Annotated in this window: 50 protein-coding genes and 1 pseudogene (1 of these 51 only partly in view); 36 read left to right on the top strand and 15 right to left on the bottom strand. The window is 70.7% G+C overall.

The genetic code is table 11. The annotated features are described in order from the left end of the window. From dprA to AC07FA_RS28770, 3 genes are all read left to right on the top strand, one after another. Window positions 1-303, top strand: the 3' portion of a protein-coding gene (gene dprA, locus AC07FA_RS28780; protein ID WP_479079364.1) for a DNA-processing protein DprA. The gene continues 810 nt to the left of window position 1, outside the view; the window shows 303 of its 1,113 coding nt (coding positions 811-1,113); the start codon falls outside the window, past its left edge; it ends in the stop codon at window positions 301-303. 253 nt (window positions 304-556) lie between these two features. Then, the gene (whiG, locus tag AC07FA_RS28775) at window positions 557-1,393 is read left to right on the top strand and encodes an RNA polymerase sigma factor WhiG (protein ID WP_453527489.1); all 837 of its coding nucleotides are present in this window, start codon (window positions 557-559) and stop codon (window positions 1,391-1,393) included. Window positions 1,394-1,522: 129 nt separating this feature from the next. Then, window positions 1,523-2,080, top strand: a complete 558-nt coding sequence (locus AC07FA_RS28770; RefSeq protein WP_479079363.1) for a TetR/AcrR family transcriptional regulator — start codon at window positions 1,523-1,525, stop codon at window positions 2,078-2,080. A gap of 268 nt (window positions 2,081-2,348) precedes the next feature. On the opposite strand, the pseudogene AC07FA_RS28765 reads toward AC07FA_RS28770, so the two are convergent. Then, window positions 2,349-2,789: pseudogene (locus AC07FA_RS28765) on the bottom strand (peptidoglycan DD-metalloendopeptidase family protein); the annotation flags it as partial. A gap of 278 nt (window positions 2,790-3,067) precedes the next feature. Between AC07FA_RS28765 and rpsB the strand changes: the two are divergent. The 10 genes from rpsB to AC07FA_RS28715 all read left to right on the top strand — a co-directional run bounded on the left by rpsB (window position 3,068) and on the right by AC07FA_RS28715 (window position 13,419). Then, window positions 3,068-3,991, top strand: coding sequence for a 30S ribosomal protein S2 (gene rpsB / locus AC07FA_RS28760; RefSeq protein ID WP_384964667.1), 924 nt, complete (start codon window positions 3,068-3,070; stop codon window positions 3,989-3,991). Window positions 3,992-4,087: 96 nt separating this feature from the next. Further along, window positions 4,088-4,924, top strand: coding sequence for a translation elongation factor Ts (tsf, locus tag AC07FA_RS28755; protein ID WP_479079225.1), 837 nt, complete (start codon window positions 4,088-4,090; stop codon window positions 4,922-4,924). Between the two features lie 159 nt (window positions 4,925-5,083). Next, entirely contained in the window at window positions 5,084-5,860 is a 777-nt protein-coding gene (gene pyrH / locus AC07FA_RS28750; protein WP_479079224.1) for a UMP kinase, read from the top strand. A gap of 118 nt (window positions 5,861-5,978) precedes the next feature. Then, complete coding sequence (gene frr, locus AC07FA_RS28745; RefSeq protein ID WP_073726823.1) at window positions 5,979-6,536, top strand: ribosome recycling factor; 558 nt, start codon at window positions 5,979-5,981, stop codon at window positions 6,534-6,536. Next, the gene (locus AC07FA_RS28740) at window positions 6,536-7,618 is read left to right on the top strand and encodes a phosphatidate cytidylyltransferase (protein WP_479079223.1); all 1,083 of its coding nucleotides are present in this window, start codon (window positions 6,536-6,538) and stop codon (window positions 7,616-7,618) included. Before frr ends, AC07FA_RS28740 begins: the two co-directional genes overlap by 1 nt. Before the next feature lie 104 nt (window positions 7,619-7,722). Next, window positions 7,723-8,829 carry a dual-specificity RNA methyltransferase RlmN gene (gene rlmN, locus AC07FA_RS28735; protein ID WP_479079222.1) on the top strand — a complete coding sequence of 369 codons (1,107 nt, stop codon included), beginning with the start codon at window positions 7,723-7,725 and terminating at the stop codon, window positions 8,827-8,829. Window positions 8,830-9,073: 244 nt separating this feature from the next. Next, on the top strand, window positions 9,074-10,168 hold the full coding sequence (locus AC07FA_RS28730; protein WP_479079221.1) for a thiamine ABC transporter substrate-binding protein: 1,095 nt from the start codon (window positions 9,074-9,076) through the stop codon (window positions 10,166-10,168). A gap of 56 nt (window positions 10,169-10,224) precedes the next feature. Continuing rightward, the gene (locus tag AC07FA_RS28725; RefSeq protein WP_479079362.1) at window positions 10,225-11,838 is read left to right on the top strand and encodes an ABC transporter permease; all 1,614 of its coding nucleotides are present in this window, start codon (window positions 10,225-10,227) and stop codon (window positions 11,836-11,838) included. 2 nt (window positions 11,839-11,840) lie between these two features. Next, window positions 11,841-12,884: an ABC transporter ATP-binding protein gene (locus AC07FA_RS28720; RefSeq protein WP_479079220.1), complete on the top strand. Its 1,044-nt coding sequence runs from the start codon at window positions 11,841-11,843 to the stop codon at window positions 12,882-12,884. An 82-nt stretch (window positions 12,885-12,966) separates the two neighbouring features. Further along, window positions 12,967-13,419 carry an SRPBCC family protein gene (locus tag AC07FA_RS28715; protein WP_479079219.1) on the top strand — a complete coding sequence of 151 codons (453 nt, stop codon included), beginning with the start codon at window positions 12,967-12,969 and terminating at the stop codon, window positions 13,417-13,419. Between the two features lie 13 nt (window positions 13,420-13,432). Here the strand turns inward: AC07FA_RS28715 and AC07FA_RS28710 are convergent, their stop codons facing one another. The 5 genes from AC07FA_RS28710 to AC07FA_RS28690 form a co-directional block, all read right to left on the bottom strand. Further along, window positions 13,433-14,608 carry a macrolide family glycosyltransferase gene (locus AC07FA_RS28710; RefSeq protein WP_479079218.1) on the bottom strand — a complete coding sequence of 392 codons (1,176 nt, stop codon included), beginning with the start codon at window positions 14,606-14,608 and terminating at the stop codon, window positions 13,433-13,435. 234 nt (window positions 14,609-14,842) lie between these two features. Next, entirely contained in the window at window positions 14,843-16,012 is a 1,170-nt protein-coding gene (locus tag AC07FA_RS28705; protein ID WP_479079217.1) for a hypothetical protein, read from the bottom strand. Continuing rightward, window positions 15,994-16,731, bottom strand: coding sequence for an ABC transporter ATP-binding protein (locus AC07FA_RS28700; RefSeq protein WP_479079216.1), 738 nt, complete (start codon window positions 16,729-16,731; stop codon window positions 15,994-15,996). Before AC07FA_RS28700 ends, AC07FA_RS28705 begins: the two co-directional genes overlap by 19 nt. A gap of 215 nt (window positions 16,732-16,946) precedes the next feature. Beyond that, entirely contained in the window at window positions 16,947-18,326 is a 1,380-nt protein-coding gene (locus AC07FA_RS28695; protein ID WP_479079215.1) for an aspartate aminotransferase family protein, read from the bottom strand. Beyond that, on the bottom strand, window positions 18,311-18,817 hold the full coding sequence (locus tag AC07FA_RS28690) for an Lrp/AsnC family transcriptional regulator (protein ID WP_479079214.1): 507 nt from the start codon (window positions 18,815-18,817) through the stop codon (window positions 18,311-18,313). Before AC07FA_RS28690 ends, AC07FA_RS28695 begins: the two co-directional genes overlap by 16 nt. A gap of 161 nt (window positions 18,818-18,978) precedes the next feature. Here AC07FA_RS28690 and AC07FA_RS28685 point away from each other — a divergent pair, with 161 nt between their 5' ends. Next, window positions 18,979-20,418 (top strand): gamma-aminobutyraldehyde dehydrogenase, encoded by a 1,440-nt coding sequence (locus AC07FA_RS28685; RefSeq protein WP_479079213.1) that lies wholly within the window; start codon window positions 18,979-18,981, stop codon window positions 20,416-20,418. A 182-nt stretch (window positions 20,419-20,600) separates the two neighbouring features. After that, on the top strand, window positions 20,601-21,764 hold the full coding sequence (locus AC07FA_RS28680) for a polyamine ABC transporter substrate-binding protein (protein WP_479079361.1): 1,164 nt from the start codon (window positions 20,601-20,603) through the stop codon (window positions 21,762-21,764). 29 nt (window positions 21,765-21,793) lie between these two features. Here AC07FA_RS28680 and AC07FA_RS28675 read toward each other — a convergent pair whose 3' ends face one another. The 3 genes from AC07FA_RS28675 to AC07FA_RS28665 form a co-directional block, all read right to left on the bottom strand. Continuing rightward, the gene (locus AC07FA_RS28675) at window positions 21,794-22,600 is read right to left on the bottom strand and encodes an SAM-dependent methyltransferase (protein ID WP_479079212.1); all 807 of its coding nucleotides are present in this window, start codon (window positions 22,598-22,600) and stop codon (window positions 21,794-21,796) included. Window positions 22,601-22,666: 66 nt separating this feature from the next. Then, window positions 22,667-23,389, bottom strand: a complete 723-nt coding sequence (locus tag AC07FA_RS28670) for a glycerophosphodiester phosphodiesterase (protein WP_479079211.1) — start codon at window positions 23,387-23,389, stop codon at window positions 22,667-22,669. A 20-nt stretch (window positions 23,390-23,409) separates the two neighbouring features. Next, window positions 23,410-24,444 (bottom strand): adenosine deaminase, encoded by a 1,035-nt coding sequence (locus AC07FA_RS28665; protein ID WP_479079210.1) that lies wholly within the window; start codon window positions 24,442-24,444, stop codon window positions 23,410-23,412. A 129-nt stretch (window positions 24,445-24,573) separates the two neighbouring features. Between AC07FA_RS28665 and AC07FA_RS28660 the strand changes: the two genes are divergently transcribed. Continuing rightward, window positions 24,574-25,284: a DUF4190 domain-containing protein gene (locus AC07FA_RS28660; RefSeq protein WP_479079209.1), complete on the top strand. Its 711-nt coding sequence runs from the start codon at window positions 24,574-24,576 to the stop codon at window positions 25,282-25,284. A 71-nt stretch (window positions 25,285-25,355) separates the two neighbouring features. On the opposite strand, the gene AC07FA_RS28655 is transcribed toward AC07FA_RS28660, so the two are convergent. Then, a complete protein-coding gene (locus AC07FA_RS28655; RefSeq protein WP_479079208.1) occupies window positions 25,356-25,904 on the bottom strand; it encodes an NADAR family protein in 549 nt (182 codons plus the stop codon). Window positions 25,905-26,110: 206 nt separating this feature from the next. Between AC07FA_RS28655 and AC07FA_RS28650 the strand changes: the two genes are divergently transcribed. The 8 genes from AC07FA_RS28650 (at window position 26,111) to AC07FA_RS28615 (ending at window position 35,806) form a co-directional block, all read left to right on the top strand. Next, window positions 26,111-27,625, top strand: coding sequence for a gamma-aminobutyraldehyde dehydrogenase (locus tag AC07FA_RS28650; RefSeq protein ID WP_479079207.1), 1,515 nt, complete (start codon window positions 26,111-26,113; stop codon window positions 27,623-27,625). Between the two features lie 48 nt (window positions 27,626-27,673). Then, on the top strand, window positions 27,674-28,924 hold the full coding sequence (locus AC07FA_RS28645) for an ABC transporter substrate-binding protein (protein WP_479079206.1): 1,251 nt from the start codon (window positions 27,674-27,676) through the stop codon (window positions 28,922-28,924). A 64-nt stretch (window positions 28,925-28,988) separates the two neighbouring features. Then, window positions 28,989-30,140: an ABC transporter ATP-binding protein gene (locus tag AC07FA_RS28640; protein ID WP_479079205.1), complete on the top strand. Its 1,152-nt coding sequence runs from the start codon at window positions 28,989-28,991 to the stop codon at window positions 30,138-30,140. Further along, window positions 30,137-31,060, top strand: coding sequence for an ABC transporter permease (locus tag AC07FA_RS28635; RefSeq protein ID WP_479079204.1), 924 nt, complete (start codon window positions 30,137-30,139; stop codon window positions 31,058-31,060). The genes AC07FA_RS28640 and AC07FA_RS28635 overlap by 4 nt, the downstream gene beginning before the upstream one ends. Then, window positions 31,060-31,863 carry an ABC transporter permease gene (locus AC07FA_RS28630; RefSeq protein ID WP_479079203.1) on the top strand — a complete coding sequence of 268 codons (804 nt, stop codon included), beginning with the start codon at window positions 31,060-31,062 and terminating at the stop codon, window positions 31,861-31,863. The genes AC07FA_RS28635 and AC07FA_RS28630 overlap by 1 nt, the downstream gene beginning before the upstream one ends. Window positions 31,864-31,888: 25 nt before the next feature. Then, window positions 31,889-33,304, top strand: a complete 1,416-nt coding sequence (locus AC07FA_RS28625; RefSeq protein ID WP_479079202.1) for an NAD(P)/FAD-dependent oxidoreductase — start codon at window positions 31,889-31,891, stop codon at window positions 33,302-33,304. Between the two features lie 138 nt (window positions 33,305-33,442). Further along, a complete protein-coding gene (locus AC07FA_RS28620; RefSeq protein ID WP_479079201.1) occupies window positions 33,443-33,901 on the top strand; it encodes a bifunctional DNA primase/polymerase in 459 nt (152 codons plus the stop codon). Window positions 33,902-33,982: 81 nt separating this feature from the next. Then, a complete protein-coding gene (locus tag AC07FA_RS28615) occupies window positions 33,983-35,806 on the top strand; it encodes a chitinase (RefSeq protein ID WP_479079200.1) in 1,824 nt (607 codons plus the stop codon). Here the strand turns inward: AC07FA_RS28615 and AC07FA_RS28610 are convergent. Together AC07FA_RS28610 and gabT are read right to left on the bottom strand one after the other, a co-directional pair. Then, entirely contained in the window at window positions 35,757-36,575 is an 819-nt protein-coding gene (locus tag AC07FA_RS28610) for a phosphatase PAP2 family protein (protein ID WP_479079199.1), read from the bottom strand. The two genes, AC07FA_RS28615 and AC07FA_RS28610, sit on opposite strands and share 50 nt — an antisense overlap. Before the next feature lie 148 nt (window positions 36,576-36,723). Continuing rightward, complete coding sequence (gene gabT, locus AC07FA_RS28605; protein ID WP_479079198.1) at window positions 36,724-38,064, bottom strand: 4-aminobutyrate--2-oxoglutarate transaminase; 1,341 nt, start codon at window positions 38,062-38,064, stop codon at window positions 36,724-36,726. Between the two features lie 246 nt (window positions 38,065-38,310). Here gabT and AC07FA_RS28600 point away from each other — a divergent pair, with 246 nt between their 5' ends. From AC07FA_RS28600 to AC07FA_RS28545, 12 genes are all read left to right on the top strand, one after another. Continuing rightward, a complete protein-coding gene (locus AC07FA_RS28600; protein WP_479079197.1) occupies window positions 38,311-40,722 on the top strand; it encodes an ATP/GTP-binding protein in 2,412 nt (803 codons plus the stop codon). Between the two features lie 115 nt (window positions 40,723-40,837). Continuing rightward, entirely contained in the window at window positions 40,838-42,418 is a 1,581-nt protein-coding gene (locus AC07FA_RS28595; RefSeq protein WP_479079196.1) for a PucR family transcriptional regulator, read from the top strand. 134 nt (window positions 42,419-42,552) lie between these two features. Continuing rightward, window positions 42,553-43,998 carry an aldehyde dehydrogenase family protein gene (locus tag AC07FA_RS28590; RefSeq protein ID WP_479079195.1) on the top strand — a complete coding sequence of 482 codons (1,446 nt, stop codon included), beginning with the start codon at window positions 42,553-42,555 and terminating at the stop codon, window positions 43,996-43,998. A gap of 229 nt (window positions 43,999-44,227) precedes the next feature. Next, entirely contained in the window at window positions 44,228-46,183 is a 1,956-nt protein-coding gene (locus AC07FA_RS28585) for an acyl-CoA dehydrogenase family protein (RefSeq protein ID WP_479079194.1), read from the top strand. A gap of 81 nt (window positions 46,184-46,264) precedes the next feature. Further along, complete coding sequence (aroA, locus tag AC07FA_RS28580) at window positions 46,265-47,512, top strand: 3-phosphoshikimate 1-carboxyvinyltransferase (RefSeq protein WP_479079193.1); 1,248 nt, start codon at window positions 46,265-46,267, stop codon at window positions 47,510-47,512. A gap of 34 nt (window positions 47,513-47,546) precedes the next feature. Next, complete coding sequence (locus AC07FA_RS28575) at window positions 47,547-48,188, top strand: LppU/SCO3897 family protein (RefSeq protein WP_479079192.1); 642 nt, start codon at window positions 47,547-47,549, stop codon at window positions 48,186-48,188. A 55-nt stretch (window positions 48,189-48,243) separates the two neighbouring features. Next, window positions 48,244-49,497 carry a 1-deoxy-D-xylulose-5-phosphate reductoisomerase gene (gene dxr, locus AC07FA_RS28570; protein WP_479079191.1) on the top strand — a complete coding sequence of 418 codons (1,254 nt, stop codon included), beginning with the start codon at window positions 48,244-48,246 and terminating at the stop codon, window positions 49,495-49,497. Next, window positions 49,494-50,804 (top strand): M50 family metallopeptidase, encoded by a 1,311-nt coding sequence (locus tag AC07FA_RS28565; RefSeq protein WP_479079190.1) that lies wholly within the window; start codon window positions 49,494-49,496, stop codon window positions 50,802-50,804. Before dxr ends, AC07FA_RS28565 begins: the two co-directional genes overlap by 4 nt. A 173-nt stretch (window positions 50,805-50,977) precedes the next feature. Then, window positions 50,978-52,132, top strand: a complete 1,155-nt coding sequence (gene ispG / locus AC07FA_RS28560; protein WP_479079189.1) for a flavodoxin-dependent (E)-4-hydroxy-3-methylbut-2-enyl-diphosphate synthase — start codon at window positions 50,978-50,980, stop codon at window positions 52,130-52,132. Window positions 52,133-52,318: 186 nt separating this feature from the next. Then, window positions 52,319-53,164, top strand: coding sequence for a GNAT family N-acetyltransferase (locus AC07FA_RS28555; RefSeq protein ID WP_479079188.1), 846 nt, complete (start codon window positions 52,319-52,321; stop codon window positions 53,162-53,164). A gap of 35 nt (window positions 53,165-53,199) precedes the next feature. Beyond that, entirely contained in the window at window positions 53,200-53,805 is a 606-nt protein-coding gene (locus tag AC07FA_RS28550; RefSeq protein WP_479079187.1) for a GNAT family N-acetyltransferase, read from the top strand. Window positions 53,806-53,841: 36 nt separating this feature from the next. Beyond that, the gene (locus AC07FA_RS28545; protein WP_479079186.1) at window positions 53,842-55,542 is read left to right on the top strand and encodes a proline--tRNA ligase; all 1,701 of its coding nucleotides are present in this window, start codon (window positions 53,842-53,844) and stop codon (window positions 55,540-55,542) included. Between the two features lie 69 nt (window positions 55,543-55,611). Here the strand turns inward: AC07FA_RS28545 and AC07FA_RS28540 are convergent, their stop codons facing one another. The 3 genes from AC07FA_RS28540 to AC07FA_RS28530 all read right to left on the bottom strand — a co-directional run. Then, window positions 55,612-56,532 carry an aminoglycoside phosphotransferase family protein gene (locus AC07FA_RS28540; RefSeq protein WP_479079185.1) on the bottom strand — a complete coding sequence of 307 codons (921 nt, stop codon included), beginning with the start codon at window positions 56,530-56,532 and terminating at the stop codon, window positions 55,612-55,614. A gap of 28 nt (window positions 56,533-56,560) precedes the next feature. Next, a complete protein-coding gene (locus AC07FA_RS28535; protein ID WP_479079360.1) occupies window positions 56,561-57,055 on the bottom strand; it encodes a ferritin-like domain-containing protein in 495 nt (164 codons plus the stop codon). 8 nt (window positions 57,056-57,063) lie between these two features. Then, on the bottom strand, window positions 57,064-57,482 hold a 419-nt coding region (locus tag AC07FA_RS28530), incomplete at its 5' end, for a hypothetical protein (protein WP_479079184.1).

Here is a 57,482-nt window from a genome sequence, read left to right as displayed (position 1 = left end):
ACCGACGCCGCCGAAGTGGCCGAGCTGGTCGGTGACATCGGCGATCTGACCCCCGCCCGGCGGGGTCCGGTGCTGCCCATGGATCTGCTCGACGCCGTGACCGCACGGGTCCTGGAAGCGCTGCCGTACCGAGGCGTCGTGGACGGCCGGGAGGTGGCGCGTACCGCCGGTATCACCGCCGACGAGGCGCTCGGCCGACTGTACGAACTGCACTCACTGGGGTTCGTCGAACGGGAAGGCGACGGATGGTGTTTGACGCCGGGGTCGACACGCAACGGGGACGCGCGGCGAGGCGGTACTTGACCTGGAGCATTCGGGTGAAAAGGTGAGGCCGATGACCTCGGCGGCTCTCTCGGTGATGCCTCCGGGGCCGCGCTCACGGCGACGGCCCCGGATCCCCGTCATGACCGGCGACGCGCGCGATGGGGCAGAATCGCCCGGTGCGGGGCCCCGGTCCTGCGCACACTGCAACACTCCGATCACGCTACGCTCACAAGGATTCCGCACCAGACAGAAGTTCCCCAGCGCTTCACAGCAGAACGGCTCAAGGCACCACATGCCCCAGCACACCTCCGGGTCTGACCGCGCGGCAGTCCCACCAGCCGCGCGTGGCACTGTGCGCCCAGCTGCCCCCTCCTCCCTCGACGAGTTGTGGCGTTCCTACAAGTCCACGGGCGACGGCCGGCTGCGGGAGCAGCTGATCCTGCACTACTCGCCCCTGGTGAAGTACGTCGCGGGCCGGGTGAGCGTGGGGCTGCCGTCCAACGTGGAGCAGGCGGACTTCGTCTCCTCCGGAGTCTTCGGACTCATCGACGCCATCGAGAAGTTCGACATCGAGCGGGCCATCAAGTTCGAGACGTACGCGATCACCCGGATCCGGGGCGCGATGATCGACGAACTCAGGGCGCTGGACTGGATTCCCCGCTCCGTGCGGCAGAAGGCGCGGAATGTGGAACGCGCCTACGCCACGCTGGAGGCGCAGCTGCGGCGCACGCCGTCGGAGGCGGAGGTCGCCGCCGAGATGGGCATCGCGCTGGAGGAACTGCATGCTGTTTTCAGCCAGTTGTCACTGGCCAACGTGGTGGCGCTGGAAGAACTGCTGCACGTCGGCGGCGAGGGCGGCGACCGGCTGAGCCTGATGGACACCCTGGAGGACACGGCCGCCGACAATCCCGTCGAGGTCGCCGAGGACCGTGAGCTCAGACGGTTGCTCGCCCGGGCCATCAACACGCTCCCCGAACGGGAGAAGACGGTCGTCACTCTCTACTACTACGAAGGTCTCACCCTCGCCGAGATCGGCAACGTCCTCGGGGTCACCGAGAGCCGGGTCAGCCAGATCCACACCAAGTCCGTGCTGCAACTCCGGGCGAAGCTGGCCGACGCGGGGCGTTGAACGGTCCCCGCACACCGGCGATCCGGCGCCCGGCCTGGGCGGCTTCGGCCACCTGAACAGAGGCGCGCACCCCCTCCCGAACACCTGCCGCCGTAGAGTGGATACGTGCCCAGGATTCGAGCGGCCTCCGTGGCCGAGCACCGGACCATGCAGCGTGGCGCCCTCCTGGACGCCGCACGCTCCTTGCTGTCCGAGGGCGGTACGGAGGCGTTGACCTTCCCCGCTCTCGCCGAGCGCACGGGGCTCGCCAGGTCCTCCGTCTATGAGTACTTCCGCTCCCGTGCCGCCGTCGTCGAGGAGCTCTGCGCCGTCGACTTCCCCGTCTGGGCGGCCGAGGTCGAGAACGCGATGCAGCGTGCGGGGGCGCCGGAGGACAAGATCGAGGCGTACGTCCGCCGACAGCTCGATCTCGTCGGGGACAGGCGCCACCGGGCCGTCGTGGCGATCTCCGCGAGTGAGCTGGACGCGGGCGCGCGCGAGAAGATCCGGGCCGCGCACGGCGGGCTGATCGCCATGATCGTCGAGGCCCTGAGCGATCTGGGACATACGCAGCCGAGGCTCGCCGCGATGCTGCTGCAGGGTTCGGTGGACGCAGCGGTACGCCGGATCGAGCTGGGCGCGGCCGAGGAACCCGGCGTCGTCGCCGACACGGCCGTCGCCATGATCCTGCGCGGAGTACGGGGCTGACGCCCGCCACGGCCGCGGCCACCGCGAGCACTCCCGCGTGGACGGCATGCCCGGGCATCCCCCGTACGCCGTAGCCCGCTTCCCGGATCTCGGCCGCGGGCCCGGACTCCGCTCCGGCGAAGGGCCGCGGCGCCGGTTCCGGTACGCCGAACACCGGCAGCAACCGGGATGGCCCGCGCCTCAGCAGTGAGGGCGGCAGCAGCGACAGGGGGTCCAGATAGGACCCGCCGCGTTTCAGCCCCCAGTGCAGACAGGCCCCGGGGCAGTGGAAGGGCCCCGGCTCCAGAACCGCCACCGCCTGGCCGGCAGCGACCTCCTCGCCCTGGGCGACCAGGGAGCGCACCGGCTCGTAGGTGGTGCGCAGCGGTGGCTCGCCGCTCCCGGCCACCTCGATGGCCAGCACCCCCCGCCCCGCCACCCGCCCGGCGAACGCCACCCGGCCGGCCGCGGCCGCCAGCACCGGGGCGCCCGGTTCCGCGGCGAGGTCGACGCCGCGGTGGCCCGGCCCGTAGGGCCCGGCGGGCGGCTCCCACCCCCGTACCACCGGGGGGCGGCCGGACAGCGGCCACGAGCGGTCCGGGTCCGGCACGGGCGGCCCGGAGGCGTGGGCCCCGGCGCAGCCGGCCAGCACCGCGAGCAGGGCCGCGGACACGGCGAACAGGACGGCGGCCGGGGAGCGGGACGAGGGAGTTCCAGGTGTGCGGCGCATGACCGCAACGCTGCCCGTCCCCGCGAATCCGCGGGGATCATGAACCAGATCTGTGGACAACGGACGGGTTGTGGACAGCGCCGTCACCCGGCACCCGACGGGTCCCGTACACTTCCTTTGGCGATCCGGGTGACCGGGTCGACTTCGCACGCCCCGCCACCACCCTCTCTGCGGACGGTGGCCGCGCTCCTCGGTCCCTTGTGGCACGGCGCGTCGGGGCGTCAGGCGCGACAGCAATCCTGCGGTCGCGATAACCGAGTACCTCAAGGAGTACGGCCATGGCCGTCGTCACGATGCGGGAGCTGCTGGAAAGCGGCGTCCACTTCGGTCACCAGACCCGTCGTTGGAACCCGAAGATGAAGCGCTTCATCTTCACGGAGCGCAACGGCATCTACATCATCGACCTGCTCCAGTCGCTGTCGTACATCGACCGCGCCTACGAGTTCGTCAAGGAGACCGTCGCCCACGGCGGTTCCATCATGTTCGTCGGCACCAAGAAGCAGGCGCAGGAAGCGATCGCCGAGCAGGCGACGCGCGTGGGCATGCCCTACGTCAACCAGCGCTGGCTCGGCGGCATGCTGACCAACTTCTCCACCGTCTACAAGCGCCTCCAGCGCCTGAAGGAGCTGGAGCTCATCGACTTCGAGGACGTGGCCGCGTCGGGCCTCACCAAGAAGGAGCTCCTGGTTCTCTCGCGCGAGAAGGCCAAGCTGGAGAAGACCCTTGGTGGTATCCGCGAGATGCAGAAGGTGCCCAGCGCCGTCTGGATCGTCGACACCAAGAAGGAGCACATCGCCGTCGGTGAGGCGCGCAAGCTCCACATCCCGGTCGTCGCGATCCTCGACACCAACTGCGACCCCGACGAGGTCGACTACAAGATTCCGGGCAACGACGACGCGATCCGCTCCGTCACCCTGCTCACCCGCGTGATCGCCGACGCCGTCGCCGAGGGCCTCATCGCCCGTTCCGGTGCCGCCACCGGTGACTCGAAGCCGGGCGAGAAGGCCGCCGGCGAGCCGCTCGCCGAGTGGGAGCGCGACCTGCTCGAGGGTGACAAGAAGGCCGACGCCGAGGTCCAGACCTCCGCCGAGACCGAGAAGGTCGCCGACGCCGAGGCCGCCGAGGCCCCTGCCGCCGAGGCCGCTGCCGAGGCGCCCGCCGCCGAGGCCGAGGCTCCGGCCGCGGACGCCGAGCAGGCCTGACCCTTACGGCTCATGACGGCGGGGGCCGGTGCCACAAGCACCGCCCCCGCCGTTCACCCGTAGATCTTTCAGACTTCGAGAGAGACATACAGACTCATGGCGAACTACACCGCCGCTGACGTCAAGAAGCTCCGTGAGCTCACCGGCGCCGGCATGATGGACTGCAAGAAGGCCCTCGACGAGGCCGACGGCAGCGTCGAAGGGGCCGTCGAGGCCCTCCGTATCAAGGGCCAGAAGGGCGTCGCCAAGCGCGAAGGCCGTTCTGCCGAGAACGGCGCCGTCGTCTCCCTCATCTCCGAGGACAAGACCTCCGGCGTTCTGCTCGAGCTGAAGTGCGAGACGGACTTCGTCGCCAAGGGCGAGAAGTTCCAGGCCGTCGCCAACGCGCTGGCCGCGCACGTCGCCGCCACCTCCCCGGCCGACCTCGAGACGCTGCTCGCGTCTGAGATCGAGGCCGGCAAGACCGTCCAGGCGTACGTGGACGAGGCCAACGCCAACCTCGGCGAGAAGATCGTCCTGGACCGCTTCGCGCAGTTCACGGGCGGTTACGTGGCTGCGTACATGCACCGCACCATGCCCGACCTCCCGCCGCAGGTCGGCGTGCTCGTCGAGCTGGACAAGGAGAACGCCGAGGTCGCCAAGGACGTCGCGCAGCACATCACTGCCTTCGCCCCGAAGTATCTCAACCGCGACGAGGTCCCGGCCGAGACGGTCGAGAACGAGCGTCGGGTCGCCGAGGCCACCTCCCGCGAGGAGGGCAAGCCCGAGGCCGCCCTTCCGAAGATCGTCGAGGGTCGGGTCAACGGCTTCTTCAAGGACGTCGTCGTCCTGGAGCAGGCGTTCGCCAAGGACCCGAAGAAGTCCGTCCAGAAGGTCCTGGACGAGGCCGGTGTCAGCCTGAAGCGCTTCGCGCGCATCAAGGTCGGCATCTGAGTCCGTCCGCGAACAACGGTGGACCCCGATAGGGTCTAGTGCAGTCGCTGGCCGCACTCATGCCGGACGACCGCAGATCTGACGAGGAGGCCATTGCCGCTGAGGGACACCAGACCCACCGGCAATGGCCTTCTTCGTATGTGCACGAGGAGAATTTCCATGGACAAGGGCGCGGACGCCACACAGGCCGGCCACAAGCGCGACGAGGGCACGATTTCCGGACGCTTCATGCTGAAGCTTTCGGGGGAGGCGTTCGCCGGCGGCGGGGGCCTCGGTGTCGACCCCGATGTCGTGCACACCATCGCCCGCGAGATCGCAGCGGTCGTACGGGACGGCGCGGAGATCGCGGTAGTGATCGGCGGCGGGAACTTCTTCCGCGGTGCCGAGCTCCAGCAGCGCGGCATGGACCGGGCCCGGTCCGACTACATGGGCATGCTCGGCACCGTTATGAACTGCCTCGCGCTCCAGGACTTCCTGGAGAAGGAAGGCATCGACTCGCGCGTCCAGACCGCCATCACCATGGGCCAGGTCGCGGAGCCGTACATCCCGCTGCGCGCCGTGCGGCACCTGGAGAAGGGGCGCGTCGTCATCTTCGGCGCCGGCATGGGCATGCCGTACTTCTCCACCGACACCACCGCCGCCCAGCGCGCCCTGGAGATCGACGCCAAGGCCCTGCTCATGGGCAAGAACGGGGTGGACGGGGTCTACGACTCCGACCCGAAGACCAACCCCGGCGCGGTGAAGTTCGACGCCCTGGAGTACAGCGAGGTGCTCGCCCGCGATCTCAAGGTCGCCGACGCCACCGCCATCACGCTCTGCCGTGACAACCAGCTGCCGATCCTCGTCTTCGAACTGACCGCCGAAGGCAACATCGCCCGCGCGGTCAAGGGTGAGAAGATCGGCACGCTCGTGAGTGACGAGAGCACCAGGGCCTGACGGCCCCCAAGGATGGACAACGCCTGCCGGTCGGACACCGCGCAGGTGAGGACGCGACGCAGGATGATCCGCAGGGCCCGACGATGCCGGGTCCACTCAAGACACGCAGGAGCACGTGGTGATCGAAGAAATCCTCCTCGAGGCCGAGGAGAAGATGGAGAAGGCCGTTGTCGTCGCGAAAGAGGACTTCGCCGCGATCCGCACCGGCCGTGCGCACCCGGCGATGTTCAACAAGATCGTCGCGGACTACTACGGCGCGCTGACCCCGATCAACCAGCTGGCCTCGTTCTCGGTCCCGGAACCGCGGATGGCCGTGGTGACCCCGTTCGACAAGACCGCACTGCGCAACATCGAGCAGGCGATCCGTGACTCCGACCTCGGCGTCAACCCGAGCAACGACGGCAACATCATCCGTGTGACGTTCCCCGAGCTCACGCAGGACCGCCGCAAGGAGTACATCAAGGTCGCCAAGACCAAGGCCGAGGACTCCAAGATCTCGATCCGCTCCATCCGCCGCAAGGCCAAGGAGACGCTCGACAAGCTCGTCAAGGACAAGGAGTCCGGCGAGGACGAGGTGCGTCGCGCGGAGAAGGAGCTCGACGACACCACCGCGAAGTACGTCGCCCAGGTGGACGAGCTGCTCAAGCACAAGGAAGCCGAGCTGCTCGAAGTCTGATGAACGACTCTTCCTGGGGTGCCCCGCAGGGAGCCGGTTACTGGGGCGCGCCCCAGATGGGAGCCGCCCCGGCGGGTCCTGCATACGATGTGCATGACGCCCAGCAGACTCGGCCCATGCCCATCGTGCCGGACGTTCCCGACGCAGGTAGAGACGCTGACAACCGCGACGACCGGGACAGGGAGGCCGCGCGCGTCAGCGGCCCCCTGTCCCGTGACGAGATGCCGCAGGAGCCCATGTCCACCCCGCCGCAGCCCCCGCCGAAGAAGCGTGCCGGGCGTGATCTCCGCGCCGCCATAGGGGTGGGCGTGGGGCTCGGCGCCGTCATCGTCGCCTCGCTCTTCGTGGTGAAGGCCGTCTTCATCGGTGTGATCGTGGCCGCCGTCGTGGTCGGCCTGTGGGAGCTCACCTCCCGCCTGGAGGAGCGCAAGGGCATCAAGGCGCCCCTCGTCCCGCTCGCGGTCGGTGGCGCGGCCATGGTCGTCGCCGGGTACGTACGCGGGGCGGAGGGTGCCTGGGTGGCCATGGCGCTCACCGCGCTCGCCGTGCTGGTCTGGCGGATGGCCGAACCGCCCGAGGGGTACCTCAAGGACGTCACGGCCGGCGTGTTCGCCGCCTTCTACGTGCCGTTCCTGGCCACCTTCGTCGCGATGCTGCTCACCGCCGACGACGGGGCGCAGCGGGTCCTGACGTTCCTGCTGCTGACCGTGGTCAGCGACACAGGGGCGTACGCGGTGGGCTGGCGCTTCGGCAAGCACAAGCTCGCGCCGCGCATCAGCCCCGGCAAGACCCGCGAGGGCCTGCTCGGTGCCGTGAGTTTCGCCATGGTCGCCGGTGCGCTGTGCATGGAGTTCCTGATCGACGACGGCTCCTGGTGGCAGGGCCTGCTGCTGGGGCTCGCGGTCGCCGCCAGTGCCACCCTCGGTGACCTGGGCGAATCCATGATCAAGCGCGACCTGGGGATCAAGGACATGGGCACGCTGCTGCCCGGCCACGGCGGGATCATGGACCGGCTGGACTCGCTGCTGCCGACCGCGCCCGTGGTCTGGCTGCTGCTGGTGATTTTCGTCGGATCGGCCTGACGTACCGCCTCGGCACACCGTCTGACCTGCAAAGTTATGAGTGAGGGTCCGCTGTCCACAGGACGGCGGGCCCTTCCTCGTCTGTCTGCGACACTGGAAGAACCATGCCAAAGCCCGGAGAACTCACTTTTGTCGCGCCCCGCGGAGCCAAGAAGCCGCCGCGGCATCTCGCCGACCTCACGCCCGACGAGCGCAAGGAAGCAGTCGCCGCGATCGGCGAGAAGCCGTTCCGCGCCAAGCAGCTGTCGCAGCACTACTTCGCGCGGTACGCGCACGACCCGTCGGAGTGGACCAACATTCCGGCCGGTTCGCGCGACGGCCTCGCCGAGGCGCTGTTCCCCGACCTGATGTCCGTGGTGCGGCACATCAGCTGCGACGACGACACCACCCGTAAGACCCTGTGGAAGTTGCATGACGGGACGCTCGTGGAGTCCGTCCTCATGCGCTACCCGGAGCGGGTGACCATGTGCATCTCCTCGCAGGCGGGCTGCGGGATGAACTGCCCGTTCTGCGCCACGGGTCAGGCCGGGCTCGACCGCAATCTGTCCACCGCCGAGATCGTGCACCAGATCGTGGACGGCATGCGGGCGCTGCGTGACGGCGAGGTTCCGGGCGGGCCCGCGCGGCTCTCCAACATCGTCTTCATGGGTATGGGCGAGCCCCTCGCCAACTACAACCGTGTCGTGGGCGCGATCCGCCGGCTGACCGATCCCGAGCCCGACGGGCTGGGGCTCTCGCAGCGCGGGATCACCGTCTCCACCGTGGGCCTGGTGCCGGCGATGCTGCGCTTCGCCGACGAGGGCTTCAAGTGCCGTCTCGCCGTCTCGCTGCACGCCCCGGACGACGAGCTGCGTGACACGCTCGTCCCCGTGAACACGCGCTGGAAGGTGCGGGAGGTGCTGGACGCCGCGTGGGAGTACGAGGCGAAGTCCGGCCGCCGTATCTCCATCGAGTACGCGCTGATCCGCGACATCAACGACCAGGCCTGGCGGGGCGACCGGCTCGGCCGGCTGCTCAAGGGCAAGCGTGTGCACGTCAACCTGATCCCGCTGAACCCGACGCCCGGTTCGAAGTGGACCGCATCGCGGCCCGAGGACGAGAAGGCGTTCGTCGAGGCCATCGCTGCCCACGGCGTGCCGGTCACCGTCCGGGACACCCGCGGTCAGGAGATCGACGGGGCCTGCGGACAGCTGGCGGCATCCGAGCGCTGAGGCGGAGGGCGCCCGGTGTAGCCTGGGCGCCACATTCAACTTCATATTCCGACAGGGGAGCGCCACAGCGCTGAGAGTGCGGCACCAAGGACAGGCTGGCCGCAGACCCTCTGAACCTCGCCCGGGTTATTCCGGGTAGGAAGTTCGGACCTTACTCAAGCTGTTGCGCCCTGCCCGCTCCCCGGTGATCACCGGGGAGCGGGCAGGGCCGCGTCTCTTCCTGGTCACTTCCAGGAGGAATCACATGAGCACCACGAAGAAGATCACCGTGACCGCGGTCGCCGCCGCGCTCGGTGTCACGGCTCTCGCCGGCTGCGGAAGTTCCGACGACGCCTCCGGGGGAGCGAAGGGCTCGGGCTCCAAGACCGTGACGCTGGTCAGCCACGACTCCTTCAACGCCTCGGAGTCCGTCCTGAAGGCGTTCACCAAGGAGACCGGCTACACCGTCAAGGTCCTGAAGAGCGGTGACGCCGGTGCCGCGCTCAACCAGGAGATCCTGACCAAGGGGTCCCCGCGCGGTGACGTGTTCTTCGGTGTCGACAACACGCTGCTCTCCCGCGCCCTGGACAACGGGCTGTTCACTCCGTACGAGGCGAAGGGCCTCGACCGGGTCGCGGACGACGTGCGGCTCGACGGGGACAAGCACCGCGTCACGCCCGTCGACACCGGCGACATCTGCGTCAACTACGACAAGAAGTTCTTCGCGGACAAGAAGCTCGCTCCGCCGCGGTCCTTCGACGATCTGCTGAAGCCCGCGTACAAGAACCTGCTCGTCACCGAGAACGCCGCCACCTCCTCACCCGGTCTCGGCTTCCTCCTCGGCACCGTCGCCGCCTACGGCGAGGACGGCTACGAGGACTACTGGAAGAAGCTGAAGGACAACGGCGTCAAGGTCGTCGACGGCTGGGAGCAGGCGTACAACGACGAGTTCTCCGGTTCGGCCGGCGGCAGGAAGGCCAAGGCCGACCGGCCCCTCGTGGTCTCGTACGCCTCCAGCCCGCCCGTGGAGGTGCTGTACGCGGAGCCGCAGCCGGACGAGGCCCCGACCGGTGTCGCCACCGGGACGTGCTTCCGCCAGATCGAGTTCGCGGGCCTTCTGGACGGCGCGAAGAACGAGGCGGGCGGCAAGGCCCTGCTGGACTTCCTGATCGGCAGGACGTTCCAGGAGGACATGCCGCTGAACATGTTCGTGAACCCGGTCGCGAGCGACGCGAAGCTGCCGGAGCTCTTCACGAAGTTCGGAGCGACGGTCGACAAGCCCGCCACCGTGGCCCCGGAGAAGATCGCCGAGAACCGTGAGCAGTGGGTCCGGTCGTGGTCCTCGCTCGTGGTGAAGTAGCCGGCCGCTCCATGCGTAAAGGTGCGGCGCGCGGGAACGCGGTGCGGCTCGGCCTGATGGCCGTGCCCGTCGCGTTCTTCGCGCTGTTCTTCGCCTATCCCGTCGCCGCGATCGTGGGCCGCGGGCTGAAGGACGCGGGCCGTTGGCAGTTCGGCCGGATCGGTGAGGTGCTGGGCAGGCCTGAGATCCTCGACGTCCTGTGGTTCACCACCTGGCAGGCCCTCGCCTCCACCGCGCTCACCCTGATCCTCGCGCTGCCCGGTGCCTATGTCTTCGCCCGCTTCGACTTCCCCGGCAAGCAACTGCTGCGGGCCGTCGTCACGGTGCCGTTCGTCCTGCCGACCGTGGTCGTCGGGACCGCGTTCCTGGCCCTGCTCGGCCGCGGCGGCTTCCTCGACGAGCTGTGGGGTGTGCGGCTCGACACGACGGTGTGGGCGATCCTGCTCGCCCACGTCTTCTTCAACTACGCCGTGGTCGTCCGGACCGTCGGCGGCCTGTGGTCGCAGCTCGACCCCCGGCAGGAGGAGGCCGCCAGGGTCCTCGGTGCCGGACGGTTCGCGGCCTGGCGGCGGGTGACCCTGCCCGCGCTGGCGCCCGCCGTGGCCGCTGCGGCGCTGATGGTCTTCCTCTTCACGTTCACCTCCTTCGGCGTCGTACAGATCCTCGGCGGCCCGGCCTACTCCACGCTCGAAGTGGAGATCTACCGGCAGACCGCCCAGCTCCTCGATCTGCCGACGGCCGCGGTGCTGACCCTCGTTCAATTCGCCGCGGTCGGCGCGATCCTCGCCGTGCACGCCTGGACCGTACGGCGGCGTGAGACCGCGCTGAAACTGGTCGATCCGGACCAGACCGCCCGCAGGCCGCGCGGTGCCGGGCAGTGGGCGCTGCTGGGCGGGGTGCTGCTGACCGTCCTGGTGCTGATCCTGCTGCCGCTCGGCGTGCTGGTGGAACGCTCCCTGGACGGGCCGGGCGGTTACGGCTTCGCGTTCTACCGCGCCCTGCAGTCCGCCGACGCGAGCGGCTCCACGTTCCTGGTGCCGCCGCTCGAAGCGGTCTGGAACTCGCTGCGGTACGCGCTCGTCGCGACCCTCATCGCGCTCTTCGTCGGCGGGCTCGCCGCGGCGGCGCTGACGCGGCGGGCCGGGCGGCTGGTCCGCGGGTTCGACGCGCTGCTGATGCTGCCGCTCGGGGTGTCCGCGGTGACCGTCGGCTTCGGCTTCCTGATCACGCTCGACAAGCCGCCGCTCGATCTGCGGACGTCCTGGATCCTGGTGCCGCTCGCGCAGGCGCTGGTGGGTGTTCCCTTCGTCGTACGGACCATGCTGCCCGTCCTGCGTGCCGTGGACGGGCGGCTCCGGGAGGCGGCGGCCGTGCTCGGGGCCTCGCCGCTGCGGGCCTGGCGGGAGGTCGATCTGCCGCTCGTGCGCAGGGCGTTGCTGGTCGCGGCCGGTTTCGCGTTCGCCGTCTCGCTCGGCGAGTTCGGGGCGACCGTCTTCATCGCGCGTCCCGACAATCCGACGCTGCCGGTCGCGGTGGCCCGGCTGCTGGGGCGCTCCGGGGAGCTCAACTACGGGCAGGCGATGGCGCTCAGCACGATCCTGATGCTCGTCTGCGCCGTCTCGCTGCTTCTGCTGGAACGTATCCGCACCGACCGATCCGGGGAGTTCTGACGATGCTGACACTGGAATCGGTCACGGTCCGCTTCGGGAAGCGCAAGGCGCTCGACGCGGTGGACCTGGAGGTCGCCGACCACGAGATCGTCTGTGTGCTGGGGCCGAGCGGCAGTGGGAAGTCGACGCTGCTGCGGGTGGTCGCCGGCCTCCAGCCGATGGACGGCGGGCGGGTGCTGCTGGGCGGCGCCGACCAGGCGGGGGTGCCGGTGCACCGGCGGGGCCTCGGGCTGATGTTCCAGGACCACCAGCTGTTCCCGCACCGCGATGTGGGCGCCAATGTCGCCTTCGGACTGCGGATGCACGGTGCCGGGCGGGCCGAGCGGGAGCGCGGAGTGGCCGGGCTGCTCGATCTGGTGGGGCTGCCCGGCGCCGGGCGACGGGCCGTCGCGGCGCTGTCGGGCGGCGAGCAGCAGCGCGTCGCGCTCGCCCGTGCGCTCGCCCCCAGCCCGAAACTGCTGATGCTGGACGAGCCCCTGGGGCAGCTGGACCGCAGTCTGCGCGAACGTCTGGTCGTCGAACTCCGTACGCTGTTCGGCCGCCTGGGTACGACGGTGCTGGCCGTCACGCACGACCAGGGCGAGGCGTTCGCGCTCGCCGACCGGGTCGTGGTGATGCGCGACGGACGGATCGCCCAGACGGGGACCCCGCTGGAGGTCTGGCAGCGGCCCGCTTCCGCGTTCGTCGCCCGTTTCCTCGGCTTCGACAACGTCGTGGACGCCGAGGTGACGGGCACGGTGGCGGACACGGCCTGGGGCAAGGTGGCCGTGCCGGAGAGCGAGTGGCAGGGCCCGTGCGAGCTGCTGGTGCGCCCCGCCGGGGTGCGGATCGGCGCCCCCGATGACGGCCTGCGCTGCACCGTGGGAGTGCGTACGTTCCGGGGGCACCACGTCTCCGTACTGCTGCACCCCGACAGCGGGCCCGTGCTGGAGGCGGAGTGCGCGCTGCGGGACACCCCGCAGGAGGGCGCCGCGGTCGGGGTGACCTTCGATGTGGCGGAGACCGTGGTCCTGGCCCCGGCCGGCCGGGAGGCTGCCGGGCGGTGACCGGCTGGCGGCGTCCCCCGGAGCCTGGTCCCCTGTAAGCGGCAGCACCGCCCGGCCGGAGGCCCAGGAAAGGACCAGGACCATGAACGGGTCAGTACGCGAGGGGATCGACATCGTCCGTGTCTTCGACGCCCCGCGGGAGCGGGTGTTCGAGGCGTGGACGACGCCGGAACGCTTCGCCGCCTGGTACGGAGGCCACGCCGACGTACCGCTCGACCGGGTTTCGATGGATGTCAGGCCGGGCGGGGAGTGGAGCCTGGTCATCGTCGTACCGGGCACCGAGATGCCCTTCCACGGGGTCTACCGCGAGGTGACCGAACCGGAACGGCTGGTCTTCACGCTGAAGGACGCGAGTGCTGCCGACGACGCCGAGGGCGAGATCGTCACCGCCACGTTCACCGGCGGCGGGCGCACCACCGAGATGACCTTCCGGCAGCGCGGCGGCAACCTCACCCCCGAGCAGTACGCGGCGGCGGAGGACGGCTGGGAGGCGTTCTTCGACACCCTCGCCGCCGTCCTCGCGGACCGCCCCTAGGACCGCCCTGCCGTCACCCCAGCATCTCCTCGATGAGACCGGCGGCCCGCGCGGTGCCGCCCTCGGCTCGCGCGTCGGCGCGCAGCGCGGCCGAGCGGCGGGCGACCTCCGGGTCCGAGACCAGTCCGGTCAGAGCGGCCCGCAGGTTCTCGGCGGTGGCTTCGGCGGTGTCGACGCGACGGGCCACTCCCAGTTCGACGAGCCGGTCCGCGTTGATGAACTGGTCGGCGGCCTGCGGGACGGCGATCATGGGAACACCGCTGAACAGCCCCTCACTGCTGCCGCCCATCCCCGCGTGGGTGACGAAGGCGTCGGCCTGCTCCAGAATCGCCCGCTGGGGCACCCAGGAGTGCACCTCGACATTGGACGGGACGGCCCCGAGTTCCGCCGGGTCGGTGTACTTCCCGATCTGGAGCACGACATGCCAGCCCGGCAGGTCCCCGTATGCGGCCACGCACGTGCGGTAGAACTCCGCCTGGCGGGTGTACGCCGAGCCGAGGGAGATCAGGAGCACGTTCCCGGCGTCGGCCGGACGCGTCCAGCTCTCCTCGTCCCCGAGGGGTCCGAAACAGGGGCCGACGAACGTCACCGTGCTGGTGTCGACCCGGTCCGCCCGTGGCTGCATCGCCCGGGGGATCAGGGCCAGGGCCCTGGAGGGACGGCCGGAGAAGGCGTCGACGTCCGTCGTGGACGCCCCGCTCTCCGTGAGCCATCGGGTGAACCTCGCCCGGTGGCCGTCGGCACCCGGCAGCGCCCACACCTGCGCCCCGACCTCCTGGTCGTAGCCGTCCCAGGCCACGAAGGTCGGGGACAGCTGCATCAGGGGACGGTGCTGTGCCTCGGCGAGCGCCCGCGCGGCGTAGGCGCCGATGTCGTAGAGGTAGAGGTCCGCCGGGTCGGAGCCGTAGGCGGCGCGCAGCTGGGGGAGTGCCTGGACGGCGTCGTCGAGGAAGAGGTTCATCACGGCGATCGGGTCGTCGGGCCAGGCGTTGTCGGCGACCGGCAGCACGGAGTGGCAGGGGACGAACTCGGCGCCGGTGGATGTGATGAGCCCGGCCACCGCCGGATCGTTGGCGTAGGTCACCCGGTGGCCGCGGGCGACCAGTTCGCGGATGACCTGGAGGCTGGGCAGGACGTGACTGACGATGGGAATGCCGGCCATCGCGATATGGGCGGGGCGACGTGACATGGAGGATCACTCGTTTCAGGTCTACGGCAGAAGGACACGGCGAACCGGTGCGCCGGCCGCAGCGAGAGACGGGGCCTTTCGCGGGGGCGCACACGGGTGGCGGAACGGCGGCGGGAGGCCGCCGTCCGGCGTGTCAGCCGTAGATCTGAGGGAAACGCATGCCCGCCACCATAGAGCCTGTCGTTCCGGAGAGGCCAGGCATTTGATGGGGGCGCCTGCTGCCGTGCCGACCCGTCAGGCGGTCAGGGGCAGTGCCGCGAGTTCCGCCACCGCCCAGGTCAGCGGGGCGAACACGGCCAGCAGCGCGCCCGCGCGCAGTGCGGTGGCGCTGCGCAGCGCCGATGCGGGGGCGCCCATTCTGAGCAGCGCGTCGGCGGTCCGGACGCGGGACTGTTTCGCCTCCAGCGCGGAGGTGAGCAGCGTCGCGGTCGTACAGGCGAGGACGAGCGCCGCACCGAGCGCGGTGAGGGGACCGAAGGGGCGGGGGCCCGTCCCGTACAGCGTGGCGGCCGCGATCACTCCGGACAGCACCGCGCAGACGACCCCGATCGGGCGGCCGATCCGGCGCGCCTCGTCCATCAGGACCCGGCCCGCCAGCAGTCGTACGGCGCCCGGGCGCACCGCCTGGAGCAGCTGTCCGCAGAGGTAGGTGAGGCCGGGGCCGGCCATGGCCAGGCCGATGGCCGTCAGCGTCCAGCCCGCGAGTACGCCGGCCGGGGCGGCGTCCAGCCTGCCCGGCAGCGGGAACGGGCTGCCCGCCGTTCCCCGGCTCGCGTACGCCTCGACCGCGAGACCGGCCGCCGTCAGGGCGACGCCCCACGGCAGACCGGAGGGCGGCTGCGCCGGGACCGGCTCCTCGACGGCGTCGGCGGCGGTGTCGGTGGAGGGGGTCACGGGCCGGGAACGCAGCGCGAGCGCGCTGGCGACCGCCGAGGCCACCGGTACGAGGGCGAGGAGGGTGAGGGCGGCCGCCAGGGGCAACGGGGCGTCCGCGCCCAGCAGTTCGGCGGCGCCGCCGTCGAACGGCAGACCTGTCAGATCGCCGCGCAGGTGGAGGAAGAGGAGCAGGGCCACCATCGAACCGAGCGTGGTGGAGACCGCGGTGGAGACGGCCGCGAGCACGGAGAGCCTGACCGGACCGAGCCCGACGGCGGAGAGACCGGGGCGGGGCCGGGTGCCCGGATCCGTCCGGGCCACCGCGACGGCGAACTGCACGGTGGCCGCCAGCGGCACGAGGCACCACAGCAGCCGCAGCACCGATCCGGTGGCCTGTGCCGGATGCCCGGAGGCGTACCCCAGGGTGCAGAGCAGCAGGAAGCCGACCCCGGCCGATGCCGCGGCGACGAGCAGCCGCCGGATCAGGACCAGGGGATGCGTACCGCGGGTCAGACGGAGAGCGAGCACGCCGAGCGGCCCTCCGTATCGGATACGGCGGGCAGGGTGACGGTGCTGACGCGGCGGCCGTCCAGCAGGGCGACCGCGCGGTCGGCGAGGGCGGCGACCTCCACGTCATGGGTGGCGAGGACGACCGTGATGCCGTGCGAGCGGGCCGCGGTCGTCAGGGTGCGCAGGAGCTGCGTACGGTCGGCGCTGTGGAGTGACGCGGTCGGCTCGTCGGCGAAGATCACCGAAGGCGAGGCGGTCAGCGCCCGGGCGACGGAGACCCGCTGGCGCTGCGCCTGGAGCAGCGCGTGCGGACGCTTCTTGGCGAACATGGCGATGTCGAGGCGCTCCAGCCACTCCAGCGCGGCCTTCTTGGCCGCCCGGTGCGAGGTGCCCCGCAGGAGCAGCGGGAGGGCCGCGTTCTCCCAGGTGGTCAGTTCGGGTACGAGCTGGGGCTCGGGGGAGATCCAGGCGAAGCGTTCGCGGCGCAGCTGTTCGCGCAGGCGCGGGCCCATGGTGTGGATGGGGACGCTGTTGAACCAGACCTCACCCTGCTCGGGCACCAGCTGTCCGGACAGACAGCGCAGCAGCGTGGTCTTCCCACTGCCGCGCGGCCCCGTCACGGCCAGGATCTCTCCGTCGCGGATACCGACGGAGACACCACCGAGGCCGGGCGAGCCGTTGTGGGAGTGGTGCAGGGAACGCGCCCAGATCACGTCGTTGTCCGGCGGGGCCACCATGGCGTACACCTCGGTTCAGTTCAGTTTTCCCGTCCCCCGTACGGGGGAACGAAGACGCGGCCGATCGGTCACTCGGCACGGTAGGCAGCCCGGCCCGGGTGTGCGCACAGCACGCGGCCCGGATGCGCTCCTTCTCACTCGAAAGGCGTATCCGGGCCGCGTGGACCGTATGAAATGACCGCTGGAACGTCGTCAGCCAGTGGTCACCGTCGGGGTCAGAGCTTCGTCCACGCCTCCGTGAGCACCGAGCGCAGGATGCCCTCGATCTCGTCGAAGGTCGACTGGTCGGAGATCAGCGGCGGCGCGAGCTGGATGACCGGGTCGCCACGGTCGTCGGCCCGGCAGTACAGACCGTTCTCGTACAGCGCCTTGGAGAGGAAGCCGTACAGGACGCGCTCGGTCTCCTCGTCGGTGAAGGTCTCCTTGGTGGCCTTGTCCTTCACCAGCTCGATGCCGTAGAAGAAGCCGTTGCCGCGGACGTCGCCGACGATCGGCAGGTCGTGGAGCTTCTGCAGCGTCTTGAGGAACGAGCTCTCGGTGTCGAGGACGTGCTGGTTGAGACCCTCACGCTCGAACAGGTCGAGGTTGGCGATACCGACGGCCGCGGAGACCGGGTGGCCACCGAAGGTGTAGCCGTGCAGGAAGGTGTTGCCACCCTTGTAGAACGGCTCGGCCAGGCGGTCGGAGACGATGCACGCGCCGATCGGGGAGTAGCCCGAGGTCATGCCCTTGGCGCAGGTGATCATGTCCGGCACGTAGTCGAACTTGTCGCACGCGAACATCGTGCCGAGGCGGCCGAAGGCGCAGATCGTCTCGTCCGAGACGAGCAGCACGTTGTACTGGTCACAGATCTCGCGGACCCGCTGGAAGTACCCGGGCGGCGGCGGGAAGCAGCCACCGGCGTTCTGCACGGGCTCCAGGAAGACCGCGGCGACGGTCTCGGGGCCCTCGAAGAGGATCTCCTGCTCGATCTGGTCGGCGCACCAGCGGCCATAGGCCTCCGGGTCGTCGGCGTGGATCGTGGCGCGGTAGATGTTGGTGTTCGGCACCTTGTGAGCGCCGGGAACCAGCGGCTCGAAGGGGGCCTTCAGGGCGGGCAGGCCCGTGATGGACAGGGCGCCCTGCGGGGTGCCGTGGTACGCCACCGCGCGGGAGATGACCTTGTACTTGGTCGGCTCGCCGGTGAGCTTGAAGTACTGCTTCGCCAGCTTCCACGCGGTCTCGACGGCCTCGCCGCCACCAGTCGTGAAGAAGACCTTGTTCAGGTCGCCCGGGGCGTAGTCCGCGAGACGCTCTGCGAGCTCGACGGCCTTCGGGTGCGCGTACGACCACACCGGGAAGAAGGCCAGCTCCTGCGCCTGCTTGTACGCCGTCTCGGCGAGCTCGTGACGGCCGTGGCCGGCGTTGACCACGAACAGGCCCGAGAGGCCGTCGAGGTAGCGCTTGCCCTTGTCGTCGAAGATGTAGGTGCCCTCGCCACGCACGATGGTGGGAACGGGCGCGTTCTCGTAGTCCGACATGCGGGTGAAGTGCATCCACAGGTGGTCGTACGCGGTTCGGCTGAGGTCCTTGCTCACGGCTATCGGGTTCCCCACATATAGGTCTGCTTCTTGAGCTTGAGGTAGACGAAGCTCTCGGTGGAGCGCACACCGGGAATGGCCCGGATGCGTTTGTTGATCGTCTCCAGCAGGTGGTCGTCGTCCTCGCAGACGATCTCCACCATCAGGTCGAACGAGCCCGCGGTCATGACCACGTACTCGCACTCGGCCATGGCCGCCAGGGCTTCCGAGACGGGGTCGAGGTCTCCCTCGACATTGATGCCGACCATCGCCTGCCGGCGGAGTCCCACGGTGAGCGGGTCCGTGACGGCGACGATCTGCATCACGCCCTGGTCGAGCAGCTTCTGGACGCGCTGGCGTACAGCCGCTTCGGACAGGCCGACGGCCTTGCCGATCGCGGCGTACGGACGGCGTCCGTCCTCCTGGAGCTGCTCGATGATTGCGAGAGAGACGGCATCGACCGTCGGGGACGATCCGTTCCCGGTCCTGGAGTCTGCGCTGCGACTGGCCACAGACCCACCATGCACCGGGACTCGTCTGTCTGGCAAGCCCAGATCGATGAAATTCGTTGTTTGAAGGCCTGGATCTCACTGAATCCGAAGTTGGGGGACTGCGGGTATGTCGAAAGCGTCGCCGAAGCGATTAGGGTGGAATCTCATCCATCGGACAGCCGACAGGAGGGGTGGTTGTGACCACCGAGGTGCGCCGTCTGCGCAACTACATCAACGGAGAGTTCCGGGACGCCGCGGACGGGCGGACCATCGACGTGGTCAACCCGGTGACGGAAGAGGTCTACGCGACTTCCCCGCTCTCCGGACAGGCCGACGTCGATGCCGCCATGGAGGCGGCAGCCGCCGCTTTCCCCGCCTGGCGTGACGTCACGCCGGCCGAGCGCCAGAAGGCCCTGCTCAAGATCGCGGACGCCTTCGAGGAGCGTGCCGAGGACCTCATCGCGGCCGAGTCGGAGAACACGGGCAAGCCGCTGGAGCTCACCCGTACCGAAGAAGTCCCGCCGATGGTGGACCAGATCCGCTTCTTCGCGGGCGCCGCCCGGCTGCTCGAAGGCCGCTCGGCGGGCGAGTACATGGAGGGCCTGACCTCCATCATCCGCCGCGAGCCGGTGGGCGTGTGCGCCCAGGTCGCGCCGTGGAACTACCCGATGATGATGGCCGTGTGGAAGTTCGCCCCGGCGCTCGCCGCGGGCAACACCGTCGTCATCAAGCCGTCCGACACCACCCCGGCGTCGACCGTGCTGATCGCCGAGATCATCGGCCAGATCCTCCCCAAGGGCGTCTTCAACGTCATCTGCGGCGACCGTGACACCGGCCGCGCGATGGTCGAGCACCCGACCCCGGCGATGGCCTCCATCACCGGCTCGGTACGGGCCGGCATGCAGGTCGCCGAGTCCGCGGCCAAGGACGTCAAGCGCGTTCACCTGGAGCTCGGCGGCAAGGCGCCCGCCGTGGTCTTCGAGGACAGCGACATCGCCAAGGCCGTCGAGGGCATCTCCGTCGCGGGCTTCTTCAACGCCGGCCAGGACTGCACGGCCGCGACCCGCGTCCTGGTCCACGAGTCGATCCACGACGAGTTCGTCACCGCGCTCGCCAAGGCCGCGGCCGACACGAAGACCGGGCTGCCGGACGACGAGGACGTGCTCTACGGCCCGCTCAACAACGCCAACCAGCTGAAGCAGGTCAGCGGCTTCATCGAGCGCCTCCCCGCCCACGCCAAGGTCGAGGCGGGCGGTCAGCGGGTCGGTGACAAGGGCTACTTCTACGCCCCGACCGTGGTCTCCGGCCTCAAGCAGGACGACGAGATCATCCAGAACGAGGTCTTCGGCCCGGTCATCACCGTCCAGTCGTTCTCGGACGAGGCCCAGGCGCTGGAGTTCGCGAACGGCGTCGAGTACGCGCTGGCGTCCTCGGTGTGGACCAAGGACCACTCCCGCGCCATGCGGATGTCCAAGAACCTCGACTTCGGCTGTGTGTGGATCAACACCCACATCCCGCTCGTCGCCGAGATGCCGCACGGCGGATTCAAGAAGTCCGGCTACGGCAAGGACCTCTCCGCCTACGGCTTCGAGGACTACACCCGCATCAAGCACGTCATGACGTCGCTCGACGACTGACCGGCGTACCGCACAGCGGTTTCACGGCCCCGGGCTCGCGCCCGGGGCCGTTCCCCTTTCCCGTTCCCCGCGCCATCGACAGGGTGTGCGGACCGGGCACGTCCCGCTGGACGGTTGGTCCATTGCCCGCCGCGCCGGCCGGACGGCATCCTGCGCAGGTGCGAGCGATGTCGAAACACCCCATGCCCCGCCGTTCCCTGCTGCGTTCCCTCGGGGCGGGCGCGGCCGGTGCCGCGCTGGCCGGCTGCGGGGTGCCCGCCGCCTACGTCGAGCCGGGTGACCGCGCCGGCCGCGACACCTCGGACAGCGACCGCTCCCTGCACTTCGCCAACTGGCCCCTGTACATCGACACCGACGACACGGACGAGTCCCGGCGGCCCACTCTGGACGCGTTCACGCAGCGCACCGGGATCTCCGTCGCGTACACCGAGGAGATCAACGACAACGACGAGTTCTTCGGGAAGATCAGCCCCGCGCTGATGAACCACCAGCGCACCGGCCGGGACCTGATCGTCATCAGCGACTGGATGGCCGCCCGGTTCGTACGGCTGGGCTGGGTGCAGGAGATGGACCGGGCGAAGCAGCCCAACGTCGCCAAGTACCTGGACCCGCAGCTGAGTTCTCCCGCCTTCGACGAGGGCCGCACGCACAGCGTCCCCTGGCAGTCCGGGATCACCGGCATCGCGTACAACCGGAGGAAGCTCGGCCGCGAGATCCAGCACACGAGCGATCTGTGGGCGGACGACCTGCGCGGGAAGGTGACGCTGCTCTCCGGGCTCGACGAGTCCTTCGCGCTGCTGATGCAGGGCAACGGGGCCGACATCACCCGCTGGACGGCCGACGACTTCCACGAGATGTGCGAGCAGGTGGACAAGCTGGTCAGGTCCAGGCACATCCGCCGCTTCACGGGCAACGACTACATCAAGGACCTGTCCACCGGCGATGTCCTGGCCTGCCAGGCGTACTCCGGCGATGTCATCCAGCTCCAGGCCGACAACCCGGACATCGAGTTCGTGGTGCCGCGGGAAGGGGCGGAGCTGTGGTCCGAGAGCCTGATGATCCCCAACCTCGCCGGCCACAAGCGCAACGCGGAGAAGCTCGTCGATCACTACTACGAGCCGGAGGTGGCCGCCGAACTGGCGACCTGGGTCAACTACGTCTGCCCGGTCCCCGCGGCCCGCGACGTGCTGGCCTCCTCGCGGGACGAGGAGACCGCCGCGCTCGCCGAGGACCCGCTGATCTTCCCCGACGACGCGATGCGCGAGCGGCTCGCCATCGCCAGGGACATCACATCCGAGGAACGGTCCGGCTTCGCGAAGAAGTGGAACTCCATCGTCGGTCTTTAGGCGGGCCCCGGCCGGTGCCCCCTCGCCCCCTACGGCTTGCGGCCCACCGCGCCGAACTGGGCGACCTCGTCCGCCGGGCCGCCGGGTTCGGCACGCCACCGGGCGCAGGACACGATGCCGGGCTCCAGGACCTCCAGACCGTCCAGGAACGCGGCGAACTCGGCGCGGGTACGGGCGGTGATCGGCGGGGTGGCGTTCTCGTTCCAGAAGCGCATCGCCGCCTCGTTGCCCTCGCCGCCCAGCTCCAGCGTGGGGTGGGTGAGCACCAGATAGCTGCCGGACGGCATCGCGTCCATCAGCTTCCGTACGATGCCGAGCGCCTCACCGGTGTCCAGGACGAAGTTCAGGATGCCCAGCATCATCACCGCGACCGGCTGCTTCAGGTTCAGCGTCGGCTCGACGGAGCGCAGGATCCGCTCGGGGTCGTGGGCGTCCGCGTCGATGTACTCGGTGGCGCCCTCGGGGGAGCTGGTGAGCAGCGCCCGCGCGTGCGCCAGCACGATCGGGTCGTTGTCGACGTACACGACGCGGGAGCCCGGCGCGGTGTGCTGCGCGATCTCGTGGGTGTTGTTGAAGGTCGGCAGGCCCGTGCCGATGTCCAGGAACTGGGTGACGCCCCGGTCCCCGGCCAGGTGCCGCACCACCCGGCCGAGGAACGCCCGGTCGGCGCGGGCCACTTCACCGATGCTCGGGAACATGCCGGTGACCTGGTCGCCTACCGCCCGGTCCACGGGGTAGTTGTCCTTGCCGCCCAGCCAGTAGTTCCACACCCGGGCGTTGTGCGCGATGTCGGAACGGACGCGGGCGGGGACGGAATCGGTGCTGGGGTCGGTCACGTCTGCTCCTCTGGTGCCGGGCCGGGCATCACGGGCGATGCCGCGCCGTCCATCATGCCGGATCGATCAAGGTGCCTGACGGGCAGGCGAGTTGGTGAGCAGCCCGTGCAGTGCGTCGACGCGGTTCGTGGTGATCGAGTCGACGCCGCGCGCGATGAGCCGGCGCATCGTGCGTTTGGTGTCGGCCGTCCAGGCGGAGACCAGCATCCCGTCCCGGTGCACCCGGTCCGTCAGCTCCCGGCTCACCAGACCGAAGCGGTAGTTCATCCAGCGGGGCTTCACGGCGTCCAGGAGCGCGGCGCGCGGCGGTGCGAGCGTGTTCCACGTCAGCGCGATCTCGGCGGACGGATCGGCCGCCCGGACGCGGAGCATCGCCCCGCCGCCCGCGCAGTAGTACACCCGCTCGCCCGCCCCGCACTCGTGGACGACGCCGACGATGTCCCGTACGGAGGCGTCGGTGCAGCCGGGCAGATCGATCATGAGGCGGTGCCCGGGGGTGGCGAGCAGCGTCTCGTGCAGCGTGGGCACGCCGCCCGAGGTCAGCTCGGTCAGCTCCTGGTGGCGGAGCCGGTCGAGACGCAGGTCGTGGCCCCACAGCCGCTCCAGCGTGGAGTCGTGCAGCAGGACCGGCACTCCGTCGCGGGTGACACGGACGTCGATCTCGACCGCGTCCGCCCCCCGTTCCAGTGCGGAGCGGACCGAGAGCAGCGTGTTCTCGCGGGCGCGGTACGGGTCTCCGCGGTGTGCCACGGCGGTGACGGCGGGTGCGGTGTCGAGGAGGTGAGCCATGGGGCCATTGTGGCCGGGGGTCACCCGGCGGGGGTCTCCAGCCAGTTCGCCGTGTACGTGTCGATCTCGGCGGCCAGCTTCCGCTTGCCCGCCGGGTCCAGGTAGGACGCCTCCACCGCGTTCTTCGCGAGGTCCGCGACACCGCGCTCGTCGAGGCCCAGGAGGCGGGCCGCCACGCCGTACTCGTTGTTGAGGTCGGTGCCGAACATCGGCGGGTCGTCGCTGTTGATCGTGACGAGAACGCCCGCCCGGACCATCTCGCGCACCGGGTGCTGGTCCAGATCGGCGACCGCGCGCGTGGCGATGTTCGAGGTCGGGCAGACCTCCAGGGCGATCCGGTGCTCGGCGAGGTGGTCGAGCAGCTTCGGGTCCTGGACGGAGCTGGTGCCGTGGCCGATGCGCTCGGCGCGCAGGGCGGTGAGCGCGTCCCAGACGGTCTGCGGTCCCGTGGTCTCCCCGGCGTGGGGGACCGAGTGCAGGCCGGCGGCGATCGCCCGGTCGAAATACGGCTTGAACTGGGGACGGTCGACGCCGATCTCCGGGCCGCCGAGGCCGAACGAGACGAGTCCTTCCGGCCGCAGGTCCAGGGCGAGCCGGGTGGTCTCGGCGGCGGCCTCCAGGCCGGCTTCGCCGGGAATGTCGAAGCACCAGCGCAGGACGACCCCGAGCTCGGCCTCGGCCGCCTTGCGGGCGTCCTCGATGGCCTCCATGAAGCCCACCTCCGGAATGCCGCGCCGGGTCGAGCTGAACGGGGTGACGGTCAGCTCCGCGTACCGGATGTTCTGGCGGGCCATGTCCCGGGCTACCTCGAAGGTGAGCAGCCGCACGTCCTCCGGGGTGCGGATCAGGTCCACCACGGAGATGTAGACGTCGATGAAGTGCGCGAAGTCGGTGAAGGTGAAGAAGTCCGCCAGCGCTTCCGGGTCCGTGGGGACCTTGGAGTCGGGGTGGTGGGCGGCCAGTTCCGAGACGATGCGCGGCGAGGCGGAGCCGACGTGGTGGACGTGGAGCTCTGCCTTGGGCAGCCCCGCGATGAAGGGGTGCAGATCGTTCATCGGACTCTCCGGAATTCTCGGCGGTCGGCGTTTTCGGGCCGGGAGCACCGGCCGCACCGATCATCGTATGCGGGGGCGTACGGCCCGGGGCCGGGCCGTAGCATGACGGGACCACGATGGGGGAGGCCCATGTCAGACAGCACAGAGCAGCCCGGGGGCGGGCCCGCGCCGTACGATCCGTGGGCGCCGCCGGACGGCCGGGTGGAGCTGGGCAAACCGGCCGCCGCGGGGCCGCCGCCCGTGCACGACCAGCCGACCGTGAGCGCCATGCCGGGCGTGGGCAGCGGCCCCGCGCCGGGGGCCGGTGGTCCGGGCTTCGGACCGGGTGACGCGGGCGCCGGATACGGTCCGGGCGACGCGGCCGTACCGCCGCCGCCGATCGCACCGAACGGTCCGGGGCAGCCCGTGCCGCCCGCGGGGCAGTTCGGCTATCCGGCCGCGCCCGTCCCGCCGTACGGCGGCTACCCGGGATATCCCGGCTACGGCGGCCAGCCCGGCTGGGGCGGCGCAGCGCCCGCGAACGGCCTCGGCACAGCCGCCATGGTGCTCGGCATCCTGGCCGTCTGCCTGTTCTGCCTGTACGGGATTCCGAGCCTGATCCTCGGCGTACTCGCCCTGATCTTCGGCATCCTGGGGCGCAAGCGCGTACAGCGCGGCGAGGCCGACAACAACGGACAGGCGATGACCGGGGTCATCCTGGGGGCCATCGGCATCGCCCTCGGTGCGGCGATCATCGGTTTCTTCATCTGGCTGCTCGCCACGCACGGCGACGAATTCAACGACGTCGACGAGTACGACGATCCGTACGCCACGTCGCTGGTGGTCGACACCGGCCGATAGCGGCCAGGCCCCCGATCGCCGGACGGACCGCGACGCGGCCCGTCCGGCGAACGGCGTCCCACACCCCTGTGTCACCGCGCGCGCAGGCGCGACCTCGCCTCCATGAGCGCGAAGCCGAGCAGATTCAGGCCCGCCCAGCGGGCCGGATCGGTCACCCTCTGGTCGTCCGGGGCGTGACCGATGCCCCAGATCCGGTCGACCGGGCTCGCCTCGACCAGCACGCGGTCCCCCGTGCCGAGCAGATACCCCCGCAGTGCCGGGTCCTGGCCGAATTTGTGGACGCTGCCCTCCACCACCAGGTCGAACCGCTCACGTACCCAGACGCTCTCATCGAACCCGCGGACCAGCCGGCCCACTGCCTTCGCCGCCGCCGGACTGGTCGCCCCGACCGCCCGTATCGCGGCCTCCTCGTCGCCGAAGAGCCGTGCCTTGCCGGCCATCATCCAGTGCTCCGCCGACGCGTACGTCACCGCACCGACGGTGAACGGCGACGGCCACCACTGGCTCAGACAGCTCGGACCGAGCCGGCCGTCGGCGCGCGGGCGGTGTCCCCAGAACGGCAGGTACTTCACTTTCTCGCCATGCGCGAGCCTCGCCACAAGATCATCGATGTGCCCCATGGCATGTGAGTCTGGCATTCGCCACTGACACTCCGTACGGGGATCTTCGCGTCGACGCGACACATGGTCGACAGATTCCGTCGCGTAACCAAAAGGCAACAACGGAATCACTTGTTGGCCTGGGTCCCCTCTGTCAGGATCGGCACTCAACTCGACCAGAAGCTACGCCGCCCCCGCTCATCGGGGGAGCGGTGGAGGAGAGCGTCATGGGCAACGGCTTCCACGTGCAGGACCGCTTCGCGGGCGGCGCGCAGTACATTGGCGGAAAACTGCGGTCCGGCACGTCGGGCCGCCACCACGAGGTGGTGAACCCGGCGACGGGCGAGGCGGTCTACCGCTACGAACTGGCCGGCACGGACGACGTGGACGCGGCCGTCGCCGCGGCGGCGGCAGCCTTCCCCGGCTGGTCCGGCGCCACCCCTGCCGAGCGCTCGGAGGCGATGCACCGCTTCGCCGCCGTACTCGCCGAGCAGGCCGACGACTTCGCGTACGCCGAGTCCCTCCAGTGCGGCAAGCCGATCAAGCTCTCCACCGAGTTCGACGTACCCGGCACCGTCGACAACACCGCCTTCTTCGCGGGTGCCGCCCGCCATCTGGAGGGCAAGGCGGCGGCCGAGTACGACGGCGACCACACCTCGTACGTACGCCGCGAGGCGATCGGGGTCATCGGCTCCATCGCCCCCTGGAACTACCCGCTCCAGATGGCCGCGTGGAAGGTGCTCCCGGCCGTCGCCGCAGGCAACACCATCGTGCTGAAGCCGGCCGAGATCACCCCGCTGACCTCGCTGATGTTCGCCCAGGCGGCCACCGAGGCGGGCATCCCCGACGGCGTGATCAACATCGTCACCGGTGCGGGCAGGGACGCGGGCGAGCACCTCGTCGGCCACCCCGACGTCGTCATGACCTCCTTCACCGGCTCCACCGCCGTCGGCAAGCGGGTCGCGGAGATCGCCACCTCCACCGTCAAGCGCCTCCACCTCGAACTCGGCGGCAAGGCACCCTTCGTCGTCTTCGACGACGCCGACCTCGAAGCGGCCGTCAACGGCGCGGTGGCGGGGTCGCTCATCAACACCGGCCAGGACTGCACCGCCGCCACCCGCGCCTATGTGCAGCGCCCCCTGTACGACGCCTTCGTGCGGGAGGTCGCCGCGCTCATGGAGACCGTCAGGCTCGGTGACCCCTTCGACCCCTCGACGGACCTCGGTCCGCTGATCAGCCACGCGCAGCGCGACCGGGTCGCCGCCTTCGTCGAGCGCGCCCGCGCCTACGCCACCGTCGTCACCGGCGGCGAGGCGCCCGGCGGTGATCTCCGGGACGGTGCCTACTACCGGCCGACCCTGGTCGTGGGCGCCGCCCAGGACAGCGAGATCGTCCAGTCCGAGATCTTCGGGCCGGTCCTCGTGGTCCTCCCCTTCGACACCGACGACGAGGGCATCGCCCTCGCCAACGACACCCCGTACGGTCTCGCGGCCTCCGCCTGGACCCGCGACCTCTACCGGGCGAACCGGGCCACCCGCGAGATCAAGGCGGGCTGCGTCTGGGTCAACGACCACATTCCGATCATCAGCGAGATGCCACACGGCGGATACAAGGCCAGTGGCTTCGGCAAGGACATGTCGGCCTACTCCTTCGAGGAGTACACGCAGGTCAAACACGTGATGTACGACAACACCGCGGTCGCCCGCAAGGACTGGCACCGCACGATCTTCGGGGACCGATAGCAGCCGTCGCCTGACCAGCGGCCACACACACCCGAAAGGGCAACGCGTATGGAGCAGTACGAGCCCGAGCGCCTCTCTCCCGCCCAGCTGGCGGCCATGAGGCGGAGCCTGACCACGGGCAGGGGCGCCCTCACCCGCCGTTCGATGCTGCGCGCCTCGGGCATGGGCGCCCTCGCGCTCGGCGGTCTGGGCACACTGAGCGCCTGCGGCATCCCGCCCGCCAAGCGCGAGGGCGACACGGCGGCCGCCTCCGACGACCACTCGGCCCAGGAGAAGCAGATCAGCTTCTCCAACTGGACCGAATACATGGACGTCAGCGAGGACGAGAAGGGCCGCCCGACCCTGGAGGCGTTCACTAAACGCACCGGGATCAAGGTCAAGTACACCGAGGACATCAACGACAACGTCGAGTTCTTCGGGAAGATCAAGCCGCAGCTCGCGGCGGGCCAGAACACCGGACGCGACCTCATATGCGTCACCGACTGGCTGGCCGCCCGCATGATCCGGCTCGGCTGGGCGCAGAAGCTCGACCCGGCGAACCTGCCGCACGCCTTCGCCAACCTCTCGTCCCAGTTCCGCACCCCGGACTGGGACCCGGGCCGCGCCTACTCGTACCCCTGGACCGGCATCTCCACCGTCATCGCCTACAACTCCAGGGCGACCGGGGGCCGCAAGGTCGACTCCGTCACCCAGCTGCTCGACGACCCCAAGCTCAAGGGGCGGGTGGCCTTCCTCTCCGAGATGCGCGACTCCGTCGGCATGACCCTGCTCGACATGGGCAAGTCCCCGGAGACGTTCGGTGACGCCGACTTCGACGCCGCGATCGGCCGCCTCCAGAAGGCCGTCGACAAGAAGCAGATCCGCCGCTTCACCGGCAACGACTACACCGCCGACCTGAGCAAGGGCGACATCGCCGCCTGTCTCGGATGGGCCGGGGACATCATCCAGCTCCAGGCCGACAACCCGGACATCAAGTTCGCGATCCCGGCCGCCGGTTACATCACCTCCAGCGACAATCTGCTGGTCCCCGCGAAGGCGCGGCACAAGACCAACGCCGAGAAGCTCATCGACTACTACTACGAGCCGCCGGTGGCCGCCCAGCTCGCCGCGTACATCAACTACGTGTGCCCGGTCGACGGCGTCCGCGAGGAACTCGCCAAGATCGACGAGTCGATGGCCGACAACACCCTGATCCTCCCTGACAAGGAGATGGCGGCGAGGTCTCACCCCTTCCGCTCGCTCAGCTCGAAGGAAGAAACGGCGTACGAGGAGAAGTTCGCCAAGCTCATCGGCGCCTAGGGCATGCCCTGACGCCGGACCTTCCCTTCCCTCACCCGCCCTTCCACCACTGGGACTGCGACCCATGACTCAGCAGCAGACAGCAGGCGGCGACGTCCGCCTCGCCGGGATCAGCAAGACGTACGGCTCCTTCACCGCCGTACATCCGCTCGATCTGACCGTCCCGCAGGGCTCGTTCTTCGCGCTGCTCGGCGCGTCCGGCTGCGGCAAGACCACCACGCTCCGGATGATCGCCGGGCTGGAGGAGGCGAGCACCGGCACGGTCTCGCTCGGCGGCAAGGACATCACCGGCCTGCCCCCGTACAAGCGGCCCGTCAACACCGTCTTCCAGAGCTACGCGCTCTTCCCGCACCTGGACATCACCGAGAACATCGCCTTCGGTCTGCGCCGGCGCGGCATCAAGTCGGTCAAGAAGCAGGTCGACGACATGCTGGAGCTCGTCCAGCTCGGCGACTTCGCCCGGCGCAAGCCCCACCAGCTCTCCGGTGGCCAGCAGCAGCGCGTCGCCGTCGCCCGCGCACTCATCAACCACCCGCAGGTGCTCCTCCTCGACGAGCCGCTCGGCGCCCTCGACCTCAAGCTGCGCCGTCAGATGCAGCTGGAGCTCAAGCGCATCCAGACCGAGGTCGGCATCACCTTCGTGCACGTCACGCACGACCAGGAAGAGGCCATGACCATGGCCGACACCGTCGCGGTGATGAACGGGGGACGGGTCGAGCAGCTCGGTGCCCCCGCCGACCTGTACGAGAACCCGCGGACCACGTTCGTCGCCAACTTCCTCGGCACCTCCAACCTCATCGAGGGCGAGGTCGTCGAGACCGGTACGGACATCGTCGTCTCGGCCGGCGGCGGGAAGCTCCGGCTGCCCGGCGACCGCTGTACCGCACCGGCGACGACCGGAGGGAAGGTGCTGCTCGGCATACGCCCCGAGAAGATCTCCTTGGCGCACGCCGACGCCGCCGAGCGGATAGCCGACGGCCGCAACCGGGTCACCGGCCGGATCGTCGACTCCAGCTTCATCGGGGTCTCGACGCAGTACGTCGTGGAGAGCCCCGCGGGCAAGGCGCTCCAGGTGTACGAGCAGAACATCGAGCGTGACGCCCGGCTGGTCCCGGGTGCCGAAGTCGTCCTGCACTGGAACCCGGCACACACGTTCGGACTCGACGCCGCCCAGGACATCGACGCCGGTGTGGAGACGGTGGAGGACGCGGCGTGACCGTCACAGAAGCGCCGCCGGCACCGCCGACCGCACCGAAGGCACGCAAGCCCTCCACCCGTAAGCGGCTCGTCCCCTACTGGCTGCTGCTCCCCGGCATCCTGTGGCTGATCGTCTTCTTCGCGGTGCCGATGGTCTACCAGGCCTCGACCTCCGTACAGACGGGTTCGCTGGAGAAGGGGTTCGAGGTCACCTGGCACTTCCAGACGTACTGGGACGCGCTGAAGGACTACTACCCGCAGTTCATCCGGTCCCTGCTGTACGCCGGTTCCGCGACGGTCCTGTGTCTGGTGCTCGGCTACCCGCTCGCGTATCTGATCGCGTTCAAGGCGGGCCGCTGGCGCAACCTGGTGCTGGTCCTGGTCATCGCGCCGTTCTTCACCAGCTTCCTGATCCGTACGCTCGCCTGGAAGACGATCCTCGCGGACGGCGGCGCGGTCGTGGACCTGCTGAACACGCTGCACGTCCTGGACGTGACCAGCTGGCTCGGCTGGACCGAGTCCAACCGGGTGCTCGCCACACCGATGGCGGTCGTCTGCGGTCTGACGTACAACTTCCTGCCGTTCATGATCCTGCCGCTCTACACCTCGCTGGAGCGGATCGACGGCAGGCTGCACGAGGCGGCCGGCGATCTGTACGCCACCCCCGCCACGACCTTCCGGAAGGTGACGTTCCCGCTCTCGATGCCGGGAGTCGTCTCCGGCACGCTGCTGACCTTCATCCCCGCCAGCGGGGACTACGTCAACGCGGAACTGCTCGGCTCCACCGACACCAAGATGGTGGGCAGTGTCATCCAGTCGCAGTTCCTGCGCGTCCTGGACTATCCGACGGCAGCCGCGCTCTCCTTCATCCTCATGGCGATCGTCCTGCTGATGGTCACCTTCTACATCCGCCGCTCCGGGACGGAGGACCTGGTCTGATGCCCGCACTGCGCTGGATTCGCCGCAACATGATCGTCATCGCGGGTCTGCTGACCCTCGCGTACATGATCGTGCCGAACATCGTCGTGATGGTGTTCTCGTTCAACAAGCCCAACGGACGCTTCAACTACGCCTGGCAGCAGTTCTCGCTGGACGCCTGGAAGGACCCCTGCGGCGTCGCCGACCTGTGCTCGTCGCTCTCGCTCTCGTTCCGGATCGCGATCTGGGCGACGATCGGCGCGACCGTGCTCGGCACGATGATCGCCTTCGCGCTGGTCCGCTACCGCTTCCGGGCGCGTGGTGCGATCAACTCGCTGATCTTCCTGCCGATGGCGATGCCCGAGGTCGTCATGGCCGCCTCGCTGCTCACGCTCTTCCTCAACATGGGCGCCGAGCTGGGCTACTGGACCGTCCTGATCGCCCACATCATGTTCTGCCTCAGCTTCGTGGTGACCGCGGTCAAGGCACGGGTGATGTCGATGGACCCGAGGCTGGAGGAGGCCGCCCGCGACCTCTACGCGGGGCCCGTACAGACCTTCCTGCGGGTGACCCTGCCGATCGCGGCCCCGGGGATCGCCGCGGGAGCGCTGCTCGCGTTCGCGCTCTCCTTCGACGACTTCATCATCACCAACTTCAACGCGGGCTCGACCGTGACCTTCCCCATGTTCGTCTGGGGTTCGGCTCAGCGCGGCACGCCCGTGCAGATCAACGTCATCGGCACGGCGATGTTCATCATCGCCGTGACGGTGGTTCTCGTCGGCCAGCTCGTGGCGAACCGGCGGAAGAACAACGCGCAACCCTAGAGAGTTCCCGAAGGAGTTGGAAACCATGGCCCCAGCTGCCATGCGTACTGCCGCACAATCGCTCGCCGGCGCCAAGCCGCTCTCGTACTGGCTCGACGACCCCGCCAAGCCCGAGGCGCTCCCCGCGCTCATCGGGGAGGAGCGCTGCGATCTTCTCGTCATCGGCGGTGGTTACAGCGGTCTGTGGACCGCGCTGATCGCCAAGGAACGGGACCCGGGGCGCGATGTCGTCCTGATCGAGGGGCACGAGGCGGGCTGGGCCGCCTCGGGCCGCAACGGCGGATTCTGCGCCGCCTCCCTCACCCACGGCCTGCCCAACGGCGTGGAGCGCTGGCCGGACGAGATCAAGAAGCTGGAGGAGCTGGGGGAGCGGAACCTCGACGCCATCGAGGCCGCCGTCGCCCGCTACTCCATCGACTGCGAGTTCGAGCGCACCGGCGAGATCGACGTCGCGACCGAACCGCACCAGCTCGAAGAGCTGCGCGCCTGGCACCAGGAGGCCACCGAACTCGGCTTCACCGGGCTGGAGTTCCTGGACCGCGACGCGATGCGGGCGGAAGTCGACTCGCCGACATTCCTGGGCGGGCTCCTCGACCGGAACGGCGTCGCCATGCTGCACCCCGCCAAGCTGGCCTGGGGCCTGAAGCGGGCCTGTCTCGAACTCGGCGTGCGGATGTACGAGCACACCCGGGGCCTCGATCTGCTCAAGTCCGGCCCCGGGATGGCGGTCCGCACACCGTACGGACGGGTCCTGGCGCGCAAGGTCGCGCTCGGCACGAACATCTTCCCCTCGCTCGTCAAGCGCGTACGCCCGTACACCGTCCCGGTCTACGACTACGCGCTGATGACCGAGCCGCTCAGCGAGGGCCAGCTGGCCTCGATCGGCTGGAAGAACCGGCAGGGACTCGGCGACAGCGCCAACCAGTTCCACTACTTCCGGCTCTCCTCGGACAACCGGATCCTGTGGGGCGGATACGACGCGATCTATCCGTACGGGGGCCGGCTCAGCGCCGATCTGGACCAGCGGCCCGAAACCTTCCTCAAGCTCGCGGGCCAGTTCTTCGACTGCTTCCCGCAGCTGGCGGGGGTGCGCTTCAGCCACGCGTGGGGAGGCGCGATCGACACCTGTTCGCGCTTCTCCGCCTTCTTCGGTACGGCCCATCAGGGGCGGGTCGCCTATGCGGCCGGATTCACCGGGCTCGGGGTCGGCGCGACCCGCTTCGGGGCCGATGTGATGCTCGACCTGCTCTCCGGTGAGCAGACGGAGCGCACCGCGCTGGAGATGGTCCGTTCCAAGCCGCTCCCCTTCCCGCCCGAGCCGTTCGCCTGGGCCGGAATCGAGCTGACCAAGAGGTCGCTGGCCAGGGCCGACAGCAACGGCGGCCACCGCAATCTGTGGCTGCGGGCGATGGACAGGGCGGGCCTCGGCTTCGACAGCTGAGCCCCTGCCGGGCCCGATGTGGCCCGGATCACAGTCGCCACCTTCCCGAACCCGCGTAATGAACCGGGCGCAGTGCTCTCTCTTCCGTGAACGTACCGGCGGATCCCTGCCGGTGTCCACAGAAACGGAAGGCACGCCATGGCCGGCCCGGGGGCAAAGTCCGCAGTCGAGTGGCTCGCATCAGCGGCACCGGATCCCGACGCCTGCCGGTGGGAATGGGAGCGCAATCCGCAGGGGATCGCGCTTCTGCCCGCCGGCAGGCGTTGGGACGTGCTGATTCTTCCGGGGGAGCTCGGCTATCCGACCCTCGACGTCCTCACCCGTCTCGTCGACCGGCCGGGGCCGGTGCTCGCCGACTTCGGCGATGCCCGGATGGGCTTCTTCGTGCCGCCGGGCACCGTCACCCGCTGGCTCGGCACCGGCGTACGGGGAGCCGGTCAGGGGACCTGGATCGTCGTCCCGTATCCGGGCCGGGCGTCCGGCGGGGTGCGGTGGCTGATCCCGCCGGACGGCTCCGGGACCCTCACCGACCCGTCCCTGCTGGAACTGGCGATGCACGAGGCCGCGGGGGCGGCCGCCCAGGACGGCGAGGGTTGAGTGCCAGAGGTCTTGACAAGTTGATTGGTCTGGACCATGTTGTGGCCGCCACCCCCAATTCCCCCATGCCCGGAGGCTGTTGTGGAACGTACGGGATCCCCCACTCGATGGCCGGGACTTCTGGCCGCCCTCGCGGCAACCCTGCTCGCCGCCACGGGACTGGTCGCGACCGCACCGGCCGCCGGCGCCGCCGACGCCGAACTGGCCCGCAACGGCGGCTTCGAGGCCGGTCTGGACGGCTGGAGCTGTAGCGCCGGCAGCGGAGCCGTGGTCGGTACGCCCGTCCACGGCGGCACCTCCGCGCTGAGGGGCACCCCGGCCGGCAGCGACCACGCCAAGTGCTCCCAGACGGTCACGGTCAGACCCGGCTCCACGTACACGCTGAGCTCCTGGGTGCAGGGCGGTTACGTCTACCTCGGCGCGTCCGGCACCGGCACCACCGACGTCTCCACCTGGACCCAGTCGCCCGGTGCCTGGAAACAGCTCACCACCACGTTCACGACCGGGGCCGCCACCACCTCGGTGACCCTCTACACCCACGGCTGGTACGGCACTCCCGCCTACTACGCCGACGATGTCAGCCTCATCGGCCCGGGCGGCGACCCGGTCGTCCTGCCCGCCGTACCCGCCGGGCTGAAGGCGGGCACGGCCACCGCCTCGTCCGTCCCGCTCAGCTGGAACGCGGCCTCCGGAGCCACCGGCTACCACGTCTACCGGGGCGGCACCAAGGTCCTCACGGTCACCGGCACGTCCGCCACCGTCACCGGCCTGGCCGCCTCGACCGCGTACAGCTTCCAGGTGAGCGCGGTCAACGCCGCCGGTGAGTCCGCCAGGTCGGCCGCCGTCGGCGCCACCACCGCGGCGGGCGGCGGCGGAGGCGGCGGAGACCTCCCGGCCCACGCCCTCGTCGGCTATCTGCACTCCAGCTTCGCCAACGGCTCGGGCTACACGCGGATGGCGGACGTTCCCGACTCCTGGGACGTCATCAACCTCGCCTTCGGCGAACCGACCTCCGTCACCTCCGGCGACATCCGCTTCTCGCTCTGCCCGGTCGCCGAGTGCCCGAACGTCGAGTCCGCGGCCGAGTTCAAGGCGGCCGTCAAGGCCAAGCAGGCCGCCGGCAAGAAGGTGCTCATCTCCATCGGCGGCCAGAACGGCCAGGTGCAGCTCGCCACCACCGCCGCCCGCGACACCTTCGTCTCCTCGGTCAGCAGGATCATCGACGAGTACGGGCTGAACGGCCTGGACATCGACTTCGAGGGCCACTCCCTCTCGCTGAACACGGGCGACACCGACTTCCGCAGCCCGACCTCACCGGTGATCGTCAACCTGATCTCGGCGGTCAGGACCCTCAAGGCGAAGTACGGCGCGGGCTTCGTCCTCACCATGGCCCCGGAGACCTTCTTCGTCCAGCTCGGCTACCAGTACTACGGCTCGGGCCCCTGGGGCGGGCAGGACCCACGTGCCGGGGCCTACCTCCCGGTCATCCACGCCCTGCGCGACGACCTCACCCTGCTGCACGTCCAGGACTACAACTCGGGCTCCATCATGGGCCTGGACAACCAGTACCACTCGATGGGCGGCGCGGACTTCCACATCGCCATGACCGACATGCTCCTCACCGGCTTCCCGGTCGCCGGGGACCAGGCGAAGGTCTTCCCGGCGCTGCGCCCCGAGCAGGTCGCCATCGGCCTGCCGGCCTCCACCCAGGCGGGCAACGGGCACACCTCGCCCGCCGAGGTCACCAAGGCGCTGAACTGTCTGACGAGGAAAACGGACTGCGGCGGCTACCAGACGCACGGCACCTGGCCCGCACTGCGCGGGCTGATGACCTGGTCGATCAACTGGGACCGCTTCAGCCAGTGGGAGTTCTCGAAGAACTTCGACGCCTACTTCGGCGGCTGAGCACCCAGAGCACCACCAGCAGCACCCCGCTCAGACACCAGCTGGCGACCACGTCGAGCGGCCAGTGGTAGCCCCGCAGTACCAGACCGGTGCTCGTCGCCGCCGTCAGCAGGACGGCGGCGGCGGGCATCGTCCATGAACGCCTCAGATACGGGACCAGAAGCATCGCCGCCGCTCCGTACGCCACCGCGGAGGTGGCCGTATGGCCCGAGGGGTAGTAGCCGGTCGCCTCGGTCAGTGGGCCCTGGCGGTCGGTCCACAGCTTCAGCGGGACCACCAGCGCGGGCACGGCAGCCATCGTGAGCGCGGCGTACAGCGCCTCCCGGCGGTCACCGCGCACCAGCGCGAAGACGATCGCGCAGGCCAGCACCGGCAGCGCGACCTCCATGTTGCCGAGATCGGTGAAGAGTTCCGTGAGCGCGACGGGGCCGCGGCCTGCCAGCGCCCCGCTGAGGCGTTCGTCGGGGCCGAGCAGGGGGCCGTCGGCCACGACCTGCCAGGTGATGAGCGCGAAGACCGCGAGGAGCGAGGCCACCACGGAAACGAGAGGAGCCGGTCGCCCAGGAACAGGGGGGGTTGTTCCTGGGCGACCGGCGGGATCGGTTTGCCGCGCGCCCCGGGGGGTGTGGGGCGGGCGGCCATCCGATCGGTGAGGAGTCCCGGAGCCAGAGGCTCCAGTGGTGTGCGCGTGGGCACAACCCGGACGGCACTGGGGAAGCGCCGAACCGGAGTCGCCCGCAGTCTCCCGCGAGCGGCGTGTTTCTCTCATCTGCGGAAACCGTACGTCAGCCGAAGGGGGACCGACAGCCGGAATCGAATCCCGCCATCGGCCCCCCACACGTTCTTCACAGGCCGTACCCGGGCCCGGGCCGTCCCCCGCGAAATCACCTTCCGGCGTTCGGCGGGGTTCGCACGGATCAGACCGTGGCGAAAGCCTGCTCGATGATGTCGAGGCCCTCGTTCAGCAGGTCCTCGCCGATGACGAGCGGCGGCAGGAAGCGCAGGACGTTGCCGTACGTGCCACAGGTGAGGACCAGCAGACCCTCGGCGTGGCAGGCCTTGGCCAGGCCGGCGGCGGCCGCCGGGTTCGGGTCCTTCGTGCCGGACTGGACCAGCTCGATCGCGATCATCGCGCCGCGGCCGCGGATGTCACCGATGATGTCGCCGTTGGGGAGCTTCGACTGCATCTCGGCGAGGCGGCCCTTCATGACCTCCTCGATGCGCTTGGCCTTCCCGTTCAGGTCCAGCTCGCGCATGGTCTCGATGGAGCCGAGCGCACCCGCGCAGGCCACCGGGTTCCCGCCGTACGTGCCGCCGAGGCCGCCGGCGTGCGCGGCGTCCATGATCTCGGCGCGGCCCGTCACGGCGGAGAGCGGCAGACCGCCCGCGATGCCCTTGGCCGTGGTGATCAGGTCGGGGACGATGCCCTCGTCCTCGCAGGCGAACCACTGGCCGGTGCGGCAGAAGCCGGACTGGATCTCGTCCGCGACGAAGACGATGCCGTTGTCCTTGGCGAACTGGGCGATCGCCGGGAGGAAGCCCTTGGCCGGCTCGATGAAGCCGCCCTCGCCGAGGACCGGCTCGATGATGATGGCGGCGACGTTGTCCGCGCCGATCTGCTTGGTGATCTCGTCGATGGCCTGCGCGGACGCCTCGGCGCCGGCGTTCTCAGCGCCGGTCGGCCAGCGGTAGCCGTACGCCACCGGGACGCGGTAGACCTCGGGCGCGAACGGACCGAAGCCCTGCTTGTACGGCATGTTCTTCGCCGTCAGCGCCATCGTCAGGTTGGTCCGGCCGTGGTAGCCGTGGTCGAAGACGACGACCGCGGTGCGCTTGGTGTAGGCGCGGGCGATCTTCACGGCGTTCTCGACGGCCTCGGCGCCCGAGTTGAACAGCGCCGACTTCTTCGCGTGGTCGCCCGGCGTCAGCTCGGCCAGCTGCTCACAGACCTCGACGTACCCCTCGTACGGCGTGACCATGAAACAGGTGTGGGTGAAGTCGGCGAGCTGCGCGGAGGCGCGGCGTACGACGGCCTCGGCGGAGGCGCCCACCGACGTCACGGCGATGCCGGAGCCGAAGTCGATCAGACGGTTGCCGTCCACGTCCTCGATGATCCCGCCGCCGGCGCGGGCCGTGAACACCGGCAGAGTGGAGCCCACCCCTGCGGCGACCGCCGCGACACGGCGAGCCTGGAGCTCGACCGACTTCGGGCCGGGAATGGCGGTGACGAGGCTGCGCTCCTGCGGGACTGCGCTCATGAGGGGGCTCCTGGGGGGTGTTCGTACGCTTCTCTTCCTGCAGGCTAGGGGCGGGAAGCGGTGACGGGCATGCGCCGATCGGGAGTGGTGGGGGGCGTGTCCTTGTCCCATCCGGACAGATGGGCGTACGCGCCGGGGAGGCGCGCAGGACGGGACCGGCTCCGGCGCCTGGCTGAACTCCTGGTGCGGGCCCACTAGATTGACCGGGGCAGAGGCGGGACCTGGCTGGTCAGGGGGCAGCGGTTCATGGACACCGAAGGCACGTACGGCGCACGGGACACACGGGCGAATCAGGTGCCCCGCCCCGCTGCGCCCCCACCCGCGGGACCCCCGTCCACGACGCCACCACCCCTCGGTCCTCCACCCACGACGCCCCCGCCCGCCGCCCCGCCGCGCCCGGACCACGCCCCGGCCGCCGGCCCGCGGCTCGACGAGTGGCTGCGCACCCCGCGCCTCCCGCAGGAGCCCGGCGTCTGGCGGTACGGACACACCCCCCGGCCCCCCGAGAAGCCCGAAGGGGTCTCCGACCGGTCCCTGGTGGTCGGCACGGTGATCGCGGTGCTGTGCGGCGTGCTCGTCTGGTCCCTGTGGCGCAACGGGTACATCCCCTACCGGCTGGTCCCGCTGAAGCTCTTCACCCCACGCGAGTGGTGGTACGTGGGCACCTCGGGCGGTCCGCGGACGGTGGAGGGCGTCGACGCCCTGACGGTGTACGAGGCCGTCCTGTTCGGCCTGCTGGTGTACGGCTGCGGCCGCCTGGGTAACTGGCCGGAGCTCTTCCGGCGGCATGTCGCAGGGCGCGGGCAGCCCTTCCTCGGCGGCGCCACCGCGGTCATGGCGGGCCTGGCCCAGCTTCTCGTCTGGCAGGACGCCGTACCGCTCGTCAGGCCCGTCCTCGTGCTGGTCGCCGCGGTCGCGGGCGGTGAGGTCTTCCAGAGCCAGAGCGTCGTGAACGTGATCTACGCGCTGATCACCGCGGCGGTCCTGTACCCGTTCGCCCGCCTGGGCCGCTGGCGGGAACTCCTCGCCGCCTACCGCAGGAGTGGGACCGGCGGCGCCGCCGCTGCCGCGCCGGAGCCGGCTCCCGACACGGCAGCCGACCGGTGGCCGGAGCTGCGCGCCGCCGGGCAGACGGACGCCGCCGAGACACTCACCGCCGAGGTGCGCACCGGCCGGATGAACGACGTGGACTGCGCACGGCTGCGCCACGCCTGGGCCGTCGCCCGCGCGCACCCCGACCGCTTCGCGGGATTCACCGACGCCGTGCTGCGCGCGGGAGGCGCCGCCGCCCTGCACCCCTCCGGCCAGCGGGACCTGCCGCTGCGCACCGCCCGGCACGACGTGCTGACCGGCCAGGTGCGCATCGGCCGGTGCGCCGAGGACGCCCACAACCCCTACGAGCGCCGGGGTTCGGGCGTCGCCCTGGAACCCGCGCTCCTGGGCACGTCCCTGCTGGCGGTGGGGCCGCCGGGCTCGGGCAAGTCCGCCGCGCTCGTACGCCCCGTCGTCGAGTCACTCGCGCTCCGGGCGCTCGCCGGGCAGGCCGCGGTACTCGCGGTGGGCGGCGGCGGAGCCGCGTTCGGCCCCGACGACGCGTACGACGTCGTGGTGCGGATCGGCGACCCCCGGTCCGTACACGACTTCGACCTGTACGGGGGGACGACCGACCCCGACGAGGCGGCCGGGGTGCTCGCGGAAGGGCTCATCGGCGATGTGCCCACGGTGGACAGCCGGCGCGCCGCCACCGTTCTGGCCCAGTTGCTCGGCCCCTTCCGCACCGTCCACGGCCGCTTCCCGCGCGTGCCCGAACTCCGTGAGCTGCTCGACGGCGCCCCGTCCGCCCTCACCGCGCTGCGCGGGCCGCTGGAGGCGGGCGGCCACGGGGCGATGCTGCGCGAACTGGATGCCAGGGCCCGGCAGGCGGGCGGCGCGGGAGATCCCGGGCCGGTGCTCGCCGACCGGATCGCGCTGCTCGACCGGCCCGCTTTCGCCGGATTCTTCGCCACCGGGGAGGGCGCGCGCCCCTTCTCCCCACGCTCGCTGGAACAGCTTCCCCTGCGGGTCCGCATCGACCTGCCGGAGCGCACCCACGCCGAGGCGTCGCGGCTGCTCGCCCGGCTGGTCCTCGCCCAGTTCACGGCCGTCGCCGCCGCCCGCGGCGACCGTTCGCTCTTCGTCTGCCTGGTCCTGGACGACGCGACGCACACCGTGACCCCCGAGACCGTGCGCGGCATCAGGCGGCTGCGGTCCGTCAACGCGGGCGCCGTTCTCGCCCTGCGGACCGTCGACGACGTCCCCGAGGGGCTGCACACCGCGCTGATGGGCGCCGTCGGCTGCTGCATGGCGTTCTCCGGTGTCACCACCTGGGACGGCAAGCGGTTCGCGGAGGTGTGGGGCAAGGAGTGGGTGTCGACCCGGGAGGTCGCCCAGCACACGGTCTTCGCCGACCAGCCCTTCACCCGCGCCGTGCACGCCCTGCGCAAACTGGTGACGGGCAAGGCGGTGACGACGGACGCCGTGACCGTGCGGCAGGTCGAGCGGGAGCGCTGGTCGGCCTCCGAACTGGCGTACTCCGTGCCCGCCGGACACGCCGTGCTCTCCCTGACGACGGTGGACGGCGAGCACGTACCGCCGCTCCTGGTCGAGCTCGGCGGCTGAGCCGCCCTACCGGTCAGTAGCGGGACGAACGGCTCCACGGACTCTGCCGCCCTGGCAGAATTGAAGCAGCCGTTCGTACGGGACGGCGAAATCGATCCAAAGGTTCCGCCGTCCCATGCCCCCCACACTCGCCTCGCTCGCCCAGCACTCGGCGCTCAAGCTCACGGTCCGCGCGGGGGCCGACCGGCTCGACACCCCCGTGCGCTGGGCGCACGCCAGTGAGCTCACCGACCCCGTGCCCTACATGGAGGGCGGGGAGCTCCTCCTCGTCACCGCCACCAACCTCGAAGCCGAGGACAGCGCGGCGATGCTCCGGTACGTGCGCCGGCTGGCCGAGGCCGGGGTCGCCGGGCTCGGATTCGCCGTCGGAGTGAACTACGAGGAGGTCCCCCAGGCCCTCGTCGACGCCGCGGAAGAGGCCGGGCTGCCGCTCCTCGAGGTCCCGCGCCGCACCCCGTTCCTCGCCATCACCAAGGCCGTGTCCGCTGCCATCGCCGCCGATCAGTACCGGGCCGTCACCGCCGGCTTCGAGGCCCAGCGCGAGCTGACCAAGGCCGCCGTGGCGGGCGACGGACCCGGCGAACTCCTCACCCGCCTCGCCGCCCACGTCGACGGCTGGGCGGCCCTGTACGACACCTCGGGCGCCGTCGTGGCCGCCGCGCCCGACTGGGCCGCCAGACGGGCAGCCCGGCTCACCCCCGATGTGGAACGCCTCCGCGACCGGCCCGCCCCGGCCAGCGTCGTCGTCGGCGGCACCGACGACCGGGTCGAGCTCCAGTCGCTCGGCACCGGCCGCCGGGTCCGCGGCGCACTCGCCGTGGGGACGGGCGCGGCGCTGGGGACCGCCGAGCGGTACGCCGTGCACTCCGCGGTCGCCCTGCTGACGCTCACCACCGCACGCTCCCGCTCGCTCCAGGGCGCCGAACAACGCCTCGGCGCCGCCGTCCTGCGCATGCTGCTCGCCGGCCAGCCCGACCACGCGCGCGCCGTCGCCGGAGACCTGTACGGCGGACTCCTCGACGCCCCCTTCCGGCTGCTGATCGCGGAAGCGGCCCCCGCCTCCACCCCCGAGCTCCTCGCCGAGACCATGGAAGCCGCCGCGGCCCGCGCCGGGGAGGCGGTGCTGATGGTCCCCGAGGGCGAACGGATCGTCGTGCTCGCCGCGGACGGCGGCGCCGCGGTGGCCGCCTGCGCCGGATACGCCGAGGCCCAGGACGAGCGCCCGGCCCGCGAACCTGGCACGGAGGACGGCGAGGTCGTCGTCGGTCTGTCCGCGCCGTCCGGACCGATCGCCGTCTCCGCCGCGTACAAGCAGGCGGAACAGGCGCTCTCGGTGGCGCGCCGCCGGGGCAGGGCCCTGGTCGAGCACGAGGAACTGGCCGCCGGCTCCGTACTGCCCCTGCTCGCCGACGACGCCGTACGGGCCTTCGCCGACGGGATGCTCCGCGCCCTGTACGAGCACGACGCCAAGGGCCGAGGCGACCTCGTCGCATCCCTGCGCGCCTGGCTCTCCCGGCACGGCCAGTGGGACGCGGCCGCCGCCGACCTGGGCGTCCACCGTCACACCCTGCGCTACCGGATGCGGCGCGTGGAGGAGATCCTCGGCCGTTCCCTGGACGATCCGGACGTGCGGATGGAGCTCTGGCTGGCGCTGAAGGCCACGACGGCCTCCGCCCCGGCCACCCCGGGCACCTGATCCCCGACAAAGCGGAGTGCCGGGCGCGCCCTGTGCTCCACGCCGGACAAACGTCATCCGCGCCCGGCCGCCCTACGGTGGGGGAGCACGACACCCACGAGCTCCGTCACGACCTCCGAAGGGCCGGACCCGCCATGACTTCCACCCACGCCTTCTGGCTGGCCGGCCGCCAGGCCACCGGCGAGGACAGCTTCGACGTCACCAACCCCTGGGACGGCCGTCTCGTCGGCACGGTCAGCGTGCCGACCGACGCGCAGACCGAAGAAGCCGTCGCCGCCGCGCACGCCGTGCGCGAGGAGTTCGCCGCTACCCCGGCGCACGTCCGGGCCGCCGCGCTCGACCACGTCGTACGCCGCCTCGTGGAGCGCACCGAGGAGATCGCCCAGCTGATCTCCGCCGAGAACGGCAAGCCCATCAAGTGGGCCCGCGGCGAGGTCGGCCGCGCCGTCTCCGTCTTCCGCTTCGCCTCGGAGGAGGCCCGCCGCTTCAACGGCGGCGACGCCCAGCGCCTGGACACCGACGCCGGCGGCACCGGCCGTCTCGGGCTGACCCGGCGCTTCCCGCGCGGCACCGTGCTCGGTATCTCGCCCTTCAACTTCCCGCTCAACCTGAGCGCGCACAAGGTCGCCCCGGCCATCGCCGTCGGCGCCCCGATCATCCTCAAGCCCGCCCCGGCCACCCCGATCTCCTCGCTGATCCTGGGCGAGCTGCTGGCCGAGACCGACCTGCCGGCCGGTTCCTGGTCCGTGCTGACGGTCCCCAACGACCGCATGCCGGCCCTCGTCCAGGACGAGCGGCTGCCCGTGATCTCCTTCACCGGCTCCGGCCCCGTCGGCTACTCGATCATGGACTCGGTCCCGCGCAAGCACTGCACCCTGGAGCTCGGCGGCAACGGAGCCGCGGTCGTCCTCGGCGACTACGCCTCCGAGGAGGACCTGGACTGGGCCGCGACCCGTATCGCGACCTTCTCCAACTACCAGGGCGGCCAGTCCTGCATCTCGGTGCAGCGCGTCATCGCGGACGCCTCGGTCTACGACCGGCTCGTCCCGAAGATCGTCTCGGCCGTCGAGGCCCTGGTCACCGGTGACCCGTCCGACGCCACCACCGACGTCGGCCCGCTGGTCAGCGAGGACGCCGCCCAGCGCGTCGAGTCCTGGGTCGACGAAGCCGTGCAGGCCGGTGCCGCCCTGCTCACCGGCGGCAAGCGGGACGGGGCGACGTACGCCCCGACCGTGCTCACCGACCTCCCGGACAACGTCACGCTCTCCGGCGAAGAGGTCTTCGGCCCGGTCCTGTCCGTACAGAAGGTCGACGGCGAGGCGGAGGCGTTCGCCGCCGTCAACTCCTCCAAGTACGGCCTCCAGGCGGGCGTGTTCACGCACGACCTCCAGACCGCGTTCCGCGCCCACCGCGCCCTGGAGGTGGGCGGCGTGATCATCGGCGACGTCCCCTCGTACCGCGCGGACCAGATGCCGTACGGCGGTGCCAAGCAGTCCGGCGTCGGCCGCGAGGGCGTGCGCTACGCGATGGACGACTACACCTACGAGCGCGTCCTGGTCCTCACCGGCCTCGCCCTCTAGAACCCCCCGAACGGCCGCCTGCCTTCCGCCCGGACAGCGATCGCAGCAGGCGGCACAACGAACGGCCGGAGCCCACTGTGCGGGGGCTCCGGCCGCTCGTATGCCCTGCCGCAGGGGTGGTGGGAGCGGGTCGCATCGGGTACATACGGACGAGTGGCACCAACCGGAGAACGTCCACCGGCCGGTCCACCGACCCACCCGATCCGAGACGCGGCGAGGTGAGCTCCTCATGTCCGCCCCACCCGCACCACCCGAACCGCCCCAGGCGCCCAAAGTCACCGAGCGTGAAGCACGCAGGGTGGCCGAGGCCGCCCGTGAGCAGGACTGGCGCAAGCCCAGTTTCGCCAAGGAACTCTTCCTCGGCCGCTTCCGGCTCGACCTGATCCACCCCCACCCGCTCCCCGCGGGCGAGGACGTACGGCGCGGTGAGGAGTTCCTCGCCCGGCTGCGCGACTTCTGCGAGACGAGGATCGACGGCGCGCTGATCGAGCGCGAGGCCAGAATCCCCGACGAGGTGATCAACGGCCTCAAGGAACTCGGCGCCCTCGGCATGAAGATCTCCCCGCGGTACGGCGGCCTCGGGCTCACCCAGGTGTACTACAACAAGGCCCTCGCCCTGATCGGATCGGCCAGCCCCGCGCTCGGCGCGCTGCTCTCCGCCCATCAGTCGATCGGCGTACCGCAGCCACTGAAGATCTTCGGCACCCAGGAGCAGAAGGACGCCTTCCTGCCCCGGCTGGCCCGTACGGACATCTCGGCGTTCCTCCTCACCGAACCCGACGTGGGGTCCGACCCGGCCCGGCTCGCCACCTCCGCCGTGCCCGACGGCGAGGACTACGTGCTCGACGGCGTGAAGCTCTGGACGACCAACGGGGTCGTCGCCGACCTGCTGGTCGTCATGGCCCGCGTCCCCGCGTCCGAGGGCCACAAGGGCGGGATCACCGCGTTCGTCGTCGAGGCGGACGCCCCGGGCATCACCGTCGAGCACCGCAACGCCTTCATGGGCCTGCGCGGCCTGGAGAACGGCGTCACGCGCTTCCACCGCGTCCGCGTCCCCGCCGCCAACCGGATCGGCCCCGAGGGCGCCGGCCTCAAGATCGCCCTGACCACCCTGAACACCGGCCGCCTCTCGCTGCCCGCCATGTGCGTGGGAGCGGGGAAGTGGAGCCTGAAGATCGCCCGCGAGTGGTCGGCGGTGCGGGAGCAGTGGGGCAGGCCCGTCGCCCGGCACGAGGCGGTCGGCGCGAAGATCTCCTTCATCGCGGCGACCACCTTCGCCCTGGAGGCCATCGTCGACCTCGCCTCGCAGATGGCGGACGAGGACCGCAACGACATCCGGATCGAAGCCGCCCTGGCCAAGCTGTACGGCTCCGAGATGGGCTGTCTGATCGCCGACGAACTGGTGCAGATCCGTGGCGGCCGGGGCTTCGAGACGGCCGACTCCCTCGCCGCCCGCGGCGAACGGGCCGTCCCCGCCGAGCAGTTGCTCCGCGATCTGCGGATCAACCGGATCTTCGAGGGCTCCACGGAGATCATGCACCTGCTGATCGCCCGCGAGGCCGTCGACGCCCACCTCAAGGTGGCCGGAGACATCATCGACCCCGACAAGCCGTTGTCCGCCAAGGCGAAGGCGGGCGCCAACGCGGCCGGCTTCTACGCCCGCTGGCTCCCGAAACTGGTCACAGGACCCGGGCAGCTCCCGCGTACGTACGGCGAGTTCCACCCCGCCGGGCACCCCGACCTGTCCACCCATCTGCGGTACGTCGAACGCTCCTCCCGCAAACTGGCCCGCTCCACCTTCTACGCGATGTCCCGCTGGCAGGGCCGCATGGAGACCAAGCAGGGCTTCCTCGGCCGGATCGTCGACATCGGCGCCGAACTCTTCGCGATGAGCGCCACCTGCGTCCGCGCCGAACTCCTGCGCACCACCGGCGAGCACGGCCGCGAGGCGTACCAACTGGCCGACGTCTTCTGCCACCAGTCCCGCATCCGGGTCGAGGAACTCTTCACCCGCCTGTGGTCCAACACCGACGACCTGGACCGGCGCGTGGTCGACGGCGTCCTCTCCGGTACGTACACCTGGCTGGAGGAGGGCGTCGTCGACCCGAGCGGCGAAGGCCCGTGGATCGCCGACGCCACCCCGGGCGCCTCGACGAAGGAGAACGTCCACCGCCCCATCCGCTGAGCCCGTGCCCCACCGGCGGGGCCCGTCCACGCGCTGGACGTGCCCCGCCGCCGTGCCCGGGGCACGGCAGGATGGGCGCCCGTGACCGTCATCCACATCCCCGGCTCCAAGTCCGTCACCGCCCGCGCGCTGTTCCTGGCCGCCGCTGCGGACGGCACCACCACCCTCGTACGCCCCCTGCGCTCGGACGACACCGAGGGCTTCACGGAGGGCCTGACCCGTCTGGGCTACACGGTGACCCGTGAGCCCGGGCGCTGGCACATCGAGGGGCGCCCGGCCGGCCCGGCCGTCACCGACGCCGACGTGTACTGCCGCGACGGAGCCACCACCGCCCGCTTCCTGCCGACGCTCGCCGCCGCCGCGGCCTCCGGCACCTACCGCTTCGACGCCTCCCCGCAGATGCGCCGCCGCCCCCTCGCCCCGCTCACCGGGGCCCTGCGCACCCTGGGCGTCGACCTGCGCCACGAGGAGGCCGAGGGCCACCACCCGCTGCGGATCGAGGCGTCCGGCATCAAGGGCGGCGAACTGACCCTGGACGCGGGGGAGTCGTCCCAGTACCTCACCGCCCTGCTCATGCTCGGACCGCTCACCGCCGAGGGGCTGCGCATCGACGTCACCGAGCTGGTGTCGGCGCCGTACATCGAGATCACCCTCGCGATGATGCGGAGCTTCGGCGTCGAGGTGGGCCGGGAGGGGAACACCTTCACCGTCCCTCCCGGCGGCTACCGCCCCACCACGTACGCCGTCGAACCCGACGCCTCCACCGCGAGCTACTTCTTCGCGGCCGCCGCCCTCACCGGCCGCGAGGTCACCGTGCCCGGCCTCGGCCGCGACGCGCTCCAGGGTGATCTGCGCTTCGTCGACGTGCTGCGCCGCATGGGCGCCGACGTCCGTACGACGGCGGACGCGACGACCGTCCGCTCCACCGGGACCCTCGCCGGCCTCACGGTCAACATGCGCGACATCTCCGACACGATGCCGACGCTGGCGGCCATCGCACCGTTCGCCTCGTCGCCCGTGCGCATCGAGGACGTCGCCAACACCCGGGTGAAGGAGTGTGACCGGCTCGACGCCTGCGCCGACAACCTCCGCCGCATGGGCATCACCGTGCACACGGGTCACGACTGGATCGAGATCCACCCCGGCACCCCGCGCCCCACCGAGATCACCACTCACGGCGACCACCGCATCGTCATGTCGTTCGCCGTCACCGGGCTGCGCGCACCGGGCATGACGTACGACGACCCCGGCTGCGTACGCAAGACGTTCCCGCGCTTCCACGAGACCTTCGCGGAGTTCACGGATTCCGCGGCACAGGCGGCCGGTTAGGGTTCCTGGGCCCTCGCCGTCCACAGGAGAACTCATGGCCACCCAGCCCCACCAGCCCCTGCCCCCGTACGGGTTCGGCCGCCCCGCGCCGCTCCCGTGCGACATCTGCGGTGCGATACCCGCCGCCCACACCGTCGTCCGTGGTCATCAGGGGCTCGTCGTCACCCTGCGCTTCCTGACGAGGGAAGGCACCTTCTGCCGCACCTGCGGGACCTCGCTGTACCGCAAGATGACCTCGGACACCCTGTGGCAGGGCTGGTGGGGACTGCTGTCCGTGTTCGCCGCGCCGGTCACCCTGGTCATGAACATCGGCGCCCGCTCCCGGATTCGCGCCCTGCCGCACCCGGTGGGCAGCCTGCGCCCCCAGCTCGCCCCCGGCCGCCGCGTGCTGGCCCGGCTGCCCGCCCTGGTCATCATCGGCGCCCTGCTCGTCGGCCTCGGCACCTTCGTCGTACCACGGCTGATCCCCCGCACGCAGACCACGTTCACCGCGGGCGACTGCGGGCGCAACGTAGCCGAGTGGCCCGAACAGGATCTGGAAGAGGTCGGATGCAGCTCGGCCGAGGCCGAGTTCTGGCTCTCGGACGGGGAGAAGTGCTGGGGAATGGACTGGCTGCTGTACCTGGAATACAGCGCCGAGCAGAAGCAGCTGTGCGCTCATCCCATGAAGAAGTGACACCGACGGGGACGCCCTGTCCCGGCGCACAGCCGATGCGGCGACAATGGGGGGCATGAGCGACAGCCCTGCCCCCCTCGCCGATCCGCATCTGATCTTCGACGCCGCGGAAGGCCCCCGGGATCTCGTGATCCTCGGCTCCACCGGGTCCATCGGCACCCAGGCCATCGACCTGGTGCTGCGCAACCCCGACCGCTTCCGCGTCACCGCCCTCTCGGCGGCGGGCGGCCGGGTCGCCCTGCTCGCCGAGCAGGCGCGGCGCCTGCGGGTGCGTACGGTCGCCGTCGCCGCCGAGGACAAGGTGCCGGCCCTGCGCGAGGCGCTGCGCGAGGAGTACGGGGCGGGCGAGCCGCTCCCCGAGATCCTGGCCGGGCCCGACGCCGCCACCCAGCTCGCCGCGGGCGACTGCCACACCGTGCTGAACGGCATCACCGGCTCGATCGGTCTCGCCCCCACCCTCGCCGCCCTCACGGCGGGCCGCACGCTCGCCCTCGCCAACAAGGAGTCGCTGATCGTCGGCGGCCCGCTGGTGAAGGCGCTCGCCGCCCCCGGCCAGATCATCCCGGTCGACTCGGAACACGCCGCGCTCTTCCAGGCCCTGGCCGCCGGCACCCGCGCCGATGTGCGCAAGCTCGTCGTCACGGCCTCCGGCGGACCCTTCAGAGGGCGTACGAGGAGTGAGCTGGCCGACGTCACCAGGGAGCAGGCCCTCGCGCACCCGACCTGGGCGATGGGCCCGGTCATCACCATCAACTCGGCGACCCTCGTCAACAAGGGCCTGGAAGTCATCGAGGCGCATCTCCTCTACGACATTCCGTTCGACCGCATCGAGGTGGTGGTCCACCCGCAGTCGTACGTGCACTCCATGGTCGAGTTCACGGACGGCTCCACGCTCGCCCAGGCCACCCCGCCCGACATGCGCGGCCCGATCGCCATCGGCCTCGGCTGGCCGCAGCGCGTCCCGGACGCCGCACCCGCCTTCGACTGGTCGAAGGCGTCCAGCTGGGAGTTCTTCCCGCTGGACACCGAAGCCTTCCCGTCCGTCGGGCTCGCCCGGCACGTCGGCACCCTCGGCGGCACGGCACCCGCGGTCTTCAACGCCGCGAACGAGGAGTGCGTGGACGCGTTCCTGGCGGGACGGCTGCCCTTCAACGGAATCATGGATACGGTCACCGCAGTGGTGGCCGAACACGGCACCCCTGCCACGGGAACTTCACTGACGGTCGCGGACGTCCTCGAAGCGGAGACCTGGGCGCGTGCCCGGGCCCAGGAGCTCTCGGCGAAAGCGACAGCGGAGGCGCGCGCATGAGTATGACGACGATCCTGTTGACGATCCTGGGGATCGCCATCTTCGCCGTGGGTCTGCTGTTCTCGATCGCCTGGCACGAGCTGGGGCACCTCTCGACCGCCAAGCTCTTCGGCATCCGCGTACCGCAGTACATGGTCGGCTTCGGCCCGACCATCTGGTCGCGCAAGAAGGGCGACACCGAGTACGGCATCAAGGCGATCCCCGCGGGCGGCTACATCCGCATGATCGGCATGTTCCCGCCCGGCGCCGACGGACGTCTGGAGGCGCGTTCCACCTCACCGTGGCGCGGCATGATCGAGGACGCCAGGTCCGCCGCCTTCGAGGAACTCCAGCCGGGCGACGAGACCCGCCTCTTCTACACGCGCAAGCCGTGGAAGCGCGTGATCGTGATGTTCGCCGGCCCGTTCATGAATCTGGTGCTGGCCGTCGCGATCTTCCTCGGCGTCTCCATGACCTTCGGCTTCCAGACCGAGACGACCCAGGTCGCCGGGGTCCAGCAGTGCGTGATCTCCCAGAGCGAGGACCGCGACACCTGCAAGAAGGGTGACCCGGTCTCACCCGCCAAGGCCGCCGGCCTCCAGAAGGGCGACAAGATCGTCTCCTTCGACGGCCAGCGGATCGACGACTGGCAGGCGCTCTCCGACCGCATCCGCGACACCATCGGCCCCGCCACCCTCGTCGTCGAGCGCGACGGGCAGGAGAAGACCCTGCACGCCGTGCTGGAGAAGAACGAGGTGGCGAAGAAGGACGCCGACGGACAGGCCGTCCCGGGCGAGTTCGTGGACGCGGGTTACCTCGGCTTCGCCCCCCGCAGCGAGATCGTGCCGCTCTCCTTCGGCGACTCGGTCGTCCGCATCGGAGACATGATCGAGAACGGTGTCGACTCGATCATCGCGCTGCCGTCCAAGATCCCGGACCTCTGGAACGCGGCCTTCAGCGACGGGGAACGCGCGGACGACTCCCCGGTCGGCGTGATCGGCGCGGCCCGCATCGGCGGCGAGGTGATGACCCTCGACGTCCCGGCGCAGAACCAGATCGCGATGATGCTGTTCCTGCTCGCCGGCTTCAACCTCTCGCTGTTCCTCTTCAACATGCTGCCCCTGCTGCCGCTGGACGGCGGGCATATCGCCGGCGCCCTCTGGGAATCCCTGCGCCGCAAGGTGGCACGGGTCTTCAAGCGCTCCGACCCCGGCCCGTTCGACGTGGCGAAGCTGATGCCGGTCGCCTACGTCGTCGCCGGAATCTTCATCTGCTTCACGCTGCTGGTCCTGGTGGCCGACATCGTCAACCCGGTCAAGATCACCTGACCGGCCCACGCGCACCACGGGTGGTGGCCGGTCACACACGTGAGGGCCGGCCACCCGCCACAGGGTGGTTTCGCCGGACGGGATGCGTCCGGCGCCCCTTCGGTGCCGTAACCTCGAAGACCGGAGCCCGCCGATCTCGGGACCTTGATCCACACCTTGGGGATGCTCAGCGCATGACTGCGATTTCTCTCGGAATGCCCGCCGTTCCGACCAAGCTCGCCGACCGAAGGGTCAGCCGCCAGATCCAGGTCGGATCGGTCGCGGTCGGCGGAGACGCACCCGTGTCGGTGCAGTCGATGACGACGACGCGTACGTCGGACATCGGTGCGACGTTGCAGCAGATCGCGGAGCTGACGGCGTCCGGCTGCCAGATCGTGCGAGTGGCGTGCCCGACGCAGGACGACGCGGACGCGCTGTCGACGATCGCGCGCAAGTCGCAGATCCCGGTGATCGCCGATATCCACTTCCAGCCGAAGTACGTGTTCGCGGCGATCGACGCGGGCTGCGCGGCGGTGCGGGTGAACCCCGGGAACATCAAGCAGTTCGACGACAAGGTCAAGGAGATCGCGCTCGCGGCCAAGGACGCGGGCACACCGATCCGGATCGGTGTGAACGCGGGCTCGCTGGACGCGCGGCTGCTGAAGAAGTACGGCAAGGCGACGCCGGAGGCTCTGGTGGAGTCCGCGCTGTGGGAGGCGTCGCTCTTCGAGGAGCACGGCTTCGGCGACATCAAGATCTCGGTGAAGCACAACGACCCGGTCGTGATGGTGAACGCCTACCGTCAGCTGGCGGCGCAGAGCGACTACCCGCTGCACCTGGGTGTGACGGAGGCGGGACCGGCGTTCCAGGGGACGATCAAGTCCGCCGTGGCGTTCGGCGCGCTGCTGTCGGAGGGCATCGGGGACACGATCCGTGTCTCGCTGTCGGCCCCGCCGGCCGAGGAGGTCAAGGTCGGCCTCCAGATCCTTGAGGCGCTGAATCTCAAGCAGCGCCGCCTGGAGATCGTCTCGTGCCCGTCGTGCGGGCGCGCGCAGGTGGACGTGTACAAGCTGGCGGACCAGGTCAGTGCGGGCCTTGAGGGCATGGAGGTCCCGCTGCGGGTCGCAGTGATGGGCTGTGTCGTCAACGGTCCCGGTGAGGCCCGTGAGGCGGACCTGGGTGTGGCGTCCGGCAACGGCAAGGGCCAGATCTTCGTGAAGGGCGAGGTCATCAAGACCGTCCCCGAGTCGAAGATCGTCGAGACCCTCATCGAGGAAGCCATGAAGATCGCCGAGCAGATGGAGAAGGACGGCATCTCCTCCGGCGAACCCCAGGTCTCCATCAGCTGACCCGCCCCTGGAGGCCCCTTCAGGCCCCGGAGCGTTCCCCGTCGCCGTACGGACTCGGATTCCCGAGCCCGTACGGCGACGGGCTTTTCCGTGCCCGTCCCGGGACAGCTCCCGGGCGCGGGGGGCGTCCGCCGCCGCCGTTCGGTACAGTGCGGAAATCAGCAGACCGCATGGTGAGGCCCCCTCGTGTTGACGCAGACCACCACCCGGGTCCTCGAACCCAGCGACCTCGGCGCAGCGCTCGCCATCCTGGAGAGCGAGCCCGTGGCCAACGCCTTTGTCACGTCCCGTGTACAGGTCGCGGGGCTCGACCCCTGGCGCCTCGGCGGCGAGATGTGGGGCTGGTACGCCGACGGGCGACTGCGGTCCCTGTGCTACTCCGGGGCCAACCTCGTGCCCATCTGTGCCACTCCCGAGGCCATCAGGGCCTTCGCCGACCGGGCCCGCAGAGCCGGCCGCCGCTGTTCGTCGATCGTCGGCCCCGCCGAACCCACCACCCAGCTGTGGCGTCTGCTCGAACCCGGCTGGGGCCCCGCCCGTGAGGTCCGCGCCAACCAGCCGCTCATGGTCACCGAGCAGCCCTCCGCCGACGTCGAACCCGACCCCCTCGTGCGCCGCATCCGCAAGGAGGAGATGGACATCCTCATGCCCGCCTGCGTGGCGATGTTCACGGAGGAGGTGGGCATCTCACCGATGGCGGGCGACGGCGGACTCCTCTACCAGGCACGCGTCGCCGAGCTGATCGGCACCGGCCGCTCCTTCGCCCGCATCGAGGACGGCAAGGTCGTCTTCAAGGCGGAGATCGGCGCGGCCACCTCGCTGGCCTGCCAGATCCAGGGCGTCTGGGTCGCTCCCGAGCACCGCGGCCGCGGACTCTCCGAAACCGGCATGGCCGCGGTCCTGCGGTACGCCCTGGCCGACGTGGCCCCGATCGTCAGCCTGTACGTGAACGACTACAACACCCCCGCGCGCAAGGCGTACACGCGTGTCGGCTTCCGCGAGACCGGAGCGTTCATGAGCGTCCTCTTCTGACCCCACGGCCCGAGCGCGGCCAGTAGGGTTCCCGCATGGCAGCAGCAGTTTCCGGGATCGGGCCCGGGGCCCCCGACATCCTGGTCGGCCCCGTCGACCTGGCCGAACGCGTCGACGAGGCACTGGCGGTGCAGGCCGTCGCCTTCGGCCTGGGCCCGGAGGAGATCGCGGTACGCCGCCACATCGTGCTGCGGCACCTCGACCATCCGCGGGCCCGGGCGCTCGGAGCCACCACCCCCGCCGGCCGGCTCGTCGGATTCGTGTACGGCATGCCCAACGACCGCGCCCAGTGGTGGTCCACCGTCGTCGAGCCCTATCTCCGGGCCACCGGCTCCGACGACTGGCTCGACGACTCCTTCGTGATCACGGAGCTGCACGTCCATCCGGACTTCCAGCAGCGCGGGATCGGCCGCACCCTGATCACGACCGTCACGGACGCCGCCGGCCTGCCGCGTTCCATCCTCTCCGCGATCGACACGGAGAGCCCGGCGCGTGGCCTCTACCGCGCCCTCGGCTACCAGGACCTGGCCCGCCAGGTGCACTTTCCCAGCGCTCCCAGGCCCTACGCCGTGATGGGCGCGCCCCTCCCGCTGCGCCGTGCGGAGCGAATCGATTTCCGCCCGCCCCTGCCGCCCGGCTAATCTCGGCCACATCACCCTTCCGAGCAGGAGTTCATCATGGCCCAGGTCCAGCGCATGTCCCGATTGATGATCAAGACACTGCGCGACGACCCGGCAGACGCCGAGACGCTCAACCACAAGCTGCTCGTCCGGGCCGGTTACGTACGTCGCACGGCCGCCGGCATCTGGAGCTGGCTGCCGCTCGGCAAGAAGGTCCTGGAGAACGTCACCCGCGTCGTCCGCGAGGAGATGGACGCCATCGGCGGCCAGGAGGTCCTGCTCCCCGCGCTGCTGCCGAAGGAGGCGTACGAGGCGAGCGGCCGTTACGACGAGTACGGCGACCTGCTGTTCAGGCTCCAGGACCGCAAGGGCGCCGACTACCTCCTAGGCCCCACCCACGAAGAGATCTTCACGCAGGTCGTCAAGGACATGTGCTCGTCCTACAAGGACCTGCCGGTGATCCTCTACCAGATCCAGACCAAGTACCGCGACGAGGCCCGCCCCCGCGCCGGTGTGCTGCGCGGCCGCGAGTTCCAGATGAAGGACTCGTACTCCTTCGACACCACCGACGAGGGGCTCGTCGAGGCGTACCAGCTGCACCGGGCCGCCTACATCCGGATCTTCGAGCGCCTCGGCCTCGACCACCGCATCGTGTCCGCCGTCTCCGGCGCCATGGGCGGCTCCGCGTCCGAGGAGTTCCTCGCCCCCGCCCCGGCCGGCGAGGACACCTTCGTCGACTGCCCCAACTGCGACTACGCCGCCAACACCGAGGCCGTGACCTACAAGGCCACCCCGTCCGACGCCTCGGCGCACAGCCCCGTCGAGGAGCTGGACACCCCCGACACCCCGACCATCGAGACCCTCGCCGCCCACCTCGGCGTCGAGGCCTCCGCCACCCTGAAGAACCTCCTGGTCAAGGTCGACGGCGAGATCGTGGCCGTGGGCGTACCCGGTGACCGCGAGGTCGACCTCGGCAAGCTCGGCGAGCACCTCGCCCCCGCTGTCGTCGAGCTCGTCACCGCCGAGGACTTCGTGGGCCGCCCCGACCTGGTGCGCGGCTACGTCGGCCCGCAGGGCCTGGAGAAGGTCCGCTACATCGCCGACCCCCGCGTCGCCGCGGGAACCGCGTGGATCACGGGCGCCAACAAGGAGGGCAAGCACGCGAAGAACGTCGTCGCGGGCCGCGACTTCGAGGTCGACGACTACGTCGACGTCGTCGTGGTCGAGGCGGGCGACCCCTGCCCCAACTGCGGCGCCGGCCTCCGGGTGGACCGTGCCATCGAGATCGGTCACATCTTCCAGCTCGGCCGCAAGTACGCCGACATCTTCTCCCTCGACGTCCTCGGCCAGCAGGGCAAGCCCGTCCGCGTCACGATGGGCTCGTACGGCATCGGCGTCTCCCGCGCCGTGGCCGCCCTCGCCGAGCAGACCGCCGACGACAAGGGCCTCTGCTGGCCCCGCGAGATCGCCCCGGCCGACGTCCACGTCGTCGCCGCGGGCAAGGCGCTCCAGACGGAGCTGGCCCTCGAAGTCTCCGAGAAGCTGAACGCCGCGGGCCTGCGCGTCCTGGTCGACGACCGCCCGGGCGTCTCGCCCGGCGTCAAGTTCACGGACTCCGAGCTCATCGGCGTCCCGAAGATCCTGGTGGCAGGCCGCCGCTCGGCCGAGGGCGTCCTCGAACTCAAGGACCGCCGCACGGGCGAGCGCGAGGAGCTCACGGTGGACGAGGCGATCGCCCGCCTCACCGACCAGGGCTGAGCCGCGCCGATACGTCACGAAGGCCCCCGCGCACCCGCGCGGGGGCCTTCGGGCTGTCCGGGGGCGGTTCTACAGCCAGCCCGCGAACTCCAGCGTCAGTTCGCCGTCCTGCCGGCGCCCCGCTGCCAGCGCCCGGGTGCCCGACTCCACGGCCCGGAACAGGGTCCAGCCGTGCAGCCTTTCCCGGTCCACGTCGAGGGAATCGGCGAGCTTCTTGATCCGTCGCCGTGCCGTCGCCGCACCACCGGGGGAAGCGATCAGATCCTCGACCCGGTCGCGCACCAGCCGCGCCAGATCGTAGGCGCGCTCGCCGACCAGCGGCTCAGGACCGACCGTCAGCCAGGGGGAACGCTCACCCGAGAGCACCTTGCTCTGGCGGAAGTTGCCGTGCAGCAGCAGGAGTTCGGGGGAGTGGGCGACCAGCTCCGCGCGAGCCGCCAGCGCGGCCGTCACCAGCGGCGCCAGCGCGGGGTCCGCCTCCGCGGCGGCCCGCATCGGCCCCGCCTGACGGCCCGTCCGCGCCTCCACCGACTCGAAGGAGTGCCCGGCCGGCGGGTCGACCCACAGCCGGCGCACCGTGCCGGCCGCCTCCAGCAGAGCCTTCGCCTCCGGCAGCGAGCGCAGCGACACCTCGTGGTGCAGCCGTTCCAGGAGCAGCGCGTCGCCCGGCAGCGCCCCGGCGGAGGGGTCGAGCAGCTGCACCGCGCCCCAGCCGTTCCAGTGCGCCAACGCCGCCCGCTCGCACGCCGGTGCGGCCTCGGGAGGGGCGATCTTCAGCACGCCGGGCGCACCGTCGGACCGCCGGACCAGGACGACCAGGCCGCTGCGACCGCCGGGGGCGACCACCCGCTCGGCCGTGAGCTCCTGCCCGTCCCCCGAGAGCGCCTCGTCGGTCAGTGCGGGAAGCCGTCCGAGCCAGTCGGCCGCGGCGGCGTCGCCGTACATCTCGCCGAGCGCTCGCACCAGACGCTGCGGCGGTTCGAAACCCATACGTGCCTTGTTCCCTTTCAGAGCCTCTTCAGCGCGTCCCGCTCGTCCGGTTCGCCTCGTCCGCACCCGCGGCCTTCGCGGGTGCGGCCTTCTCGGTGAGCCCGGGAAAGGCTACGCCGGTGCCCCGCCAGCGGACCGCGCGTACGGCGGCCTCCCGCAGAGCGCCCGCGGCCTCACGCCGCAGGGGGCCTCCGGCGGCCCGTACGAGATCGGAGTAGACGCCCGCGACCCGGTCCTCCAGCACGGCGGCGAGCCGCACCGCCGCCGCCGGGTCCCGCACCGCGAACGGCAGAGCGTACGCGGCGTCGGCCGCGACCGGCGTACCGCCCAGGTCACGCACGGTACGCACCAGGGCGTCGCGCCGGGCCCGGTGGCCGTCGTGGGCGGCCGTGGCCTCCCTGCCGCGCCGGCCGGTGAGCCGGCCGCCGAGCACCGCGTATCCGTACACCGCGGCGTGCTCGGCGGCGAGGGCCGCCTGTGCGGCCTCCAGTTCCTCGGAGCCGTCCTCGGCCCGGGAGTCCATGACGCTCATCAGGCGGTGTCCTTGGCGAGTTCGGTGAGCAGATACGCGTGCACGGCGCCGGCCGCCGCGACGGAGGCGAGCAGCCGGGCGAGTTCGGGCTCCGCCTCCAGCAGGGACGCGGTGTGGGCGTCGGCTGAGCGTCGCGCCTCGGTGGCCAGCGCCTTCAGGGCGGCCTTCGCGTCGACGGCCGGAGCCGGCGCGGGCGGGACGGGTGCCGTCCGTCCCGCGCCCTTCGACAGGGCCGCCGTGTGCTCCTGCACGGCCGACCGCAGCGGGGCCAGCCCGGCAGCCGTCGCGGGATGGGCCGCCGCGACCTGGTCGTACCGGGCGAGCAGCGAGGCGCTGACCCGGGTCGCGGGGGGGGGGGGGGGGGGGGGTGGGATGGTTTGGTGTTGGGGGTGAGTGGTTGAAAGTACGTGAGTACACC

It is taken from the genome of Streptomyces sp. NPDC045968, assembly GCF_056430475.1.
This window is presented reverse-complemented; position numbering and strand designations above follow the sequence as displayed.

Bases quoted from the DNA above. Each gene is read 5' to 3' on its own strand.
- AC07FA_RS28710 (WP_479079218.1), bottom strand. From the start codon at position 14,608: ATGTCACGTCGCCCCGCCCATATCGCGATGGCCGGCATTCCCATCGTC.
- rpsB (WP_384964667.1), top strand. From the start codon at position 3,068: ATGGCCGTCGTCACGATGCGGGAGCTGCTGGAAAGCGGCGTCCACTTC.
- AC07FA_RS28595 (WP_479079196.1), top strand. From the start codon at position 40,838: ATGCCCCCCACACTCGCCTCGCTCGCCCAGCACTCGGCGCTCAAGCTC.
- AC07FA_RS28600 (WP_479079197.1), top strand. From the start codon at position 38,311: ATGGACACCGAAGGCACGTACGGCGCACGGGACACACGGGCGAATCAG.
- AC07FA_RS28610 (WP_479079199.1), bottom strand. From the start codon at position 36,575: ATGAGAGAAACACGCCGCTCGCGGGAGACTGCGGGCGACTCCGGTTCG.
- AC07FA_RS28630 (WP_479079203.1), top strand. From the start codon at position 31,060: ATGCCCGCACTGCGCTGGATTCGCCGCAACATGATCGTCATCGCGGGT.
- whiG (WP_453527489.1), top strand. From the start codon at position 557: ATGCCCCAGCACACCTCCGGGTCTGACCGCGCGGCAGTCCCACCAGCC.
- AC07FA_RS28590 (WP_479079195.1), top strand. From the start codon at position 42,553: ATGACTTCCACCCACGCCTTCTGGCTGGCCGGCCGCCAGGCCACCGGC.
- AC07FA_RS28640 (WP_479079205.1), top strand. From the start codon at position 28,989: ATGACTCAGCAGCAGACAGCAGGCGGCGACGTCCGCCTCGCCGGGATC.
- AC07FA_RS28645 (WP_479079206.1), top strand. From the start codon at position 27,674: ATGGAGCAGTACGAGCCCGAGCGCCTCTCTCCCGCCCAGCTGGCGGCC.
- AC07FA_RS28575 (WP_479079192.1), top strand. From the start codon at position 47,547: ATGGCCACCCAGCCCCACCAGCCCCTGCCCCCGTACGGGTTCGGCCGC.
- AC07FA_RS28545 (WP_479079186.1), top strand. From the start codon at position 53,842: ATGGCCCAGGTCCAGCGCATGTCCCGATTGATGATCAAGACACTGCGC.
- AC07FA_RS28655 (WP_479079208.1), bottom strand. From the start codon at position 25,904: ATGGGGCACATCGATGATCTTGTGGCGAGGCTCGCGCATGGCGAGAAA.
- AC07FA_RS28740 (WP_479079223.1), top strand. From the start codon at position 6,536: ATGAACGACTCTTCCTGGGGTGCCCCGCAGGGAGCCGGTTACTGGGGC.
- AC07FA_RS28730 (WP_479079221.1), top strand. From the start codon at position 9,074: ATGAGCACCACGAAGAAGATCACCGTGACCGCGGTCGCCGCCGCGCTC.
- tsf (WP_479079225.1), top strand. From the start codon at position 4,088: ATGGCGAACTACACCGCCGCTGACGTCAAGAAGCTCCGTGAGCTCACC.
- AC07FA_RS28680 (WP_479079361.1), top strand. From the start codon at position 20,601: ATGCCCCGCCGTTCCCTGCTGCGTTCCCTCGGGGCGGGCGCGGCCGGT.
- AC07FA_RS28720 (WP_479079220.1), top strand. From the start codon at position 11,841: ATGCTGACACTGGAATCGGTCACGGTCCGCTTCGGGAAGCGCAAGGCG.
- AC07FA_RS28540 (WP_479079185.1), bottom strand. From the start codon at position 56,532: ATGGGTTTCGAACCGCCGCAGCGTCTGGTGCGAGCGCTCGGCGAGATG.
- AC07FA_RS28660 (WP_479079209.1), top strand. From the start codon at position 24,574: ATGTCAGACAGCACAGAGCAGCCCGGGGGCGGGCCCGCGCCGTACGAT.
- AC07FA_RS28650 (WP_479079207.1), top strand. From the start codon at position 26,111: ATGGGCAACGGCTTCCACGTGCAGGACCGCTTCGCGGGCGGCGCGCAG.
- ispG (WP_479079189.1), top strand. From the start codon at position 50,978: ATGACTGCGATTTCTCTCGGAATGCCCGCCGTTCCGACCAAGCTCGCC.
- AC07FA_RS28715 (WP_479079219.1), top strand. From the start codon at position 12,967: ATGAACGGGTCAGTACGCGAGGGGATCGACATCGTCCGTGTCTTCGAC.
- gabT (WP_479079198.1), bottom strand. From the start codon at position 38,064: ATGAGCGCAGTCCCGCAGGAGCGCAGCCTCGTCACCGCCATTCCCGGC.
- AC07FA_RS28535 (WP_479079360.1), bottom strand. From the start codon at position 57,055: ATGGACTCCCGGGCCGAGGACGGCTCCGAGGAACTGGAGGCCGCACAG.
- AC07FA_RS28620 (WP_479079201.1), top strand. From the start codon at position 33,443: ATGGCCGGCCCGGGGGCAAAGTCCGCAGTCGAGTGGCTCGCATCAGCG.
- AC07FA_RS28625 (WP_479079202.1), top strand. From the start codon at position 31,889: ATGGCCCCAGCTGCCATGCGTACTGCCGCACAATCGCTCGCCGGCGCC.
- AC07FA_RS28550 (WP_479079187.1), top strand. From the start codon at position 53,200: ATGGCAGCAGCAGTTTCCGGGATCGGGCCCGGGGCCCCCGACATCCTG.
- AC07FA_RS28565 (WP_479079190.1), top strand. From the start codon at position 49,494: ATGAGTATGACGACGATCCTGTTGACGATCCTGGGGATCGCCATCTTC.
- AC07FA_RS28670 (WP_479079211.1), bottom strand. From the start codon at position 23,389: ATGGCTCACCTCCTCGACACCGCACCCGCCGTCACCGCCGTGGCACAC.
- AC07FA_RS28665 (WP_479079210.1), bottom strand. From the start codon at position 24,444: ATGAACGATCTGCACCCCTTCATCGCGGGGCTGCCCAAGGCAGAGCTC.
- rlmN (WP_479079222.1), top strand. From the start codon at position 7,723: ATGCCAAAGCCCGGAGAACTCACTTTTGTCGCGCCCCGCGGAGCCAAG.
- AC07FA_RS28585 (WP_479079194.1), top strand. From the start codon at position 44,228: ATGTCCGCCCCACCCGCACCACCCGAACCGCCCCAGGCGCCCAAAGTC.
- AC07FA_RS28725 (WP_479079362.1), top strand. From the start codon at position 10,225: ATGGCCGTGCCCGTCGCGTTCTTCGCGCTGTTCTTCGCCTATCCCGTC.
- AC07FA_RS28700 (WP_479079216.1), bottom strand. From the start codon at position 16,731: ATGGTGGCCCCGCCGGACAACGACGTGATCTGGGCGCGTTCCCTGCAC.
- pyrH (WP_479079224.1), top strand. From the start codon at position 5,084: ATGGACAAGGGCGCGGACGCCACACAGGCCGGCCACAAGCGCGACGAG.
- dxr (WP_479079191.1), top strand. From the start codon at position 48,244: ATGAGCGACAGCCCTGCCCCCCTCGCCGATCCGCATCTGATCTTCGAC.